The 56,659-nt window shown below is 67.6% G+C and carries 48 protein-coding genes (2 of these 48 running past the window's edge); 31 read left to right on the forward strand and 17 right to left on the reverse strand.

Annotation, left to right across the window (positions count from 1 at the left end):
- The 6 genes from cysT to DFR41_RS22210 all read left to right on the forward strand — a co-directional run.
- Positions 1 to 311, forward strand: the final stretch of a protein-coding gene (gene cysT / locus DFR41_RS22185; RefSeq protein ID WP_076509989.1) for a sulfate ABC transporter permease subunit CysT. It extends 577 nt beyond the left edge of the window; only the last 311 of its 888 coding nucleotides appear in the window; its start codon lies beyond the left edge, outside the window; the stop codon is at positions 309 to 311.
- A 61-nt stretch (positions 312 to 372) separates the two neighbouring features.
- The gene (cysW, locus tag DFR41_RS22190; protein ID WP_043118522.1) at positions 373 to 1,278 is read left to right on the forward strand and encodes a sulfate ABC transporter permease subunit CysW; all 906 of its coding nucleotides are present in this window, start codon (positions 373 to 375) and stop codon (positions 1,276 to 1,278) included.
- Between the two features lie 69 nt (positions 1,279 to 1,347).
- Positions 1,348 to 2,454: a sulfate/molybdate ABC transporter ATP-binding protein gene (locus DFR41_RS22195; RefSeq protein WP_017758532.1), complete on the forward strand. Its 1,107-nt coding sequence runs from the start codon at positions 1,348 to 1,350 to the stop codon at positions 2,452 to 2,454.
- The gene (locus DFR41_RS22200) at positions 2,451 to 2,951 is read left to right on the forward strand and encodes a disulfide bond formation protein B (protein WP_017758533.1); all 501 of its coding nucleotides are present in this window, start codon (positions 2,451 to 2,453) and stop codon (positions 2,949 to 2,951) included. Before DFR41_RS22195 ends, DFR41_RS22200 begins: the two co-directional genes overlap by 4 nt.
- A 230-nt stretch (positions 2,952 to 3,181) precedes the next feature.
- The gene (phbB, locus tag DFR41_RS22205) at positions 3,182 to 3,919 is read left to right on the forward strand and encodes an acetoacetyl-CoA reductase (RefSeq protein ID WP_017758534.1); all 738 of its coding nucleotides are present in this window, start codon (positions 3,182 to 3,184) and stop codon (positions 3,917 to 3,919) included.
- 133 nt (positions 3,920 to 4,052) lie between these two features.
- Complete coding sequence (locus tag DFR41_RS22210; RefSeq protein WP_017758535.1) at positions 4,053 to 5,771, forward strand: cation:proton antiporter domain-containing protein; 1,719 nt, start codon at positions 4,053 to 4,055, stop codon at positions 5,769 to 5,771.
- On the opposite strand, the gene DFR41_RS22215 is transcribed toward DFR41_RS22210, so the two are convergent.
- Positions 5,766 to 6,170 (reverse strand): hypothetical protein, encoded by a 405-nt coding sequence (locus tag DFR41_RS22215; RefSeq protein WP_114804318.1) that lies wholly within the window; start codon positions 6,168 to 6,170, stop codon positions 5,766 to 5,768. The genes DFR41_RS22210 and DFR41_RS22215 overlap by 6 nt on opposite strands.
- Before the next feature lie 188 nt (positions 6,171 to 6,358).
- Between DFR41_RS22215 and DFR41_RS28195 the strand changes: the two genes are divergently transcribed.
- The gene (locus DFR41_RS28195; RefSeq protein ID WP_147284414.1) at positions 6,359 to 6,973 is read left to right on the forward strand and encodes a hypothetical protein; all 615 of its coding nucleotides are present in this window, start codon (positions 6,359 to 6,361) and stop codon (positions 6,971 to 6,973) included.
- 19 nt (positions 6,974 to 6,992) lie between these two features.
- Here the strand turns inward: DFR41_RS28195 and DFR41_RS22225 are convergent, their stop codons facing one another.
- Together DFR41_RS22225 and DFR41_RS22230 are read right to left on the reverse strand one after the other, a co-directional pair.
- Positions 6,993 to 8,519 carry an MDR family MFS transporter gene (locus DFR41_RS22225; protein ID WP_114804319.1) on the reverse strand — a complete coding sequence of 509 codons (1,527 nt, stop codon included), beginning with the start codon at positions 8,517 to 8,519 and terminating at the stop codon, positions 6,993 to 6,995.
- The gene (locus tag DFR41_RS22230; protein WP_017758539.1) at positions 8,516 to 9,028 is read right to left on the reverse strand and encodes a MarR family winged helix-turn-helix transcriptional regulator; all 513 of its coding nucleotides are present in this window, start codon (positions 9,026 to 9,028) and stop codon (positions 8,516 to 8,518) included. The genes DFR41_RS22225 and DFR41_RS22230 overlap by 4 nt, the downstream gene beginning before the upstream one ends.
- A 251-nt stretch (positions 9,029 to 9,279) precedes the next feature.
- Between DFR41_RS22230 and dusA the strand changes: the two genes are divergently transcribed.
- Positions 9,280 to 10,293, forward strand: coding sequence for a tRNA dihydrouridine(20/20a) synthase DusA (gene dusA / locus DFR41_RS22235; RefSeq protein WP_114804320.1), 1,014 nt, complete (start codon positions 9,280 to 9,282; stop codon positions 10,291 to 10,293).
- Between the two features lie 96 nt (positions 10,294 to 10,389).
- On the opposite strand, the gene DFR41_RS22240 is transcribed toward dusA, so the two are convergent.
- The gene (locus DFR41_RS22240) at positions 10,390 to 11,037 is read right to left on the reverse strand and encodes a GntR family transcriptional regulator (protein WP_017758541.1); all 648 of its coding nucleotides are present in this window, start codon (positions 11,035 to 11,037) and stop codon (positions 10,390 to 10,392) included.
- 139 nt (positions 11,038 to 11,176) lie between these two features.
- On the opposite strand from DFR41_RS22240, the gene scpA reads away from it, so the two are divergent.
- Genes scpA through DFR41_RS22275 form a run of 7 tightly spaced genes read left to right on the forward strand, consistent with a single transcriptional unit; the run spans position 11,177 to position 20,248 of the window.
- Positions 11,177 to 13,330, forward strand: coding sequence for a methylmalonyl-CoA mutase (gene scpA, locus DFR41_RS22245; protein WP_114804321.1), 2,154 nt, complete (start codon positions 11,177 to 11,179; stop codon positions 13,328 to 13,330).
- An 11-nt stretch (positions 13,331 to 13,341) separates the two neighbouring features.
- Positions 13,342 to 14,448: a methylmalonyl Co-A mutase-associated GTPase MeaB gene (meaB, locus tag DFR41_RS22250; RefSeq protein WP_114804322.1), complete on the forward strand. Its 1,107-nt coding sequence runs from the start codon at positions 13,342 to 13,344 to the stop codon at positions 14,446 to 14,448.
- Complete coding sequence (locus DFR41_RS22255) at positions 14,445 to 15,977, forward strand: acyl-CoA carboxylase subunit beta (protein WP_114804323.1); 1,533 nt, start codon at positions 14,445 to 14,447, stop codon at positions 15,975 to 15,977. Before meaB ends, DFR41_RS22255 begins: the two co-directional genes overlap by 4 nt.
- Before the next feature lie 25 nt (positions 15,978 to 16,002).
- On the forward strand, positions 16,003 to 16,620 hold the full coding sequence (locus tag DFR41_RS22260; RefSeq protein WP_114804324.1) for a glutathione S-transferase family protein: 618 nt from the start codon (positions 16,003 to 16,005) through the stop codon (positions 16,618 to 16,620).
- Between the two features lie 38 nt (positions 16,621 to 16,658).
- The gene (locus DFR41_RS22265) at positions 16,659 to 18,713 is read left to right on the forward strand and encodes an acetyl-CoA carboxylase biotin carboxylase subunit (RefSeq protein WP_114804325.1); all 2,055 of its coding nucleotides are present in this window, start codon (positions 16,659 to 16,661) and stop codon (positions 18,711 to 18,713) included.
- Positions 18,714 to 18,737: 24 nt separating this feature from the next.
- The gene (bioB, locus tag DFR41_RS22270) at positions 18,738 to 19,760 is read left to right on the forward strand and encodes a biotin synthase BioB (RefSeq protein ID WP_170159442.1); all 1,023 of its coding nucleotides are present in this window, start codon (positions 18,738 to 18,740) and stop codon (positions 19,758 to 19,760) included.
- Complete coding sequence (locus DFR41_RS22275) at positions 19,751 to 20,248, forward strand: VOC family protein (RefSeq protein ID WP_425326720.1); 498 nt, start codon at positions 19,751 to 19,753, stop codon at positions 20,246 to 20,248. The genes bioB and DFR41_RS22275 overlap by 10 nt, the downstream gene beginning before the upstream one ends.
- Before the next feature lie 25 nt (positions 20,249 to 20,273).
- On the opposite strand, the gene DFR41_RS22280 is transcribed toward DFR41_RS22275, so the two are convergent.
- The 4 genes from DFR41_RS22280 to DFR41_RS22295 all read right to left on the reverse strand — a co-directional run bounded on the left by DFR41_RS22280 (position 20,274) and on the right by DFR41_RS22295 (position 23,886).
- Positions 20,274 to 20,909 carry a LysE family translocator gene (locus tag DFR41_RS22280; protein ID WP_114804327.1) on the reverse strand — a complete coding sequence of 212 codons (636 nt, stop codon included), beginning with the start codon at positions 20,907 to 20,909 and terminating at the stop codon, positions 20,274 to 20,276.
- Positions 20,906 to 21,574: an RnfABCDGE type electron transport complex subunit B gene (locus DFR41_RS22285; RefSeq protein WP_114804328.1), complete on the reverse strand. Its 669-nt coding sequence runs from the start codon at positions 21,572 to 21,574 to the stop codon at positions 20,906 to 20,908. Before DFR41_RS22285 ends, DFR41_RS22280 begins: the two co-directional genes overlap by 4 nt.
- A 20-nt stretch (positions 21,575 to 21,594) precedes the next feature.
- Complete coding sequence (locus tag DFR41_RS22290) at positions 21,595 to 23,103, reverse strand: polyhydroxyalkanoate depolymerase (protein WP_114804329.1); 1,509 nt, start codon at positions 23,101 to 23,103, stop codon at positions 21,595 to 21,597.
- 159 nt (positions 23,104 to 23,262) lie between these two features.
- Positions 23,263 to 23,886, reverse strand: coding sequence for a YitT family protein (locus DFR41_RS22295; RefSeq protein ID WP_114804330.1), 624 nt, complete (start codon positions 23,884 to 23,886; stop codon positions 23,263 to 23,265).
- A gap of 286 nt (positions 23,887 to 24,172) precedes the next feature.
- Here DFR41_RS22295 and DFR41_RS22300 point away from each other — a divergent pair, with 286 nt between their 5' ends.
- The 3 genes from DFR41_RS22300 to DFR41_RS22310 all read left to right on the forward strand — a co-directional run bounded on the left by DFR41_RS22300 (position 24,173) and on the right by DFR41_RS22310 (position 25,662).
- The gene (locus DFR41_RS22300; RefSeq protein WP_211322640.1) at positions 24,173 to 24,388 is read left to right on the forward strand and encodes a hypothetical protein; all 216 of its coding nucleotides are present in this window, start codon (positions 24,173 to 24,175) and stop codon (positions 24,386 to 24,388) included.
- Positions 24,389 to 24,596: 208 nt separating this feature from the next.
- Positions 24,597 to 24,908 (forward strand): glycine zipper domain-containing protein, encoded by a 312-nt coding sequence (locus DFR41_RS22305; protein WP_017760725.1) that lies wholly within the window; start codon positions 24,597 to 24,599, stop codon positions 24,906 to 24,908.
- A gap of 49 nt (positions 24,909 to 24,957) precedes the next feature.
- Positions 24,958 to 25,662, forward strand: a complete 705-nt coding sequence (locus DFR41_RS22310; RefSeq protein ID WP_114804332.1) for a phage holin family protein — start codon at positions 24,958 to 24,960, stop codon at positions 25,660 to 25,662.
- 67 nt (positions 25,663 to 25,729) lie between these two features.
- On the opposite strand, the gene DFR41_RS22315 is transcribed toward DFR41_RS22310, so the two are convergent.
- Positions 25,730 to 26,791, reverse strand: coding sequence for a quinone-dependent dihydroorotate dehydrogenase (locus tag DFR41_RS22315; protein ID WP_114804333.1), 1,062 nt, complete (start codon positions 26,789 to 26,791; stop codon positions 25,730 to 25,732).
- Between the two features lie 42 nt (positions 26,792 to 26,833).
- On the opposite strand from DFR41_RS22315, the gene rpiA reads away from it, so the two are divergent.
- Positions 26,834 to 27,520, forward strand: a complete 687-nt coding sequence (rpiA, locus tag DFR41_RS22320) for a ribose-5-phosphate isomerase RpiA (RefSeq protein ID WP_114804334.1) — start codon at positions 26,834 to 26,836, stop codon at positions 27,518 to 27,520.
- Between the two features lie 29 nt (positions 27,521 to 27,549).
- On the opposite strand, the gene DFR41_RS22325 is transcribed toward rpiA, so the two are convergent.
- From DFR41_RS22325 to DFR41_RS22345, 5 genes are all read right to left on the reverse strand, one after another.
- A complete protein-coding gene (locus DFR41_RS22325) occupies positions 27,550 to 28,191 on the reverse strand; it encodes a glutaredoxin domain-containing protein (protein ID WP_114804335.1) in 642 nt (213 codons plus the stop codon).
- 5 nt (positions 28,192 to 28,196) lie between these two features.
- Positions 28,197 to 30,272 carry a M3 family metallopeptidase gene (locus DFR41_RS22330; RefSeq protein WP_114804336.1) on the reverse strand — a complete coding sequence of 692 codons (2,076 nt, stop codon included), beginning with the start codon at positions 30,270 to 30,272 and terminating at the stop codon, positions 28,197 to 28,199.
- Between the two features lie 96 nt (positions 30,273 to 30,368).
- Entirely contained in the window at positions 30,369 to 31,223 is an 855-nt protein-coding gene (gene folD, locus DFR41_RS22335; RefSeq protein WP_017757538.1) for a bifunctional methylenetetrahydrofolate dehydrogenase/methenyltetrahydrofolate cyclohydrolase FolD, read from the reverse strand.
- 86 nt (positions 31,224 to 31,309) lie between these two features.
- Positions 31,310 to 31,933, reverse strand: a complete 624-nt coding sequence (locus DFR41_RS22340) for a response regulator transcription factor (RefSeq protein ID WP_043115575.1) — start codon at positions 31,931 to 31,933, stop codon at positions 31,310 to 31,312.
- Positions 31,934 to 31,950: 17 nt separating this feature from the next.
- Positions 31,951 to 34,545, reverse strand: coding sequence for a PAS domain-containing sensor histidine kinase (locus tag DFR41_RS22345; RefSeq protein ID WP_114804337.1), 2,595 nt, complete (start codon positions 34,543 to 34,545; stop codon positions 31,951 to 31,953).
- Positions 34,546 to 34,736: 191 nt separating this feature from the next.
- On the opposite strand from DFR41_RS22345, the gene aceE reads away from it, so the two are divergent.
- The 4 genes from aceE to ilvD all read left to right on the forward strand — a co-directional run bounded on the left by aceE (position 34,737) and on the right by ilvD (position 43,042).
- Positions 34,737 to 37,451, forward strand: coding sequence for a pyruvate dehydrogenase (acetyl-transferring), homodimeric type (gene aceE / locus DFR41_RS22350; protein ID WP_114804338.1), 2,715 nt, complete (start codon positions 34,737 to 34,739; stop codon positions 37,449 to 37,451).
- A 44-nt stretch (positions 37,452 to 37,495) separates the two neighbouring features.
- Positions 37,496 to 39,166, forward strand: a complete 1,671-nt coding sequence (aceF, locus tag DFR41_RS22355) for a dihydrolipoyllysine-residue acetyltransferase (RefSeq protein ID WP_114804339.1) — start codon at positions 37,496 to 37,498, stop codon at positions 39,164 to 39,166.
- A 12-nt stretch (positions 39,167 to 39,178) separates the two neighbouring features.
- Positions 39,179 to 41,008: a dihydrolipoyl dehydrogenase gene (gene lpdA / locus DFR41_RS22360; protein ID WP_114804340.1), complete on the forward strand. Its 1,830-nt coding sequence runs from the start codon at positions 39,179 to 39,181 to the stop codon at positions 41,006 to 41,008.
- Between the two features lie 174 nt (positions 41,009 to 41,182).
- The gene (ilvD, locus tag DFR41_RS22365) at positions 41,183 to 43,042 is read left to right on the forward strand and encodes a dihydroxy-acid dehydratase (protein WP_114804341.1); all 1,860 of its coding nucleotides are present in this window, start codon (positions 41,183 to 41,185) and stop codon (positions 43,040 to 43,042) included.
- Positions 43,043 to 43,153: 111 nt separating this feature from the next.
- On the opposite strand, the gene DFR41_RS22370 is transcribed toward ilvD, so the two are convergent.
- On the reverse strand, positions 43,154 to 43,696 hold the full coding sequence (locus DFR41_RS22370) for a C40 family peptidase (protein WP_043119103.1): 543 nt from the start codon (positions 43,694 to 43,696) through the stop codon (positions 43,154 to 43,156).
- Between the two features lie 256 nt (positions 43,697 to 43,952).
- Between DFR41_RS22370 and DFR41_RS22375 the strand changes: the two genes are divergently transcribed.
- Complete coding sequence (locus tag DFR41_RS22375) at positions 43,953 to 45,035, forward strand: PQQ-dependent sugar dehydrogenase (protein ID WP_425326722.1); 1,083 nt, start codon at positions 43,953 to 43,955, stop codon at positions 45,033 to 45,035.
- Positions 45,036 to 45,098: 63 nt separating this feature from the next.
- Here DFR41_RS22375 and DFR41_RS22380 read toward each other — a convergent pair whose 3' ends face one another.
- Entirely contained in the window at positions 45,099 to 45,773 is a 675-nt protein-coding gene (locus tag DFR41_RS22380; RefSeq protein ID WP_017758235.1) for an alpha/beta fold hydrolase, read from the reverse strand.
- 263 nt (positions 45,774 to 46,036) lie between these two features.
- Between DFR41_RS22380 and DFR41_RS22385 the strand changes: the two genes are divergently transcribed.
- The 7 genes from DFR41_RS22385 (at position 46,037) to DFR41_RS22415 (ending at position 56,536) form a co-directional block, all read left to right on the forward strand.
- Complete coding sequence (locus DFR41_RS22385) at positions 46,037 to 46,639, forward strand: isochorismatase family protein (RefSeq protein ID WP_114804343.1); 603 nt, start codon at positions 46,037 to 46,039, stop codon at positions 46,637 to 46,639.
- A 168-nt stretch (positions 46,640 to 46,807) separates the two neighbouring features.
- Positions 46,808 to 48,709: a propionate--CoA ligase gene (locus tag DFR41_RS22390; protein WP_114804344.1), complete on the forward strand. Its 1,902-nt coding sequence runs from the start codon at positions 46,808 to 46,810 to the stop codon at positions 48,707 to 48,709.
- A gap of 210 nt (positions 48,710 to 48,919) precedes the next feature.
- Positions 48,920 to 51,793 (forward strand): 2-oxoglutarate dehydrogenase E1 component, encoded by a 2,874-nt coding sequence (locus DFR41_RS22395; RefSeq protein ID WP_114804345.1) that lies wholly within the window; start codon positions 48,920 to 48,922, stop codon positions 51,791 to 51,793.
- 107 nt (positions 51,794 to 51,900) lie between these two features.
- Positions 51,901 to 53,169 (forward strand): 2-oxoglutarate dehydrogenase complex dihydrolipoyllysine-residue succinyltransferase, encoded by a 1,269-nt coding sequence (gene odhB, locus DFR41_RS22400; protein ID WP_114804346.1) that lies wholly within the window; start codon positions 51,901 to 51,903, stop codon positions 53,167 to 53,169.
- Positions 53,170 to 53,332: 163 nt separating this feature from the next.
- Positions 53,333 to 54,760, forward strand: coding sequence for a dihydrolipoyl dehydrogenase (gene lpdA / locus DFR41_RS22405; RefSeq protein ID WP_114804347.1), 1,428 nt, complete (start codon positions 53,333 to 53,335; stop codon positions 54,758 to 54,760).
- 1 nt (position 54,761) lies between these two features.
- Positions 54,762 to 55,868 carry a cell division protein ZapE gene (gene zapE / locus DFR41_RS22410; protein WP_114804348.1) on the forward strand — a complete coding sequence of 369 codons (1,107 nt, stop codon included), beginning with the start codon at positions 54,762 to 54,764 and terminating at the stop codon, positions 55,866 to 55,868.
- The gene (locus DFR41_RS22415; protein ID WP_114804349.1) at positions 55,865 to 56,536 is read left to right on the forward strand and encodes a hypothetical protein; all 672 of its coding nucleotides are present in this window, start codon (positions 55,865 to 55,867) and stop codon (positions 56,534 to 56,536) included. Before zapE ends, DFR41_RS22415 begins: the two co-directional genes overlap by 4 nt.
- Before the next feature lie 119 nt (positions 56,537 to 56,655).
- Here the strand turns inward: DFR41_RS22415 and DFR41_RS22420 are convergent, their stop codons facing one another.
- A protein-coding gene (locus DFR41_RS22420) for a PP2C family protein-serine/threonine phosphatase (RefSeq protein ID WP_081682030.1) crosses the window boundary here: on the reverse strand, positions 56,656 to 56,659 show its end. 824 nt of this gene lie beyond the right edge of the window; only the last 4 of its 828 coding nucleotides appear in the window; the start codon falls outside the window, past its right edge; the stop codon is at positions 56,656 to 56,658.

Raw genomic sequence — 56,659 nt, forward strand, 5'->3', positions numbered from 1 at the left:
CCTCGCTCGGCGCCACGCGCTGGCAGACCTTCCGCCTGGTGATCCTGCCCTCGATCACGCCAGCCCTGCTCACCGGCTTCGCCATGGCCTTCGCCCGCGCCATCGGCGAGTACGGCTCCGTCATCTTCATCGCCGGCAACATGCCCATGATTTCCGAGATCACGCCGCTCATCATCATCGGCAAGCTCGAGCAGTACGACTACCAGGGCGCCACCGCCGTGGCGCTGGTCATGCTGGTCTTCTCCTTCCTGATGCTGCTGGTCATCAACGCGCTGCAGGCCTGGCAGCGCAAGCGGGGGGTGTCGGCATGAGCGCCCGCACGGCCGCTCCGAAGGCCGCTCGCACCGCAGCGCGCAGCGCGGAGGTTTTTCAATGAGCGGTGCGACCGGAATGCGCGCCGGCAGGGGTCGGGTGCGCGCGGGCACTACCGAATCGCCCGCCGTGCGCTGGGCGCTGATCGGCTTGGCGCTGGTCTTCATGTTCTTCTTCCTGGTGCTGCCGCTGGCCGCCGTCGCCACCGAGGCGCTGCGCAAGGGCTGGGGCGCCTATGTGGAGGCGCTGAAGGAGCCCGACGCCTGGTCCGCCATCGAGCTGACGCTGATCGTGGCGGCCATCTCGGTGCCGCTGAACCTGGTGTTCGGTGTGGCGGCGGCCTGGGCCATCGCCAAGTACGAGTTCAAGGGCAAGGCCTTCCTCACGACGCTGGTGGACCTGCCCTTTGCCGTCTCGCCCGTGGTGGCCGGCCTGATCTACGTGCTGGTGTTCGGCGCCCAGGGCTGGCTGGGGCCGTGGCTGTCGGAGCACAACATCAAGATCATCTTTGCCGTGCCCGGCATCGTGCTGGCGACCGTGTTCGTGACCTTCCCCTTCATCGCGCGGGAGCTGATCCCGCTGATGCAGGCCCAGGGCACCGAGGAGGAGCAGGCCGCCATCGTGCTCGGCGCGAGCGGCTGGCAGACCTTCTGGCACGTGACGCTGCCCAACATCAAGTGGGGCCTGCTGTACGGTGTGATCCTGTGCAATGCGCGGGCCATGGGCGAGTTCGGCGCGGTGTCGGTGGTCTCGGGCCACATCCGCGGCCAGACCAACACCATGCCGCTGCATGTGGAGGTGCTCTACAACGAGTACCAGTCCGTCGCCGCCTTCGCCGTGGCCTCGCTGCTGGCGGTGCTGGCCCTGGTCACGCTGGTGATCAAGACGGTGGCCGAGTGGCGCCACGAGCGGGAGATGAAGGCCCTGGCCGAACTGCCGCCTGAGCGGCCGGCGCCCACCGCCTGAGTCCGCCTTCCAGAGTGGCCCCGCCGCCCGCGTGGCGGGCGCCCGAACAGAACAAGAGTTAGCCAAACCATGAGCATCGAAATCCGCAACGTCAGCAAGCGCTTCGGCGACTTCCATGCGCTGCGCGACGTCAGCCTGAACATCGATTCGGGCGAGCTGTTCGCGCTGCTGGGCCCCTCGGGCTGCGGCAAGACCACGCTGCTGCGCATCATCGCGGGCCTGGAAACCGCCGACACCGGCAGCATCCTGTTCAGCGGCGAGGACACCACCGACGTGCACGTGCGCGAGCGGCAGGTGGGCTTCGTCTTCCAGCACTACGCGCTGTTCCGCCACATGACGGTGTTCGACAACGTCGCCTTCGGCCTGCGCATCCGCCCCCGCCGGGATCGGCCCAGCGAGGCGCAGATCAAGGCCAAGGTGCTGGACCTGCTCAAGCTGGTCCAGCTGGACTGGCTGGCCGACCGCTACCCGGCCCAGCTGTCGGGCGGCCAGCGCCAGCGCATCGCCCTGGCGCGTGCGCTGGCGGTGGAGCCCAAGGTGCTGCTGCTGGACGAGCCCTTCGGCGCGCTGGATGCCAAGGTGCGCAAGGAACTTCGCCGCTGGCTGCGCCGGCTGCACGACGAGCTGCATGTCACCTCCATCTTCGTGACGCACGACCAGGAAGAGGCGCTGGAGGTGGCCGACCGCGTGGTGCTGATGAACAGCGGCCACATCGAGCAGGTCGGCTCGCCGCAGGAGGTCTGGGACCATCCGGCCAGCCCCTTCGTGTACGGCTTCCTGGGCGACGTGAACCTGTTCCACGGCCGGGCCCACGAGGGCGAGGTCGAGCTGCAGCAGGGCATGCGCTTTGCTGCGACGGAGGCAGACCGTGTTCAGGACGCCAAGGCGCTGGCCTATGTGCGTCCGCACGACTTCGACATCGCGCCATATGCGGCCGGCCAGGCGCAGGCACACGGCATCGTCGCGCGCCTCACCCGTGCCATCGTGGTCGGTCCGATCGCGCGGATGGAACTCGAACCGGTGGAAACGAATCCGGATAATCCCGGAGGTGGAACCGTGATCGAGGTGCAGATTCCTGCCCAGCAGTTCCGCGAGTTGGGTCTGCGCGAGGGCGACACGGTGGTCGCGAGCCCGCGCCGGGCCCGCGTCTTCGTTGACCAAGGATCAGGGATTTGAACCAACTCTTCGGCGCGCCCCGGCGCATTCACGGGCTCATCGCCGCGGCCTGCGTGGCCATGCTGGCATTTGGGATGTACCTGCAGCATGTGGTGGGGCTCGAGCCCTGTCCCATGTGCATTGTCCAGCGCTATGCGCTGATCCTGGTGGCGGTATTCAGTGCCTTGGCGGCCGCCACCGGCGGCAGCGGATTGCGCAAGTTCTGGGGCTTCGTCGCCCTGGTCTTCGCGGCGGGTGGCGCCTTCACTGCCGCGCGGCAGAGCTGGCTGCAATGGCATCCGCCGGAGTTCGCGAGCTGCGGTCGCGACATCTACGGAATGATCGAGACCTTCCCGCTGCAGCGCGTCGTGCCCATGATCTTCCGCGGCAGCGGCGACTGCTCGCAGATCGACTGGACCTTCCTGGGCCTGTCGATCGCCAACTGGTCCTTCCTGTGCTTCGTCGCCTTCGGGCTGGTGTTTCTGGCGTTGCTCTTCCAGCGTCAGCGCCGCCGCTGACCGGCGCGCCCAGACATCGTCCTGTCTCTTCCCAAGGCCCCGCCGTGGTGCACGATGCGCCCGGCGGGGCTTTTGCATGCACGGACGGTGTGCACGCCGTTGCTTGCCTGGGTTTGACCTGCGGTTTGTCCTCATCTCTTTAGAGGGGCCATGCCACTGAAACCTCAAGAAATGTCGCTAAAGTGACCGAGCCGGCAAGGAAGCCGGATCAACCCAAGGAAAGCACAGGAATGAGCAAGAAAGTCGCTTACGTCACCGGAGGCATGGGAGGCATCGGAACCGCAATCTGCCGCCGTCTGCATCAGGATGGATTCACGGTGATCGCCGGTTGCGGGCCGACCCGCGATTTCAGCAAGTGGCTTGCAGAGCAGAAGGAAGAAGGCTTCGAGTTCCACGCTTCCGTCGGCAACGTCGGCAACTGGGAGTCGACGGTGGAGGCCTTCTCCAAGGCCAAGGCCGAGCACGGCAGCATCGATGTGCTGGTCAACAACGCCGGCATCACTCGCGACCGCATGTTCGTGAAGATGACGCCCGACGACTGGAACGCCGTCATCGAGACCAACCTCAACAGCATGTTCAACGTCACCAAGCAGGTGGTGGGCGACATGGTCGAAAAGGGCTGGGGCCGCATCATCAACATCAGCTCGGTCAACGGCGCCAAGGGCCAGGCTGGCCAGACCAACTACTCGGCCGCCAAGGCCGGCATGCACGGCTTCACCATGGCGCTGGCGCAGGAGTTGGCCACCAAGGGCGTGACGGTCAACACCGTGAGCCCGGGCTACATCGGCACCGACATGGTCAAGGCCATCCGCCAGGAAGTGCTGGACAAGATCGTCGGCACCATCCCCGTCAAGCGCCTGGGCGAGCCGAGCGAGATCGCCTCGATCATCTCCTGGCTGGCCTCCAGCGAAGGCGGCTATTCGACGGGCGCCGACTTCCCGGTCAACGGCGGCCTGCACATGCATTGAACGGGGGCGCGTCCCCCTTCGCCCCGGCCTCGCCGGGGGATCTCGGAGCCCGCCTTGCGCGGGCTTCGCGCTTCCGGGGCCAGGCAAACCCCGGCGTCGCGGTGCGCCCGGCGGCGTCCTGCAAAATGGGTCGATGCACCATGGCGCCTCCCTCATCAGCACGATCGCCGCCGCCCTGGGGCTGGCACTCGCCCTCGGATTCATCGCCGCCCGTCTGAGGTTGCCGGCGCTGGTGGGCTACCTGCTCGCTGGCGTGATCATCGGCCCCTTCACCCCCGGCTTCGTGGCCGATGCCGACATCGCCTCGCAACTGGCCGAGATCGGCGTGATGCTGCTGATGTTCGGGGTGGGCCTGCATTTCTCGTTGGACGACCTGCTGCAGGTGCGGCGCATCGCGCTGCCGGGTGCGCTGGTGCAGATCGTGGCCGCCACCTGCATGGGTGGGCTGCTGGCGCTGTGGTGGGGCTGGAGCCTCGGGGCGGCGCTGGTCTTCGGGCTGGCGCTGTCGGTGGCCAGCACGGTGGTGCTGCTGCGGGCGCTCGAGAGCCTGGGCATCCTGGACACCCACACCGGCCGCATCGCCGTCGGCTGGCTGGTGGTGGAGGACCTGGCGATGGTGCTGGTGCTGGTGTTGCTGCCACCGCTGGCGCAGGTGCTGGGTGGCCGCGCCGAGGAGGGCAGCGATGGCTCCATGGCGTCGCTGTCCCGCACGCTCGGCATCACGCTGCTGCAGGTCGGCGGCTTCGTCGCACTGATGCTGATCGTGGGGCGCCGTCTCTTCCCTTGGCTGCTGTGGCAGGTCACGCGCACCGGCTCGCGCGAGCTGTTCACGTTGTGCGTGGTGGCGGCGGCGGTGAGCATCGCGTTTGCGTCGGCTTCATTGTTCGGCGTCTCCTTTGCGCTGGGCGCCTTCTTTGCCGGCATGGTGATGCGCGAGTCCGAGTTCAGCCACCGGGCGGCGGAGGAGTCGCTGCCGCTGCGCGACGCCTTCGCCGTGCTGTTCTTCGTGTCGGTGGGCATGCTGTTCGACCCCGGCGTCCTGCTCAGTCGGCCACTGCAGGTGCTGGCGGTCGTGCTGGTGATCGTGGTGGGCAAGTCGGTGGCGGCCTGCCTGCTGGTGCTCGCCTTCCGCTATCCGCTGGCGACCGCGCTGACGGTGAGTGCCAGCCTGGCGCAGATCGGTGAGTTCTCCTTCATCCTCCTGGCGCTGGGCTTGCGCATGGAACTGCTGCCGCCGGAGGCGCAGAGCCTGGTCCTGGCCGGGGCGCTGGTGTCCATCGCGACCAATCCGCTGTGGTTCAGCGCCATCCAGCCGATCCTGAACTGGTTGCGCCTGCATTCCTCGCTGGCCCGACGGCTGGAGGCGCGCGACGACCCGCTGGCGGAACTGCCTGCGACCACGGCTGCACGCTACCTGTCACGGCAGGTGGTGCTGGTGGGCTATGGCCGTGTCGGCCGGCGCATTGCGGCGCAGCTTCGCGCCCACGACATCCCCTTCGTGGTGGCGGACCAGAACCGCGAGCTGATCGAGCGGCTGCGCGAAGAAGGTGGTGCGGCGGTCTGGGGCGATGCGGCGGAGCCGTCCGTGCTCATCCAGGCCCACATCGCCCGGGCGCGCGTGTTGGTGGTGGCCATCGCCGATCCACTGAACGTGCGTCAGATGATCGACACGGCACGCGCGCTCAATCCCGAGGTGGAGGTCGTCCTGCGCAGCCACAACGAGGACGAGGCGCAACTGCTGCGGCAGGAACTCGCGGCGACGGTCTATCTGGGAGAGCACGAACTCGCCCAGGCCATGGCGGGCGATGTACTCCGCCGGGCGCTGCCACCGGTGCCGGCGGCGGCGTCATAGGTCCTCGATGACCAGCGCGCGGTAACGCTGTCCCATCACGAAGGGGTTCTCGCGCAGCAGGCTGCGGATCCGCTCGACGTCCTCGTCGTCCTCGGTGCGCACCAGCAGGCCGGCATGGCCCTCGCGCGCCAAGCGCACGTAGGCGCGAACGGTGGCGCCTTCGGTGCCGGGGGAGGGCAGCGGATCGTCGGCTTCCGATGCCGTGGCGCCGATCGGGCCGGTGATGGCCTCGGCAGGAACGAAGGCGATGTCGTCGCTGGCCACGCCGCCCTGGGCGAGCGCTTCTGCCGCAGCCCGCGCCGCCTCGGCGTCCCGGAACATCAGGAGGGCGTGCCCGGTCGGATAGAAGGTCTTGCCGAGGGTCGACAGCATGTCCGGGGTCAGTGCGAAAGGCTTCATGGGGTCTCCAGAGGTCGTGTGCCGGCCCTGCACGTAAAGGTGCGGCAAGTCGGCTGGACTTGTGAACCTAGGGAGCCCCATCCCGTCGTCCTGTAGGAAGGGGCCCTTGCGGGACGCCCGGATTTGTTAATAACTGCAGTTTGGTTGCGAAACGTGTTTCTAATTGTGAAGTTTTCGCTACCTTTGAAGTGACTTCGGCGCCTAGGATTGGCGGCATGAAAAGCGGTGTAGCGTTTCGTTGGCTTCCTTGCGTCGGGATCGGCGGCCTTCTGGCCGGTGCGACGGCGGCGTTGTGGATCGCGCCGCCGCGAACCTCCGGCGAATGGGCGGCGTGGGTCCAGGCGGCGTCGGTACTGGTGGCGTTGTGTCTGGCGCTGCGCCTGCAGTATGTGGCGGGTCGGCAGGCCGCGCGCCAGGCGGAGCAGGTGGCGACGCTCTTTGCTGCCAACATGCACTGGGTGTTCCGTGAGCTCAGCGACGCCTGCATCAAGCGCGCCTGGGCCGACTTTGCCGTGCATCGCCGTGTTCTGCAGGAGGTGCTGGCGCAGGGCCGCGAAGTGAGCCTGCAGCAGATCGACGGCTCGGGTCTGGCCATGGTGACCAGCCTGCGGGCCATGGCGGTGGAAGGCCTGGAGATGGTGGCCAGCCACACCCCGCAGGGCGACTGGCACCAGTTGCATCGCTACTTCGAGAAGCGCTTGCCCAGCATTGCCGGCTGGTTGGCGCTGTACGGCCATCCGCCGGAAAACAGCGGGCCGACCGACTACCAGGGGCTGCGCACCTCGTTCGGGCAGTTCGGCTGAGCGCTGCGGTCCCGCACGGTCAGTGCGGAATCTCGGCCGGGCCGCCCGCGGCCTTGGGCGGCCTACGGATGAGCAGGAGCAGCGGGATGGTCACCGCGGTCAGCACCATCATGATCCAGAAGTCGTCGAGGTAGGCCACCATGGTCGCCTGGCGCGTGACCTCGGCGTTCAGGACGGCGAGGCCGGTCTGGGTGCCCAGGTCCATGACCGGGGGCAGCGCCAGCAGCCCCTGGTTGCCCGGCGACACCAGCGCGGCCAGATTGGCATGCGCCCGGCCCGAGCCTTCTGTGAGCAGCGTCTGCACGACCGAGATGCCGACGCTGCTGCCGATGTTGCGCAGCAGGCTGAAGATCGGCGTGCCCTGGTTGCGCAGTTGCGCCGGCAGCGTGGCAAAGGTGGCGGTCGACAGCGGCACGAAGGTGAAGCCGATGCCCAGGCCCTGGATGAAGCCCGAGGTGACGATCAGCGTGCTGTCCATGTCCGGCGTGAAGCGCGTCATCTGCCACAGCGAGAAGGCCGTCAGGCCGAAGCCGGCCGCCATGATGGCGCGCACGTCGATCCGGTGGACCAGCCGCCCGACCACGATCATGGCGATCATCGTTCCCACCCCGCGGGGTGCGGTGACCGCGCCGGTATAGACGACCGGATAGCCCATCAGCCCCTGCAGGAAGTTCGGCAGCAGCGAGGTCGTCGCGAACAGGATGATGCCGACGACGAACGCGAAGAACTGGCCGGTGACGAAGTTGCGGTCCTTCAGCAGGTCGCGGTTGAGAAAGCTCACGCCCTGCACGGTCCAGGTGTGGACGGCGAAGAAGGCGAGGGCGACCACGGCGCCGACCGCCTCCAGACGGATCTCCCACGAGTCGAACCAGTCCAGCTGTTCGCCGCGGTCCAGGAAGAGCTGCAGCAGGCCGATGCCCAGGCTGAGCGTCGCGAAGCCGAACACGTCGAGCTTCTCGGCCTTCGGACGGCTCTCGGGCAGGTAGCGTGCGATGCCCCAGAAGGCCACGATGCCCACCGGCAGGTTGATGAAGAACACCCAGCGCCAGTCGAGCTGATCCGTCAGCCATCCGCCCAGCAGCGGACCCAGGATGGGGCCGATCATGATGCCCGCACCCCAGATGGCCATGGCCTGGCCCACCTTCTCGCGCGGGTTGATGTCGAGCAGCACGGCCTGCGACAGCGGCACCAGCGCCGCCCCGAAAACGCCCTGCAGCAGCCGAGCGCCGACGATCTCGACCAGCGAGCCCGCGATGCCGCACAGCGCCGACGCCACCGTGAAGCCCACCACCGACACCAGGAAGACGCGCCGCCGGCCCCACCGGCCGCAGAACCAGCCGGTCAGGGGCAGGGTGATGGCCGCCGCCACGATGTAGGAGGTCAGCACCCAGGTGATCTGGTCCTGCGAGGCCTGCAGGCTGCCCTGCATGTGGGGCAGGGCGACGTTGGCGATGGTGGTGTCCAGCGCCTGCATGATCGTCGCCAGCATGATCGAGACGGTGATCATGCCGCGGTGGGGCACGGGGTTCTGGGGGGTGGGGGTCATGGGGCGGTTTCCTCGGGGCCGCGGGTCGCGCCGCCGTCGTGCAGCGAAGCCGGCGCCGCCTCAGGTTGCCATGCGAGCAGGCCCTCGCGGGCTTTGGCCAGCAATGCCATGAGCTGGGCCTGCTCGTCGGCACTCAGGTTGACGAGGCCGTGGGCCAGCACCTCGTCGCTGAGGGCGAGAGCCTGGTCCATGGCATCGAGGGCGCGGGGCGTGGCGTGAATGAGCTTGACGCGGCGGTCACTGGGCGAGGGCTCGCGCCGGATCCAGCCGCCAGCCTCCATCCGGTCGCAGAGCGTGGCGACGGCCATGGCGCTGATTTCCAGGCGTTGGGCCACGGCGGCCTGCGACAACGGCTCGGGCTGTTCGGGATGTGCCAGCGCCCAGAGCAATCGGCATTGCGCCAGGGACAGGCCCATCCGTTCGCGGGCCAGCCGGTCGAAGTGGGCGCCGTGCAGCTTGGCCACCTGGTTGACCAGAAAGCTGAAGCGCTTGGAGGGATCGATTTTCATAAACATCTATATCGTAATCATGTTTATTAATTGAGCCTGACTGGCTCGCGCGGCACTTGTGCAGCGGTGCTCGGCCGCCGCCAAGGCCGGCTTTGCCGCGCGTATCGCTCGGACCTGGGAAAATGCCGGCCTTCCGCCGCTCCATGCGCACCCTGCGTGGCGCGGCTTCCTGTTTTTCTTTCCCGCGGAACGAGCGTCCACACCGACGCTGTTCGCCGGCCTCTCTCTCGACCGGCGCCCCTGCCCAACTCATGAACGACAAGGACCTTTCCTCATCACTGCAGGCGTCGCTGCCCGTCGGCCGGCTCTCCGTGGCCCCGATGCTCGACTGGACAGAGAGGGGCTGCCGCTACTTCCACCGCCTCCTGAGCCGCCATGCGCTGCTGTACACCGAGATGGTGAACACCGGCGCCATCCTGCACGGTGATGCGGCGCGGCATCTGCGCTTCGACGAGACCGAGCACCCGGTCGCGCTGCAACTGGGTGGCAGCGAGCCCGCCGATCTGGCGGCCAGCGCGCGGCTGGGCGAGCAGTGGGGTTACGACGAGATCAACCTGAACTGCGGCTGTCCCAGCGAGCGGGTGCAGCGCGGTGCATTCGGCGCCTGCCTGATGGCGGAGCCGGTGCTGGTGGCCGATGGCGTGAAGGCGATGCTGGACGTGGTGAGCGTGCCCGTGTCCGTCAAGCACCGCATCGGCATCGACCGGGTGGAAAGCTACGACTTCGTGCGTGACTTCGTGGGCACCGTTGCCGACGCCGGCTGCCGCCACTTCATCGTGCATGCGCGCAATGCGTGGCTCAAGGGCCTGAGCCCCAAGCAGAACCGTGAGATCCCGCCGCTGCGCTACGAGCTGGTGCATCGCCTCAAGCACGACTTTCCTCAGCTGTTCATCGCGATCAACGGCGGCATCCACGCCGACGAGCAGGTGCACGCGCAACTGCGCCTGCTCGACGGCGTGATGGTGGGCCGCGAGGCGTATCACAACCCGTGGTGGCTTTCGCAATGGGACAGCGCCTTCTTCGGCGACGCGCCGCGTGAGATGACGCGCGAGGAGGTGGAGGCCCAGATGTGCGACTACATGCGTCGCGAGAAACAGGCGCACGGCACGTCGTGGCAGTCGATTGCGCGGCACATGCTGGGGCTGCGCAATGGCCTGCCGGGCGCGCGGCGCTGGCGGCAGGTGTGGAGCGACCATCGCCTGCGCGAGCTGGATCCGCACGAGGTCATGGCCCGGGCGCACGCCAGCGCCACTGCCGAGGCCTGAGCGCGCAGGCCGCCGGGCTGATCGTCCCACGGGCGGCGAGCAGCTTAAGCTGACGGCCCGGCAGCAGGCCGCGACCCACCAGGACCGAGCGGCGACTCAGGACGCCGCTTCGAGCCCGTTCGCGAAATGCTCACGCATGCGCGCCTCGGCCGCCTGCGCGTCTCGCGCCTCAATGGCGACCACCAGAGCGCGGTGCTCCGCCAGCGATTCCTCGATGCGCCCCGCCTTCAGCAGCGAGTTGTGGCGGTTGAGCTTCATCACCTTGCGCAGGTCGGCCACCATCTGATCGCGCCAGCGGTTGTCGGCGATGGCCAGCAGCCGCATGTGGAAGCGCTCGTTGACGGCGAAGAAGTGCTCCCGGTCCACCTGGCCGGGGCGGGCGGCGGCCTCCAGCTCCTCGTGCAGGGCGCGCAGTTCGGCGATCTGGGGCTCGGTCGCACGGGTGGCGACCACGCCGGCGGCGTCGCTCTCCAGCAGGGCGAGCAGGTGATACACGTCGGCCAGGTCGCGGTCGGACACCTCGGTCACGTAGGCGCCGCGGCGCAGCTTCATCGTCACCAGCCCCTCGGCGGCCAGCACCTTCAGCGCCTCGCGCAGCGGCGTGCGGCTGATGCCCAGTTCTTCCGCGATGCGCAGCTCGTCGATCCAGCTGCCGGGCTCCAGTTCGCGGCGGAAGATGCGCTGGCGCAGCAGCTCCGCCACCTCTTCATAGAGGGCGCGCGGGGTGAGGGTCAGGGCAGACATGTTGGCGACTGTATCGCAGAAGCAGGCCCTAATTCATAATTGAATTAATAATTACAGACAGCTAGACTTGCGGGATTCCCCGGGGTCGGCCAGCGTGGCCGCACTTCCGGCACCAGAGGTCAAGCGAGAGAGACGAAGCATGGCGGATTCCGAATTCAAGCCCTCCACCCTCGAAGACTGGGCGCGCGCCGCGGCCAAGTCGGCCCCCGGCGGCGACGTCTCGGCGCTGAACTGGGTGACGCCCGACGGCATCACCGTCAAGCCGCTCTACACGGCCGCCGACCTGCAGGGCCTGCGCTACAGCGACACGTTGCCTGGCTTCGAGCCCTACATCCGCGGCCCGCAGGCCACGATGTACGCCGTGCGGCCCTGGACCATCCGCCAGTACGCGGGCTTCTCCACCGCCGAAGAGTCGAACGCGTTCTACCGCAAGGCCCTGGCCGCGGGCGGGCAGGGCGTGTCGGTGGCCTTCGACCTGGCCACCCACCGCGGCTACGACAGCGACCATCCGCGCGTGACCGGCGACGTCGGCAAGGCCGGTGTGGCCATCGATTCGGTGGAGGACATGAAGATCCTGTTCGACGGCATCCCGCTCGACAAGGTCAGCGTGTCGATGACCATGAACGGCGCCGTGCTGCCCGTGCTGGCCGGCTACGTGGTGGCGGCGGAAGAGCAGGGCGTGTCGCAGGACAAGCTCAGCGGGACCATCCAGAACGACATCCTCAAGGAGTTCATGGTCCGCAACACCTACATCTATCCGCCCGAGCCGAGCATGCGGATCATCGGCGACATCATCGAGTACACGGCCAAGAACATGCCGAAGTTCAACTCGATCTCGATCTCTGGCTACCACATGCAGGAAGCCGGCGCCAACCAGGCGCTGGAGCTGGCCTTCACCTTGGCCGACGGCAAGGAGTACGTGAAGACCGCCATTGCCAAGGGCATGGACGTGGACGACTTCGCCGGGCGCCTCAGCTTCTTCTGGGCCATCGGCATGAACTTCTACCTCGAAGTCGCCAAGATGCGCGCCGCGCGCCTGCTGTGGTGCCGGATCATGAAGGGCTTCAACGCCAAGAACCCCAAGAGCCTGATGCTGCGCACGCATTGCCAGACGTCGGGCTGGTCGCTCACCGAGCAGGACCCTTACAACAACGTCGTGCGCACCACCATCGAGGCCATGGCCGCGGTGTTCGGCGGCACGCAGTCGCTGCACACCAATGCGCTCGACGAAGCCATCGCGTTGCCCACCGAATTCAGCGCCCGGATCGCCCGCAACACGCAGCTGATCATTCAGGAAGAGACGCACATCACCAGCGTCATTGACCCCTGGGCCGGCAGCTACATGATGGAGAAGCTCACCCAGGACATGGCCGACGCCGCCTGGGCCATCATCGAGGAGGTCGAGGCCATGGGCGGCATGACGAAGGCCGTGGACAGCGGCTGGGCCAAGCTCAAGATCGAAGCCGCCGCGGCCGAAAAGCAGGCGCGCATCGACTCGGGCCGCGATGTCATCGTGGGCGTCAACAAGTACAAGCTCAAGAACGAGGACCCGGTCGAGATCCTCGCCATCGACAACATGAAGGTGCGCGACCAGCAGGTGGCGCGGCTGCAGAAGATCCGCGCTGCCCGTGACAGCGCCAAGGTGCAGGCGGCGCTCGATGCGCTCACGGCCGCCGCCGAGAAGAACGAGGGCAACCTGCTCGACCTGAGTATCCAGGCCATCCGCCTGCGCGCCACGGTGGGCGAGGTGTCGGACGCGCTGGAGAAGGCCTTTGGCCGCCACCGCGCCGACACGCAGAAGGTGACCGGCGTCTACGCCGCCGCCTACGACTCGGCCGAGGGCTGGGAGGCGCTGAAGAAGGAGATCGACGCCTTCGCCGAGGACCAGGGTCGGCGTCCGCGCGTGATGATCTCCAAGCTGGGCCAGGACGGCCACGACCGCGGCGCCAAGGTGGTGGCCACGGCCTTCGCCGACCTGGGTTTCGATGTGGACATGGGCCCGCTCTTCCAGACCCCCGAGGAATGTGCCCGCCAGGCCATCGAGAACGACGTGCATGCCGTGGGCGTGAGCACGCTGGCGGCGGGCCACAAAACGCTGGTGCCGGCCATCATCGAGGAGCTGAAGAAGCAGGGCGCGGACGACATCATCGTCTTCGTCGGGGGCGTGATTCCGCGGCAGGACTACGAGTTCCTGTACGAGGCGGGCGTGAAGGGCATCTATGGGCCCGGCACGCCGATCCCAGCCAGTGCGAAAGATGTGCTGGAGCAGATCCGGGCGGCTGTCGCTGCCTGATCGCCGCCCGCATGGGAGTGCTTTTCAAGGTCTCGGTCGAGGCCATCCACGGCCAGGCCGGCCCTGCCCAGCGCCGCGCCATGGCCAAGGCGATCACGCTGCTCGAATCGACCCGTGCCGACCACCGCGCGCAGGCCGACGAGCTGCTCACCGCGCTGCTGCCGCACACGGGCAAGAGTTTCCGCCTCGGCATCTCGGGCGTGCCGGGGGTGGGCAAATCCACCTTCATCGAGGCCCTGGGCCTGCACCTGATCGACCACGGCCACCGCGTGGCGGTGCTCACCATCGACCCGTCGTCCACCGTGTCCGGCGGCTCGATCCTGGGCGACAAGACGCGCATGGAGCGCCTCTCGGTGCACGAGCAGGCGTACATCCGCCCCAGCCCCTCGTCGGGCACGCTCGGCGGCGTGGCGGAGAAGACGCGCGAAGCCATGCTGGTCTGTGAAGCCGCGGGCTACGACGTGGTGATTGTCGAGACCGTCGGCGTGGGCCAGAGCGAGACGGCCGTGGCCGGTATGACCGACATGTTCGTGCTGCTGCAACTGCCCAATGCCGGCGACGACCTCCAGGCCATCAAGAAGGGCGTGATGGAAATCGCCGATCTGGTCGTCATCAACAAGGCCGACATCGACGCCGATGCGGCCACGCGGGCCCAGGCGCAGATCACCTCGGCGCTGCGGCTCTTCGGCCATCATGGCAATCCGCAACATGCCCAGGCGGTGCACGACGCGCACACCGGGGCCGAAGTGCGCCATTGGCTGCCGCGCGTGATGCAGCTCAGCGCGCTGACCGGCGCTGGCGTGGACCGCTTCTGGGCCGCCGTGACTGAGTTCCGCCAGTTGCAGACGGCCAACGGCCGACTCGAAGCACGCCGCGAGAAGCAGGCACTGGCCTGGATGTGGGAACGCATCGAGACCGGCCTGCGTCACGCCTTCCGTCAGCATCCCCAGGTGCGCGAGCGGCTGGCCGATGTGTCGGCCAAGGTGGCCGCCGGCCATGTGGCCGCGTCCACCGCCGCGCGCCAGCTGCTGGCTCTGGCCGCGCAGCCACCCATCCCCGAATCCCGGACGGCGACAGATGCGCCGCCCGCCTCATCCCCAACCGACAGGACACCATGAAGGACATCCTCGAAGAACTCGAACGCCGCCGCGCGCAGGCGCACCAGGGCGGCGGCCAGAAGCGCATCGATGCGCAACATGCCAAGGGCAAGCTCACGGCGCGCGAGCGCATCGAACTGCTGCTGGACGACGGCACCTTCGAAGAATGGGACATGTTCGTCGAGCACCGCTGCACCGACTTCGGCATGGCGGACAACAAGATCCCCGGTGACGGCGTGGTCACGGGCTACGGCATGATCAACGGCCGGCTGGTGTTCGTCTTCAGCCAGGACTTCACCGTCTTCGGCGGCGCGCTCTCCGAGGCCCATGCCGAAAAGATCTGCAAGGTGATGGACCAGGCCATGAAGGTGGGCGCGCCGGTCATCGGCCTCAACGACTCCGGCGGCGCGCGCATCCAGGAAGGCGTGGCTTCGCTGGGCGGCTATGCCGATGTGTTCCAGCGCAACGTGATGGCCTCGGGCGTGGTGCCGCAGATCAGCCTGATCATGGGTCCCTGTGCCGGCGGTGCCGTGTACTCGCCGGCCATGACCGACTTCATCTTCATGGTGAAGGACTCCAGCTACATGTTCGTCACCGGCCCCGAGGTCGTGAAGACCGTGACGCACGAGAACGTCACGGCCGAGGAACTGGGCGGCGCCATCACCCACACCACCAAGAGCGGCGTGGCCGACCTGGCCTTCGAGAACGATGTGGAGGCGCTGATGATGCTGCGCCGCCTGTACAACTACCTGCCGCTCTCCAACCGCGAGAAGCCGCCGGTGCGCCCCAGCGGCGACCCGGCCGACCGCGCCGACCTGTCGTTGGACACGCTGGTGCCCGACAACCCCAACAAGCCCTACGACATGAAGGAGCTGATCCTCAAGGTCGTGGACGACGGCGACTTCTTCGAGCTGCAGCCCGACTACGCCAAGAACATCGTGATCGGCTTCGCTCGCATGGAAGGCCAGAGCGTGGGCATCGTCGCCAACCAGCCGCTGGTGCTGGCCGGCTGCCTGGACATCAAGAGCTCCATCAAGGCGGCGCGCTTCGTGCGCTTCTGCGATGCCTTCAACATCCCGGTCGTCACCTTCGTGGACGTGCCCGGCTTCATGCCCGGCACCAGCCAGGAGTACGGCGGCATCATCAAGCACGGCGCCAAGCTGCTGTATGCGTATGCCGAATGCACGGTGCCCAAGATCACCGTTATCACGCGCAAGGCCTATGGTGGCGCGTACGACGTGATGGCGTCGAAGCATTTGCGGGGCGACGTCAACCTGGCCTGGCCGCGTGCCGAGATCGCGGTGATGGGCGCCAAGGGCGCGGTGGAGATCATCTTCCGCGAAGAGAAGAAGGACCCCGAAAAGCTCGCCGCCCGCGAGGCCGAATACAAGGCCCGCTTCGCCAACCCCTTCGTGGCCAGCGCGCGTGGCTACATCGACGACGTCATCCTGCCGCACGAGACGCGCAAGCGCATCTGCCGCAGCCTGGTGATGCTGCGTGAGAAGAAGCTGGAGAACCCGTGGCGCAAGCACGGGAACATCCCACTGTGAGCGCCGTGCAGTCAAGGAGCACACCATGACCCTCAGCCTCTACTACCACCCGTACTCGCGCGCCGCGGGCACGCTCTGGGCGCTGGAAGAAGCCGGCGTCGACTACGACTTGAAGGTCGTCGACATCATGAAGGGCGAGCAGAAGGGCCCCGAGCTGATGTCGAAGAATCCTATGGGCAAGCTGCCCACGCTGGTGGACGGCGATGTCGTCGTCACCGAGTCGGCCGCCATCGCGCTCTACCTGGCCGACCGCTACGCGCCCCACCTGGCGCCAGCGCTGGACGATCCGCAGCGCGGCACCTACCTGCGCTGGGCGCTCTTCGCGCCGAGCGTGATCGAGCCTGCCGTCATGGCCAAGCATTCGGGCTGGACCGTCAAGGAGATGTCGGCCGGCTGGGGCAGCTTCGACAGCATGCTCGGCGCAGCGGAGGCAGCCATCGCGGGCAGCGACTTCCTGTTGGGCGAGCGCTTCTCCATGGCCGACGTGGTGTTCGGCGGCACGCTGCGCTTCATGATCGCCTTCAAGCAGATCGAGTCCACGCCCGTGTTCGCTGACTATGTCGCTCGCCTGGACGCGCGCCCTGCCTTCCAGCGGGCCGAGGCCAGGAATGCCGCCATGCGCCAGTCGCTGGGCCTGCAGTGAGCAGCGTCGCATCGCAACGCCCAAAGAACGGAGCCGCAATGTTCAAGAAGATCCTGATCGCCAACCGCGGCGAAATCGCCTGCCGCGTCATCAAGACCGCCCGCAAGATGGGCATCGAGACCGTGGCCGTGTACTCGGACGCGGACCGCGACGCCCGCCATGTCGAACTGGCCGACGAGGCCGTGCACATCGGCGCGGCGCCGTCGCGCGAGTCCTACCTGATGGCCGACCGCATCATCGAGGCCTGCAAGAAGACCGGGGCCGAAGCGGTGCACCCGGGCTACGGCTTCCTGTCGGAGAACGAGGCCTTCGCCAAACGCGTGGAGGAAGAGGGCATCGTCTTCATCGGGCCCAAGCACCATTCGATCGCGGCCATGGGCGACAAGATCGCCTCCAAGAAGCTGGCGAACGAGGCCAAGGTCAACACCATCCCCGGCTACAACGACGCCATCGACACGCCCGAGCAGGCGGTGGAGATCGCCAAGGGCATCGGCTATCCGGTGATGATCAAGGCCAGTGCAGGTGGCGGCGGCAAGGGGCTGCGCGTCGCCTTCAACGACAAGGAGGCGCTGGAGGGCTTCACCTCCTGCCGCAACGAGGCGCGCAATTCCTTCGGCGACGACCGCATCTTCATCGAGAAGTTCGTCGAGCAGCCGCGCCACATCGAGATCCAGGTGCTGGGTGACAGCCAGGGCCATGTGATCTACCTCAACGAGCGCGAATGCTCCATCCAGCGACGCCATCAGAAGGTGATCGAGGAGGCGCCGTCGCCCTTCATCAGCGATGCCACGCGCAAGGCCATGGGCGAGCAGGCCGTGGCGCTGGCCAAGGCGGTGAACTACCAGTCCGCCGGCACGGTGGAGTTCGTGGTCGGCAAGGACCAGGACTTCTACTTCCTGGAGATGAACACCCGCCTGCAGGTCGAGCACCCGGTCACCGAGTGCATCACCGGGCTGGACCTGGTGGAGCTGATGATCCGCGTCGCGGCCGGCGAGCCGCTGCCGCTGACGCAGGCCGACGTGAAGCGCGACGGCTGGGCCATCGAATGCCGCATCAATGCGGAAGACCCGTTCCGCAACTTCCTGCCGTCGACGGGCCGGCTGGTGAAGTTCCAGCCGCCGGCCGAATCGCTGTCGGCCTCCGAGCCGAATGCGCCTGACGCCTATGGGGTGCGCGTGGACACCGGCGTGTACGAGGGCGGCGAGATCCCGATGTACTACGACTCGATGATCGCCAAGCTCATCGTGCACGGGCGGGACCGGGCGCATGCCATCGCGCTGATGCGCGAGGCGCTCAACGGCTTCGCGATCCGCGGCATCCACAGCAACATTCCTTTCCAGGCGGCGCTGCTGGCGCATCCCAAGTTCGTCAGCGGCGAATTCAACACCGGCTTCATCGCCGAGCACTACGGCCACGGTTTCCGGGCTGAGGACGTGCCGCACGACGACCCGGACTTCCTCGTCGCCCTGGCCGCCTACGCGCATCGCCGCTACCGCGCGCGTGCCTCGGGCATCAGCGGCCAGCTGGCCGGCCATGGCGTGAAGGTGGGTGAGCAGTTCGTCGTCGTCACGCTGGCCGCGGACGGCGAGCATCGTCACACGCCGGTGAGCGTGACCGACTTCCAGGGGGCGACTGGCGCGAGCGCCGTGCAGGTGGGCGGCCGCAGCTACCAGCTCGAAAGCCGGTCGCCGCTGGGCGGTATCCGTCTCGAAGGCCGCGTGAACGGGCAGCCCTTCACGGCGCAGGTGGAACGTGGTGCGGGCAAGAACCCGCTGGCGCTGCGCGTGCAGCACAACGGCACGCAGATCGAGGCCGTGGTGCTGTCGCCGCTGGGCGCGCGGCTGCAGTCGCTGATGCCTTACAAGGCACCGCCGGACATGAGCAAGTTCCTGCTCTCACCCATGCCCGGGCTGCTGGTGGACGTTGCCGTCAAGGAAGGCCAGCAGGTGCAGGCCGGCGAGAAGCTGGCCGTCATCGAAGCCATGAAGATGGAGAACGTGCTCTTTGCGGCGCAGGACGGCGTGGTCGGCAAGATCGCCGCGGCCAGCGGCGAGTCGCTGGCAGTGGACCAGGTGATCCTGGAGTTCAACTGAATGGGCATGGGGACGATCGAGCGCATGGATACGACCCTTGAACATCCCGTGAGGCTGCATCGCGCAATATCCGCGGCCTCCGAAACCGCACGATGGCGCGTCGAGGAGGTGCAGGCTCTGCTGGATCTGCCCTTCAACGAGTTGCTCTTCCGCGCGCAGACCGTGCACCGCGAGCACTGGCCGGCCGGCGACATCGAGCTGGCGACGCTGCTGTCCGTCAAGACGGGCGGTTGCCCGGAGAACTGCGGCTACTGTCCTCAATCTGCCGAGTTCGACACCGGCGTCAAGGCGCAGAAGCTGATGAGCGTCGAAGAGGTCACTGCCGCCGCACAGGCGGCCAGGGATGCGGGCGCCACACGCTTCTGCATGGGCGCCGCCTGGCGTGCGCCCAAGGACCGCGACATCGAGAGGGTGGCCGAGCTGGTGCAGGCCGTGAAGGGCCTGGGCCTGCAGTCCTGTGCCACGTTGGGCATGCTGGAGGCTCATCAGGCCCAGGCGCTGCGCGACGCCGGCCTGGACTACTACAACCACAACCTCGACACCGCGCCCGAGTACTACGGCGACATCGTCGACACCCGCACCTACCAGGACAGGCTGGACACGCTGGCCCATGTGCGCGCGGCTGGCATCAGCGTGTGCTGCGGTGGCATCGTGGGCATGGGCGAAGCGCCGGTGCACCGCGCCGGCCTGCTGGCGCAACTGGCCAACCTCGATCCCTATCCGGAGTCGGTGCCCATCAACAGCCTGGTGCGTGTGCCCGGTACGCCGCTGGCGGACAGCGAGCCTATCGATCCGCTGGACTTCGTGCGCGTGATCGCCGTCGCGCGCATCCTCATGCCCAAGGCGCGGGTGCGCCTGTCGGCCGGCCGCCAGCAACTGGGCGAGGCAGTGCAGGCGCTGTGCTTCCTGGCCGGCGCCAACTCGATCTTCTACGGCGACAAGCTGCTGGTCACCGGCAATCCCGATGTGGAGGCCGACCGGCAGTTGCTGGCCAGGCTGGGTCTGCGCGGCCATGAGGTGGCCGCCAATGAAGGAGCATGCGAATGACTGCTGAACGTCCGTTCAAGGTGCTGGGCGTCCAGCAGATCGCCATCGGTGGCGTCGACAAGCAGCGCCTTGCCACGCTGTGGGTCGACATGCTGGGGCTGGAGGTGACCGGCACCTTCAAGAGCGAGCGGGAGAACGTCGACGAGGACATGTGCGCCATCGGCAGCGGACCCTTCAAGGTGGAGGTCGACCTGATGCAGCCGCTGGACCTCGAGAAGAAGCCGGCCGTACACACGACGCCGCTCAACCACGTCGGTTTGTGGATCGACGACCTGCCGCGCGCCGTGGAATGGCTGACGGCGCAGGGCGTGCGCTTCGCACCGGGCGGCATCCGACACGGGGCGGCCGGGTTCGACATCTGCTTTCTGCATCCCAAGGGCAACGACGAGTTCCCCATATCGGGGGAGGGCGTGCTCATCGAACTGGTGCAGGCGCCAGCCGAGGTGGTGAAGGCCTTCGGCGCGCTCGCGGCCACCTCGGGGGACTGAGCGTGAGCGTGGCCGGAGCAGGCGTTCAGGCGCCTGGCCGTCGTCCCAAGGCCAGTGCACCGGCCAGGAGCCACATGCCCGCGCCACAGCCGCGGTTGAGCCAACGCAGGCTGCGCTGGGACATCCACCGTACGGCCTGCGTGCCGGCGCATGCGTAGGCCAGCATCACCAGCAGGTCGATGGCGATGAAGACGCCGCCCAGCAGCGCGTACTGCGGCGCCTGTGGCTGGCGAGCATCGACAAACTGAGGCAGGAAAGCGGCGAAGAAGAACACCGCCTTGGGGTTGGACAGGGCCACGGCCAAGCTGCGCAGCAGGGCGACGCCGCGCTGCGCTTCGTCCTGGGGCGCCTGGGCAAGCGCAGCGCGCGGATCGGTCGTCGGTGCACGCCATATTTTCAGGCCCAGCCAAGCCAGGTACAGCACACCCGCCGCGCGCAGCGCGTCGAACAGCCAGTGCGAGGCCGCCAGCAGCGAACCCAGGCCCAATGCCACCACGGCGATGACGGCGGCGCTGCCGAAACAGGCGCCTGCGATGCCCCAGGCCGCTCGGCGCATGCCGCCAGCCATGCCGTTGGACAGGGCGAGCAGCATGGTCGGTCCGGGTATCACCGCGATGGCCACGCAGGCCAGGACGTAGAGGAGCAGCGTCTCTGCGGTCATGGAGCGTCTGCCCGGGGCACGCGTCCGGCGCGCGCTCGCGCCAAGGCTGCTTCCACGATCTGGCGTTTGCGAGTCTCGGTCGTTTCGGCGCTGTTGTTCGCCGCAGGCAGGGCGTCGACGGCGGCAGGGCGGGCGACTCCGGCCACGGGCTGCTGTTCGTTCTCAGGGGGCGCGATGCGCCGCTGGCGCGCGGTGTAGCGTCGCCGGGCATCGTCGGCCTGCGTCTGCGACCACGCCGCCCATCCGCTCAGGCCGGGCGTGACCACCTCCAGAGCGATGCAGTCCACCGGGCAGACGGGCACACACAACTCGCAGCCCGTGCAATGCGTCTCGATGACGGTGTGCATCCGCTTGTGGAAGCCCAGGATGGCATCCGTGGGGCACACCTCGAGACAGCGCGTGCAGCCGATGCACCAGGCTTCGTCGATCACGGCCAGGGTGCGCGGACCTTCGCTGCCGCACTCCGGGTTCAGCGGGCGCTCGTCGCGCCCCAGAAGCGCCGCCAGGCGACGCACGCCATCGGCACCGCCCGGCGGGCAGCGGTCGATGGCGGCGCTGCCGTCGGCCAGCGCCGCGGCGTAGCCGGCGCAGTCCGGGTAGCCGCATCGGGTGCACTGCGTCTGGGGCAGGGCATCGAGCAGGCGTTCGGTCAGCGTACCGGACATGAGGGCAGGGCGCGCCGGGCTCAGGCGCTCGTTCGCCGCCGTGCCGGGGCCTTGCGGGCAGGAGCGGGCGAGGGCGCCTCGGCCACGCTGGCCGGCGCGGCGGCAGGCTTGGCCGTCTTGCGGGCCGGCACCTTGCGGGGCGCAGGAGCGGCCGCGGGCACCTCGACGGTCTCGGAGGCCTTCGCCGCAGGCTTGGCCACCACCGCCTTGGCCGCGCGCGGACGTCGAACGTCCTCGGCGGCGAGCGGCGCGTCGTCGCGGGTCTGGGGCTGGTCGTGCGCAGCGATGAAGGCACAGACCTTGGGATAGACCATCTCGCGCCAGCGGCGACCGCTGAAGATGCCGTAGTGGCCTGCGCCGGCGACTTCGTAATGCTCGCGGTGCTCTGCCGGGATCTGGGTGCACAGGTCGTGCGCGGCGCGGGTCTGGCCGGAGCCGGAGATGTCGTCCAGTTCGCCTTCCACGGTCAGCAGTGCCGACTGGCGGATGTCCTGCGGCCGCACGCGCTCGATCTGGCCCGCCTCGTTGCGCACGTCCCAGGTGCCATGCACCAGCTTGAATTCCTGGAAGACCGTGCTGATCGTCTCCAGGTAGTAGTCCGCATCCATGTCGAGCACGGCGTTGTACTCGTCGTAGAACTTGCGGTGGGCCTCGGCGCTGGCGTCGTCGCCCTTCACGAGATCCTTGAAGTAGTCGTAATGGCTGGTCGCGTGCCGGTCGGGGTTCATCGCCACGAAACCGGTGTGCTGCAGGAAGCCGGGGTAGACGCGCCGGCCTTCGCCCGGAAAGCCCTGCGGCACGCGATAGATGACGTTGTTCTCGAACCACTCGAAGCTCTTGTTCATCGCCAGGTTGTTCACGGCGGTGGGCGAGCGGCGGGCGTCGATGGGGCCGCCCATCATCGTCATCGTCAGCGGCGTCGCCTCGCCGCGGCTGGCCATCAGCGAAATCGCGGCCAGCACGGGCACCGTGGGCTGGCAGACGCTCATCACATGGCAGTTGCCGTATTCGGCCTGCACGTGGCGGATGAATTCCTGCACATCGTTGATGTAGTCGTCCAGGTGGAACTCGCCGTCGGACAGCGGAACGGTGCGGGCGTTCTTCCAGTCGGTGATGTAGACCTTGTGGCCCTGCAGCATGGTGCGCACGGTGTCGCGCAGCAGCGTGGCATAGTGGCCCGACAGGGGCGCCACGATCAGCACGACCGGCTGGCTCTTGAGCGTGGCCAGCACCGCCGGGTCGTCCGTGTAGCGCTTGAAGCGGCGCAGCTGGCAGAAGGGCTTGTCGATCTCCACGATCTCGTGGATCACCACGTCGGCGCGGTCCACCTCGACGGACTGGATGCCGAATTCAGGCTTTTCATAGTCCTTGCCCAGCCTGTAGAGCAGGTCGTAGCCCGCGGCCACGCGCTGGGCCATCGGCAACTGGCTGAACATGGAGCCGTTGCCGTAGAGCTTGGAGACGGCCCGTGCGAAGTCCGCGAAGGGCTCCATCAGCGAGCGCTGGGCTTCATAGAGGTGGTACAGCATGGGGTCGTGAGGCGCAAGTTTCGCTGCGCCGCAATATAGCAGCGGGTCCTGACGCGAGGGCGCGCGGCGGCTGGGGCAGCCGCGCCTGCGCGGCAGAAGTGGCGGATCGGATGCGACGATGGACGCGCTCGTCGGTCGTCCCGGGAAAAAACCAGGTCTTCAGCTGCCGACGTAGCGGCCCGGCCGGTGGTTGATCCACAGGAATCCACCCATCACCCCGGCGCCGAGGATCGACCAGCCGACCCGCGAAGGCTCCACCACGAACAGCGCGGCCAGCAGCACGGTGCAGTCGATGGCCAGTTGCACCTTGCCGGCTCGCCAGCCGCGGCGCTCCTGCAGGTAGAGCGAGATGACAGTAGCGCCCCCCAGGCTGGCCCGATGGCGGGCGAGGAACAGGCAGCCCGTGCCCAGCATCAGTCCCCCGAAGATGGCCGCGAAGGCCGGATGCAGCGCCTGGATCGAGACGAATCGCGGGGCCAGCTCCGTCAGTACCGACAACAGCAGTACCGCGGCAAAGGTCTTGACGGTGAATTCGCCGCCCATCTGCTTCCAGGCAAAGCCGTAGAAGGGCAGGTTCAGCAGGAAAAAGCCTTGTCCCAGCCCGATCCCGGTGGCGTAGTGCAGCAGGAAGGCTGCCCCGGCGGTGCCACCCGTGAGCAGGCCCGCCTGGCCAAACAGCACCAGCGCCATGGCGACGAACAACGTGCCGGCACACAAGGCCTGGATGTCCTCGAATCGGGAATGGCGAAGTGAGGGCAAGGAAGGCCGTCCGGAGATCTCCATGGCGAGATGCTACGCAAGAAGCAGGCCGAATGAGCTCTAGGCGGAAGAAATTCGCAGATCGCAATCCGGGGAATCCAGGACTTGGAAGGGTAGCGGCACGGCGTGCCAGAAATGGCCTGCACGCCAGCGGGCTGCGGCGCCTCAGGCGATGGCTTCGCCTGCTGACACACCTTGGCGCGGCTCGCCCGGTCCCGCGCGACATGGGGAGCTCGACAGTGACGCCACCCCGCAAGTAAGGCCCGCCTCGGCCTTCTTGTTCAGAGCAGACCATTGAAGGAGTGCGACCGTGATGCTGCAAGTCTCTGCCCGCCAGTCCATGATGAGCACGCCGCCGGCCGACCCGGCGGAACTGCCGGTCCAGCCCGACCGCGGCACGCCGCTGACGCCCGGGCAGCAACCCCCGTCGCCGGTTCTGCCGGCCATGCGCGGAAGGGTGTCCCTTCGCATGCGGGTGCATCACTCCTTCATGCGTGCCGCCGCTTTTCGCTGGCGTACCCTCTGAATGGCGTCGTCTCCGCCCTAGGCAACTGCCCAACCAGCCGGCCTAACAGGTGGCGGGGGCTGACGCAAGCCGGGCCGCTAATGCCGACCGGGCGCTTGTCCGTCGGCAATGCGGCGAGGTACGGGCATTAATATCCTCCTCATGCCACCCGAGGTGGCTTTCGTTGTCGGCGCGTCGCCGATGTCTTGAATACGAGGGAAGGTATTCCATGTCCGTCACCCAGAATCTCGAAGCCGCCGCCAACGCCGTGGTCGAAGACCTTGCCAGCGATGTCCGCGGCGTGTTGTCCAACAAGGACCTCGAAGGCGTTCCCCAGCTCAAGGCGCTGAAGCAGCGCGTGGACACCAAGCTCGCGATCGCCCGCGAACTGGCCGCCGAAAAGAGCAAGGTGGCTGCGAAGAAGGCCAAGGAGGCCGCACAGACCGCCAATGCCTACGCGCACGATGAGCCCTGGCAGATCGCTGGCGCTGCCCTGGCCGTCGGTGTGCTTGTGGGTCTGCTGATCGGCAGCCGCCGTTGATGGTGCCGACACCGAATCGCCGTCTGCCCCGCACAACGGGGCTGCGCACATGAGTCGGCTGCTCGACGTGGTCGGGCTGGGGCCGCGATTGCGTCGCTGGAAGGCGGCAGGCGCCGAAGCCGCGCTGGGCGTCCATGACCGTGCGCAGCTCGCGGGGCTTGCCTGGCAGGAAGCTCGTGCGCCGCTCGCGCAATCGGCATTGCTGTCTGCACTGCTCGCTCTGGTCAGTGTCGTCGTGGGCGTTGTCCTTTCCGCAGCCGTGGTCGTCCATTACTGGGACGGTCCGTTTCGCGTCCGCGCGGCCTGGTGGGTGGCTTTGGCATGGGCCATCGTCTGGGTCGTGTTGGTGGCCCTGCTGCTGGCGCGAGTGCGGAAGACATCGCAGGCGGTCCATCCGCTGACTCAGGAATTGCGGCGCGACCTGTCCGGGGGCGCTGACCCTGATGCCTCACCGGCGCCGCAAGACCCCGCGCAGGTCGCGGCGATGCGCGAAGAGGTTCTGGCACGAATCGCCGACCAGCGTGCACGGCGTGCGTTGCTGCAGGAGCGTCGTGCGGCGGCCGAGGCCGAGGCGGCTGCCCGTGCAGCAGCGCAACCGCCAGCGCAGCCTCTGTCGGCAACCGCCATGCGAATGGCGCGTGAGCACCCCATCGCAACCGGTGCTGCAGCCGCTGCCGTGGTGGCTGTGCTGGGCCCGCGGCGTCTAGTCCGCTGGGCCGGCTGGGCATTGCCTATCCTTTGGAAGCTGCGCTGAAAGCCATCGAGGCCGGCTTGAAAGAAGCCGGTCTCTCTCCCTTTCTCTGTCCCCGGTGTTGTACCGGTCAACGGGCGCGAAGCAGGGCCTTCGCCACCTCCTTCACCAAGCCCGGACCGCGGTAGATCAGGCCTGTGTAGACCTGCACCGCATCGGCCCCCGCGGCGATCTTGGCCTGCGCATCGGCACCGCTCAGGATGCCGCCGACGCCGATGATCGGGAAATCCGCTCCAAGCGCACCCCGCAGCTGCCGGATCACCCGGTTGCTCGCGTCGCGCACCGGTGCCCCGGACAGGCCGCCGGCTTCCTGCCCATGCGGCAGCCCTTGCACCGCATCGCGCGCCAGCGTGGTGTTGGTGGCGATCACGCCGTCCATGCCCTGGCGGCGCAGCGCGCCGGCGATCACCGCCACCTGCGCCTCGTCCAGGTCGGGGGCGATTTTCAGGAAGATGGGTGTGCGCTTGCCGGTGCGCTCATGCAGTTGCGCGCGCCGGTCGGCCAGTGCGCCCAGCAGGGCATCGAGGGCCTCATCGCTCTGCAGGCTGCGCAGATTGGCCGTGTTGGGGCTGGAGATGTTGACGGTCACATAGTCCGCGTAGGCATAGACGCCGTCCAGGCAGGCGAGGTAGTCGTCGGCGGCCCGTTCGATGGGCGTGCTCGCGTTCTTGCCGATGTTGAGGCCCAGCAGCATCGGCAGCCGGTCCCGGCGCTGTCGGAAGCGTGCACGTTGCACATTGGCGAGAAAGCTGTCCAGGCCTTCGTTGTTGAAGCCGAGGCGGTTGATGAGGGCCTCGGCCGCCGGCAGACGGAACATGCGCGGGCGGGCATTGCCGGGCTGAGGGCGCGGCGTGACCGTTCCCACCTCCACGAAGCCAAAGCCCATCGCGGCGAATGCGTCGATGCAGCGGGCGTTCTTGTCCAGGCCTGCGGCCAGCCCCACACGGTTAGGAAAGCGCAAGCCGGCGAGTTCGACCGGGTCTTCCACCCGGCGCACGCTGTAGAGCGCCGCCAGCGGCGTGTTCTGTGTCCGGGCCAACTGCGCCAGCGTCAGCTCGTGGGCATCCTCCGCATCCATGCGGAACAGCAAGGGACGGGCGAGGCCGTAGAGGCCGGTGGCGGGAGCGGGCATCTGATAATTCGCGTTTTTTCGGACAACCCAGGATTCTCCCCGATGCCCAACGCCGCCATGACCCAGGATGAACTCAAGGCCCAGGTGGGCCGCGCCGCCCTCGACCACGTGGTCAGGGGCGAGATCGTGGGCGTCGGCACGGGCTCCACGGTCAACAAGTTCATCGAGGCACTCGCCACGATCCGCGACCAGATCAAGGGCGCCGTGTCCAGTTCGGAAGCCTCGACGCAGCGCCTGAAGGCCCTGGGCATTCCCGTGTTCGACAGCAACGAGGTCGATGAACTGGCGGCCTACATCGACGGTGCGGACGAGATCGACGGCCGCGGCTACATGGTCAAGGGCGGCGGCGCCGCGCTGACCCGCGAGAAGATCGTCGCGGCCCAGTCGCGCCGCTTTGTCTGCATCGCCGACGCCTCCAAGCGTGTCGAGGTGCTGGGCCGCTTTCCGTTGCCGGTGGAGGTGATCCCGATGGCGGCTCGGCGGGTGGCGCGCCAGTTTGCGGCCGAGGGCGGCACGGCCACGCTGCGCATGAAGGACGGCCAGCCGCTGGTGACGGACAACGGCCAGCACATCCTGGACGTGACCGGCCTGTCGATCCGTGAGCCGCTCGCTTTCGAGTCGGAGGTCAACCAGTGGCCGGGCGTGGTCACCGTGGGCGTCTTTGCGCACCAGAAGGCCAGCCTGTGCCTGCTGGCCACGCCGGAAGGCGTGCAGACCCTGCGCTATTGACCGCTGGCCGGGGCACGCTGGCCCCGCGTTCAGAAGCGGATGCCTGCCGGATTGCCGGGCGTCGGCCCGGTTGGTGGCGGAATGATGGGCGCCGGCGCCTCGGAGGCTGGCGGCGCGGCCGGTGCGGGCACGGGCGCAATGAGCGGGCGGGCCTGGGGCGGGGTGTACGCCGGCGGCAGACTGTTGCGGCCCGGATAGCCGGCCGCATCGAGATACTGCGACCACTGTGCATCGGCATAGCCGCGCAGTTGCTGGCTGCCGATGGTCAGCAGCGGCAGGCCGGTCTGGCCGCTGAGGCGCTGCAGCGCCTCGATCTCCGCATTGGTATTGACCGTGCGCTCCTGGAAGGGGATGCCGCGACTGCGAAGCAAGGAGCGCCCTTCATCGCAGGGCGCGCAGTCTCGCTGGGTGTAGAGCGTGACCGGGTAGCGTTGCACAAGCTGCCGCAGCTCGAAGGACAGGGCGGCCGCGCCTGTGTCGATGTCGTTGCCGCTGGGGGCTTCGACCGGGCGGGCGGCCGCCGAGGGAGCACGGTCCGAGAACGTGACCCGGCCCTGCGCGTCGACGGAGCGGTACAGAGGCTGGGCGCGCGCCGCGCCCCACAGCCCGGCGGCAGCCATGCCCACGGCGAGCAGCCACGCAGTCCGGCGCAGGGTGGGGGCGGCGGGCATTGCGCTCACGCCAGCGCTTCTTCTGCGAGCGGCTCGCTCATGCCCTGGTGGCGCAGCAGGGCGTCGATGCTCGGCTCGCGACCGCGGAAGGCCTTGAACGATTCCATCGCGCTGCGGCTGCCGCCCGCTTCCAGGATCGCTTCGCGGTAGCGGCGGCCGGTCTCCACGCTGGGCAGGCCCTGGGCATCGACCGTCTCCTCGAAGGCCGCATAGGCGTCCGCCGACAGCACCTCGGCCCACTTGTAGCTGTAGTACCCGGCCGCATAGCCGCCCGAGAAGATGTGGGTGAAGGTCATGGGCGTGCGGCTGAATGCGGGCGAGGGCAGCACGGCCACCTCGGTGCGCACTTCGTTCAACAGCGCCATCACGGCGCCGGGCTGGGCCGCGCTCGCATCCAACTGGGTGTGCAGCAGCATGTCGAACAGGGCGAACTCGATCTGGCGCAGCGTCTGCATGCCGCTCTGGAAGTTCTTGGCGGCGATCATCTTGTCGTAGAGCGCGCGGGGCAGCGGCGCACCGGTATCGACATGGGCCGTCATGTTCTGCAGCACGTCCCATTCCCAGCAGAAGTTCTCCATGAACTGGCTGGGCAGCTCGACCGCGTCCCACTCCACGCCGCTGATGCCCGACACGTCGTGCTCGTTCACCTGCGTCAGCATGTGGTGCAGGCCGTGGCCGAATTCGTGGAAGAGGGTGATGACGTCGTCGTGCGTGAGCAGCGGCGGCTTGCCGTCCACACCCTCCGCGAAGTTGCACACGAGGTGGGCGACGGGCGTCTGCAGCCGCTGGTCGTCGGGGCGCAGCCAGCGTGCGCGCACGTCGTCCATCCAGGCACCGCCGCGCTTGGCCGCGCGGGCCGAGGGGTCTAGGTAGAACTGGCCCACCTTCTGCACGCCGTCCGGCGTCTGTCGCTCGATGCGGTAGAAGACCACGCTGGGGTGCCACACCGGCGCATCGTCGCGGCGGATCTGCACCTCGAACAGGTTCTGCACGATTTTGAAAAGGCCATCGAGCACCTTGGGCGCCGGGAAGTAGGGCTTGACCTCCTGCTCGCTGAAGGCGTAGCGGGCTTCCTTGAGCTTTTCGCCGATGTAGCTCCAGTCCCAGGGTTGCGGATCGGCGATGCCGAGTTCGCGGCTGGCGAAGTCGCGCAGCTGCACCACGTCACGCTGGCCGTAGGGCTTGGCCTTGGCCGCCAGGTCGCGCAGGAAGCCGATCACCTGCTCGGGCGATTCCGCCATCTTGGGCACCACCGACAGTTGGCCGAAGTTACGGTAGCCCAGCAGTTGCGCCTCTTCCTGGCGCAGCTTCAGGATCTCGAGGATGAGCGGGGTGTTGTCGAAGGCCGGGTCGCCGAACTCGCTGGCACGGGTCACATAGGCACGGTAGAGGCGCTCGCGCAGCGCGCTGCTGCGGGCGAACTGCATCACCGGCAGGTAGCAGGGCATCTTGAGCGTGAGCTTGTAGCCGGCTTTGCCCTCGGCTTCCGCCGCGGCGCGGGCGGCGGCGACCACGTCAGGAGGGACGCCGTCCAGTTCCGACAGATCGGCGTAGTGCGCGAAGGCGTCGGTGGCGTCCAGCGCGTGCTCGCTGAACTTCTGGCTCAGCTCGGCCTGGCGCTCCTGGATCTCGGCATAGCGCTCGCGCGCGGCCCCTTGCAGCTCGGCGCCACCGAGCACGAAGTTGCGCATCGCATTGGCGTGGGCCTTGCGCTGCTCGGCATTGAGCGTGGCCACGTCGATGCCCTTGTACTTGGCATAGAGGCGCTCGTCGGCACCCAGGCGCGTCCAGAAGGCGGTGACGCGCGGCATGGCCTCGTTGTAGGCGGCGCGCAGCGCGGGCGTGTCGGCCACGGCGTTGAGGTGACCGACCGTGCCCCAGGCGCGGCCCAGGCGCTCCGTTGCCACATCGAGCACGCGGGCGATGGCCGTCCATTCGGAGGGAAAGTTGGGCGCCGTGACCTGCTCCAGGGCCGCTTCAGCTTGCTTCAAAAGGGCGTCGATGGCGGGCGCCACATGTTCGGGCTGGATGCGGTCGAACAGGGGCAGATCGGAGAAGTCGAGCAGCGGATTGGAGGTCATGCTGCCGATTTTGAGGCAAAGGCCGCGCCTTCAAGCGCCCGACCTCACCATGGCCGCGATGCAGGCCGGCTATTGAGCGCCGACCTCGGCGTCCTGTCAGGCTGCGGCGACGCGCTCGGCCGATTCGAGCGTGTTGACCAGCAGCATGGTCACCGTCATCGGGCCCACGCCGCCGGGCACCGGCGTGATCCAGCCGGCCACTTCCTTGACGGCGGCGAAGTCCACGTCGCCGCAGAGCTTGCCCTGCTCGTTGCGGTTCATGCCCACGTCGATCACGATGGCGCCGGGCTTGACCATGTCGGCCGTCACCGTGTTACGGCGGCCCACGGCGGCGACCACGATGTCGGCCTGGCGCACATGGTGGGCCAGGTCGGCGGTGGCGCTGTGGCAGATGGTGACGGTGGCGTTCTTGGCCAGCAGCATCAGCGCCATCGGCTTGCCCACGTTGTTGCTGCGGCCGATGACCACGGCATGCTTGCCCTTGATGGGCACGCCGGTGCTCTCCAGCAGCTTGACGCAGCCATAGGGCGTGCAGGACCAGAAGCCCGGCAGGCCGGTCATCAGCGCGCCGGCGCTGGCCACATGGAAGCCGTCCACGTCCTTCTCGGCCGCGATGGTCTCGATGACCTTGTCGGCATCGATGTGCTTCGGCAGCGGCAGTTGCACCAGGATGCCGTGGATCGCCGGATCGGCATTGAGGGCGCGCACCCGCTCCAGCAGGTCCGCCTCGGTCATCGTGGCCTCGTAGCGCTCCAGCACCGAGTGCATGCCGGCCTGCTGGCAGGCCTCGACCTTCTTGCCCACGTACACCTGGCTGGCCGGATCTTCGCCGACCAGGATCACCGCCAGGCCCGGCGTGATGCCGCGGGCCTTGAGGGCGGCGGTGCGTCCGGCCACTTCGGCGCGGATCGTGCGGGCCACGGCATTGCCGTCGATGAGTTGTGCGGTCATGGGAGGTGCTGGAAAGTGGAATGAAAAACGCCCGCGGCCAAGGCCGAACGGGCGTGGTGAGGGAGCGGCGGGGCGTTGCGGCGGCGTCAGGCCTTGGCGGTCTGGCCCAGGGCGATCTTCAGCAGATCGGCCACCGTGTTGGCGTTGAGCTTTTCCATGATGTTGGCGCGGTGCGCCTCCACCGTCTTGATGCTGATGCCCAGGTCGTCGGCGATCTGCTTGTTGAGGCGGCCGGCGACGATGCGCTCGAGCACCTGCGATTCGCGGCCGGTGAGCTTGGACAGCAGGGCGTCGCGGCTGGCCGATTGCTGGTACTGCGCGAAGGCGGTGCGGGCGTGTTCGAGCATGCGCTCGACCAGCGACACCAGCGCCTCTTCGTTGAAGGGCTTCTGGATGAAGTCCATCGCGCCCTTCTTCATCGAATCGACCGCCATTGGCACGTCGCCATGGCCGGTGATGACCACGATGGGCAGCGGCGACTTGCGCTCGATGAGCTTGTCCTGCAGTTCCAGGCCCGACATACCGGCCATGCGGATGTCGACGATCAGGCAGGCCACTTCGCGCGGGTCGTAGCGGGCCAGGAAGGACTCGGCGGATTCGAAGCAGCGGACCCGATAGTCCTTGCCTTCGAGCAGCCACTGGAGCGAGTCGCGGACGGCCTCGTCGTCGTCCACCACATAGACCGTGCCCTTCTTGGGGATCAAACTCATGCGCTTACCTTTGCCTCTCAGGAGATCGAGGAGCCTGCGCCGGCCTTGCCTGCCGCGGCGGGCGGCTGGCCGGTGGCGGTCCAGTCGGGGGAACGGTCGTCGGTCGCTACGGAATCCGGAGCGCCGTCCACTGGAATCCAGAAGGAGAAACGGCAGCCGACGACCTCCGATCCATTGTAGAGGTTCTCCGCCTGCATCCTGCCCTTGTGCGACTCGACGATGCTGCGGCAGAGGTTGAGGCCGATGCCCATGCCTTCTGCCTTGGTGGAGAAGAAGGCCTCGAAGAGCCGCTCCATCACCTCGGGTGCCAGGCCCTTGCCGGTATCCTGCACGGCGAACTCGATGGCCTGGTGGCCCTCGACCCTTCGCGGCACCACGCGCAGTTCGACCGTGCGCCGTGCGGGAGGCCGCCGGGCCATGTCGATGGACTCGGCGGCGTTCTTCATCAGGTTGACCAGCACCTGCTCGATGAGGATGGGGTCGACATGCACCGTCGGCAACCGTGCCGCCACATAGTGGTTGAGCCGCACGTTGCGGCGCTTGAGCTCGATGCCGGCCAGCTCCACCGCCTCGCTCACCATGGTGGCCACCTCGGCGGGCGTGCGGTTGGGCTCGCTGCGTTTCACGAAGGTGCGGATCCGCTGGATGATCTGGCCCGCCCGCTGCGCCTGCTTGACCGTTTTTTCCAGTGCGCCCAACAGGGCCTCGGTGTCGATCTGCTGGCCGCGGATGCGCGACATCATGCCGTTGCAGTAGTTGCTGATGGCGGCGAGCGGCTGGTTCAACTCGTGCGCCACGCTGGAGGCCATCTCGCCCATCGTGATCAGGCGGCTGGCGGACTGGGCCCGGTCGGCCTGCTGGGCGGCTTGTTCCTCGGCGTCGCGGCGGGCGGTGATGTCGGTGGCGATCACCAACTGCGCCAGGCGGCCGTCCACCCAGGTCAGGTAGCGCGAGCGCACCTCCAGCCACTTGTTGAGGTGCGGCACGAAGATCTCGTTGTTGGCCAGTTGGGCGGCCGTGAGCGCGTCGGTGGGCAGGCCGGCCAGCGGGTCGACGTCGTCCAGGTCGTTCCCGTGGCTGGGCGAGGGCGCGGCCCCGGCCTGCGCGACCATGCCCAGGTGGCCCACCGTGTCCGAGCCGAACCAGGCCCGGTACATCTTGTTGGCGAAGAGCAGTTCCTCGCTGCCCAGCGGCGCCACCGACACCGAGGCGTCCAGCGCCTCCAGCACGGTGGTGAAACGCTCGTGGGAGGCTGACAACTGCTCGCGGATACGGGTCGGCTCCGTGATGTCGGTCATCGACGTCATCCAGCCCGTCTGGTGGCCGTGGGCGTCGACCAGTGGTGACACGTACAGCCGGGCCGGGAAGATCGTGCCGTTCTTGCGCCGCACCCGCACCTGGAAGCCGCCCGGCAACGCCCGGCCGTGGATCTCCTCCTCCAGGCGCTCGTTCATGAGTTCGGTGTCGGTCTCCAGCCAGTAGGGGAAGGGCGGCTTGCGGCCGACGAGTTCTTCCTCGCTCCAGCCGGTCATGGTGCAGAAGGCGGCGTTGACATAGCTGATGCTGCCGTCCAGGTCGAGCACGCGCATGCCGGTCAGCATGGAGTTTTCCATGGCGCGGCGGAAGTTGGTCTCGGCCTGCAGCGCCTGCTGAGCGGCCAGGCGCCGGCGGGTGTGCCGCCAGGTGCCCATCAGCAGGCCGCTGGTCAGCACCGACAGCGCCGCCACCAGCCAGAAGAGCCCGTTGCCGATCAGGCCAAGCGAGGTGCGCCAGGCCTGCGCCCGCAGCACCAGGCTGTTGCCGACCGGCGAGACGGGCACCTCGTATTCATTGGTGGGCTCTGCCCAGGGCAGCGGCCGCGATTCGGCCGGGCTGCGGCTGTTGGTCGTCGTGCCGGCCAGCAGCTTGCCGGTGCTGTCCAGCAGCGAGACGGCGTACTTGGCCGAGACCTCGGGCGGGATGCCGTAGCGCAGCAGCCCGTCGACCGAGAACTCGCCCAGCACCGTGCCCGCGAACAGGCCCTGGTCGAACAGGGGAATGTGAAGCTGCAGCGGCGCCGTGCGGTCGCCCGTGGCGTTGGGCTGCGAGTAGACCGGCTGGGCCAACTCGCGCGCGAGCGCGTAGTGGGTCTCGATGTCGCCTGGCCGCAGCAGGTCGCCGGCCATGTGCTGCTGCGCGGGCGGCACGCTGGGCGAGGCATAGGTTGCGCGCCAGACCCGCCGGTCGTCGATCCAGCTGACCGCCTGCAGTTCCGGGAACTGGCTGACCAGCGACTCGGCGCGGCTGGTGAATTCGATGGCGTCGACTTCATGGTTGCTGGCGTCGCGCGCCAGACGCATCAGCTGCTCCTGCCGCTCCAGAAGGCGCAGGCGCAACCGCTGCTGCGCATATTCGACATCGCGGCGCACGGATTCGCGTTCGCGCTCCAGTTCCTCGGCCCGCAGATACCAGAAGGCCGCCACGATGGCGGCCAGGAAGAGCAGCACTGCGGCCATCGGCACCAGCATCGCCACACTGTCTTGCAGCGGCGGGGTCTGGCGTTTCCACCAGCGTTGCCACCACGACACGAGTGGGAGAGGATGGCCGGCGGTGGGCTCGGGGGGGGAACGCATCGCGCGAGTTTAGAAGAGCGCCTGCCCGGCCATTTCTGCTGCAGAGCAGCATTAATTTCATATTAAGAAATGCCATGGCACCATTTGGAATCGCCATTTTTTTATGAGACACTGCGCCGCCCGCGCGATGCGGCCTTTCTTCCTCTCTCAATTAACGTACGCCACGTACACACCGATTCAAGGAGACCCGGATGTCGGCCAACCCCGAGAAACCCACTGGCGCCGCAGCAAACGAAGCTGACGTGCAAGAGATGCAGGAATGGAAGGACGCGCTGTCGGCCGTCATCCAGAACGAAGGTGCCGAACGGGCGCATGCCCTGCTCGAGGAACTGCTCGAGCACGCCCGCCAGAACACGGTTGACATGCCCTTCTCGGCCAACACGGGCTACGTGAACACCATCGAGCCCAGCCAGGAAGCCCGCAGCCCCGGCAACCTCGAGATCGAGCAGCGCCTGCGCGCCTACATGCGCTGGAACGCCATGGCCATGGTGGTCAAGGCCAACCGCCACCACCCGCCCGAAGGCGGCGACCTGGGCGGCCACATCGGCTCCTTTGCCTCGCTGGCGAGCATGTTCGGTGCTGGCTTCAACCACTTCTGGCATGCCGAGACCGAAGGCCACGGCGGCGACCTGCTCTACATCCAGGGCCACGTCTCGCCCGGCATCTACGCCCGCGCCTACCTCGAAGGCCGACTGAGCGAAGAGCAGCTGCTCAACTTCCGCCAGGAAGTCGATGGCAAGGGCCTGTCCAGCTATCCGCACCCCAAGCTGATGCCCGAGTTCTGGCAGTTCCCGACGGTGTCCATGGGCCTGGGCCCGCTGATGGCCATCTACCAGGCGCGCTTCCTCAAGTACCTGCATGCCCGCGGCATCGCCGACACCGCCAACCGCAAGGTCTGGGTCTTCTGCGGCGACGGTGAAATGGACGAGGTCGAATCGCTGGGCGCCATCGGCCTGGCCGCGCGCGAGAACCTCGACAACCTGATCTTCGTCATCAACTGCAACCTGCAGCGCCTGGACGGCCCGGTGCGCGGCAACGGCAAGATCATTCAGGAACTGGAAGGCGAATTCCGTGGCGCCAACTGGAACGTCATCAAGCTGATCTGGGGCAAGGGCTGGGACGCCCTGCTCGCCAAGGACCACGACGGCGCCCTGCGCGAGCTGATGATGAAGACCAACGATGGCGACTACCAGGCCATGAAGGCCAATGACGGCGCCTACGTCCGCAAGCACTTCTTCGGCCGCGATCCGCGCACGGCCAAGATGGTCGAGCACATGACCGACGACGAGATCTGGAACCTGCAGCGCGGCGGCCACGACTCGCAGAAGGTCTATGCCGCCTTCCACGCCGCCCAGAACCACGCCGGTCAGCCCACCGTGCTGCTGGTCAAGACGGTCAAGGGCTTCGGCATGGGCAAGATCGGCGAGGGCAAGAACACGGTCCACCAGACCAAGAAGCTCGGCGACGAGGACATCAAGGCCTTCCGCGACCGCTTCAATATCCCGATCCCCGACAGCCAGATCGCCGATCTGCCCTTCTACAAGCCGGCCGACGACACGCCGGAAATGAAGTACCTGCACGAGCGCCGCAAGGCACTGGGCGGCTACCTGCCGCACCGCCGCACCAAGGCCGACGAGAGCTTCACCGTGCCTTCGCTCGACACCTTCAAGGCCGTGCTCGAGCCCACGGCCGAAGGCCGCGAGATCTCCACGACCCAGGCTTACGTGCGCTTCCTGACGCAGCTGCTGCGCGACAAGGCCCTGGGCCCGCGCGTGGTGCCCATCCTGGTCGACGAGGCCCGCACCTTCGGCATGGAAGGCCTGTTCCGCCAGGTCGGCATCTACAACCCGCACGGTCAGCAGTACACCCCGGTCGACAAGGACCAGGTCATGTACTACAAGGAAGACAAGGCCGGCCAGATCCTGCAGGAAGGCATCAACGAGGCCGGTGGCATGTCCAGCTGGATCGCCGCCGCCACCTCGTACAGCACGAACAACCGCATCATGGTGCCGTTCTACGTGTACTACTCGATGTTCGGCTTCCAGCGCATCGGCGACCTGGCCTGGGCGGCCGGCGACATGCAGGCCCGCGGCTTCCTGCTGGGCGGCACCTCGGGCCGCACCACGCTCAATGGCGAAGGCCTGCAGCACGAGGACGGCCACAGCCACATCCTGGCCAACACCATCCCCAACTGCGTCAGCTACGACCCGACCTTCGCGCATGAAGTGGCGGTGATCCTGCACCACGGCCTCAAGCGCATGGTCGAGAAGCAGGACAACGTCTATTACTACCTGACGCTGCTGAACGAGAACTACGCGATGCCTGGCCTTCAGCCCGGCACCGAAGAGCAGATCATCAAGGGCATGTACCTGGCCAAGCAGGCGCCGGCTCTGGACAAGAAGGCGCCCACGGCCCAGCTGCTGGGCAGCGGCACCATCCTGCGCGAATCCTTCTTCGCCCAGGAGCTGCTGGAAAAGGACTGGGGCGTCGCCGCCTCGGTGTGGAGCTGCCCGAGCTTCAACGAGCTGACCCGCGACGGCCAGGACGCCGACCGCTGGAACCTGCTGCACCCCACCGAGACGGCGCGCGTGCCCTTCGTCGAGGAGCAGCTGGGCAAGACGACCGGTCCGGTGGTCGCCTCCACCGACTACATGAAGGCCTACGCCGAGCAGATCCGTCCCTTCATCCCGAAGGGCCGCAACTACAAGGTGCTGGGCACCGACGGCTTCGGCCGCTCGGATTTCCGCAGCAAGCTGCGCGAGCATTTCGAGGTGAACCGCCACTACATCGTGGTCGCCACGCTCAAGGCCCTGGCCGAGGACGGCGCAGTGCCGGCCGCCAAGGTGGCCGAGGCCATCAAGAAGTACGGCATCAACGCCGACAAGATCAACCCGCTTTACGCGTAATCCATCCACGGAACTGAAACGCCTCGAAGGCGGGAGACACGAACATGGCAGCAGTGGAAGTGAAAGTGCCCGACATCGGCGACTTCGACGAGGTCGCGGTGATCGAAGTGCTGGTCAAGCCGGGCGATACGGTCAAGCCCGAGCAGTCGCTGATCACGGTCGAATCGGACAAGGCCTCGATGGAGATTCCGTCGTCGGCCGCCGGCGTGGTCAAGGAAGTCAAGGTCAAGGTCGGCGACAAGGTCAAGGAAGGTTCGATCGTCCTGATCCTGGAAGGCGAGGGCGCTGGTGCCCCCGCTGCGGCGGCTCCGGCACCTGCCGAGGCTCCGGCGCCGGCCGCCCAGGCCGCCGCACCTGCGCCGGCACCCGCCGCCGCGCCGGCTGCCTCCGGCCCGGTCGAGATTAAGGTGCCCGACATCGGCGACTTCAAGGACGTCGCGGTGATCGAGGTGCTGGTCAAACCTGGCGACACGGTCAAGGCCGAGCAGTCGCTGATCACGGTCGAATCGGACAAGGCCTCGATGGAGATCCCGTCGCCGTCCGCCGGCACGATCAAGGAGCTCAAGGTCAAGGTGGGCGACACGGTCAACATCGGTGACCTGATCGGCCTGCTCGAAGGCGTGGCCGGTGCCGCACCCGCCGCCAGCCCGGCAGCGCCCGCATCGGCGCCGGCCCAGGCTGCGCCGAGCCCGGCGCCCGCTCAGGCCGCCGCAGCGCCTGCACCTGCGGCCACCAGCGTACCGGCCCACGACCCGACCAAGACGCCGGCCACTGGCCTGCCGCATGCCTCGCCCTCGGTGCGCAAATTCGCCCGCGAGCTGGGCGTACCGCTGGAAGAGGTCAAGGGCAGCGGTCCCAAGGGCCGCATCACCCAGGAAGACGTGCAGGGCTTCACCAAGTCGGTGATGGCCGGCGCCACCCAGACCAAGGCGCAGGCGGCCAAGGCCCCGGCCGGCGGTGCTGGCAGCGCCGACGGCGCGGCCCTGGGTCTGCTGCCCTGGCCGAAGGTGGACTTCACGAAGTTCGGCACCGTCGAGCGCAAGGACCTGTCGCGCATCAAGAAGATCAGCGGCGCCAACCTGCACCGCAACTGGGTCATGATTCCGCACGTCACCAACAACGACGAAGCGGACATCACCGAGCTGGAAGCCTTCCGCGTCTCCACCAACAAGGAGAACGAGAAGTCGGGCGTGAAGGTCACGATGCTGGCCTTCGTCATCAAGGCCGTGGTCGCGGCCCTGAAGAAATTCCCCGAGTTCAACACCAGCCTGGACGGCGACACGCTGGTCTACAAGCAGTACTTCAACATCGGCTTCGCGGCGGACACGCCCAACGGGCTGGTGGTGCCGGTGCTCAAGGACGCCGACAAGAAGGGCATCCTGCAGATCAGCCAGGAGATGGGCGAGCTGGCCAAGAAGGCCCGCGACGGCAAGCTGGGTGCGGCCGACATGCAGGGCGGCTGCTTCTCGATCAGCTCGCTGGGCGGCATCGGTGGCACGCACTTCACGCCGATCATCAATGCCCCCGAGGTGGCGATCCTGGGTCTTTCCAAGGGCCAGATGAAGCCGGTGTGGGACGGCAAGCAGTTCGTGCCGCGCCTGACGCTGCCGCTGTCGCTGTCGTACGACCACCGTGTGATCGACGGCGCCTCCGCGGCCCGCTTCAATGCCTACCTGGGCCAGCTGCTGGCGGACTACCGCCGCATCGTGCTGTAAGGAGACCACGGCATGAGCGAACAACAGGTCAAGGTTCCGGACATCGGCGACTTCAGCGAGGTGGCCGTGATCGAGGTGCTGGTCAAGCCCGGCGACACCATCAAGGTCGAGCAGTCGCTGATCACCGTCGAGTCCGACAAGGCGTCGATGGAGATTCCCTCCAGCCACGCGGGCGTGGTCAAGTCGGTGGCCGTGAAGGTGGGCGACAAGGTGAGCGAAGGCTCCGTGGTGCTGACCATCGACGCGGCCGAGGCGACTGCGGCGGCGCCCGCACCGGCCGAATCGCCAGCCCCCGCCGCGGCGGCCCCCAAGGCGGCACCTGCGCCCGCACCAGCCGCGCCGGCCGTGGCGCCAGCGCCCGCTGGCAGCTACAGCGGCCAGGTCGACATCGAGTGCGACACCCTCGTGCTCGGCGCCGGCCCCGGTGGCTACTCCGCCGCCTTCCGCAGTGCGGACCTCGGCATGAAGACGGTGCTGGTCGAGCGTTACGCCACCCTGGGCGGCGTGTGTCTCAACGTGGGCTGCATCCCCTCCAAGGCGCTGCTGCACGTGGCGGCGGTGATGGACGAGGTCAAGCATTTCGCCGATCTGGGTGTGGAGTTCGGTGCCCCCAAGGTGGATCGCGCCAAGCTGCTCGCGCACAAGAACAAGGTGGTGGGCAAGCTCACCGGTGGCCTCACGGCCATGGCCAAGATGCGCAAGGTCACGACCGTGCGCGGCGTCGGCACCTTCCTGGACGCCTACCACCTCGAAGTGGAAGAGACCAGCGGCGACGGCCGGGCCACCACCGGCAAGAAGCAGGTGATCCGCTTCAGCCACTGCATCATCGCGGCCGGCTCGCAGGCGGTGCACCTGCCCTTCATGCCCAAGGACGATCCGCGCGTGGTGGACTCCACCGGCGCGCTGTCGCTGGCGACCGAGCCCAAGCGCATGCTGATCCTGGGCGGCGGCATCATCGGCCTGGAAATGGGCACGGTGTATTCGTCGCTGGGCGCACGCCTGGATGTGGTCGAGATGATGGACGGCCTGATGCAGGGCGCCGACCGCGACCTGGTCAAGGTGTGGCAGAAGATGAACGCGCCGCGCTTCGACAACATCATGCTCAAGACCAAGACCGTGGGCGCCGAGGCGACCAAGGATGGCATCAAGGTGATGTTCGAAGGCGAGGGCGCGCCCAAGGAGCCTCAGGTCTACGACCTGGTGCTGCAGGCGGTGGGCCGCACGCCCAACGGCAAGAAGATCGGCGCCGAGAAGGCGGGCGTCTCGGTCACCGACCGCGGCTTCATCCCGGTCGACATCCAGATGCGCACCAATGTGCCGAACATCTTCGCCATCGGCGACATCGTCGGCCAGCCCATGCTGGCCCACAAGGCGGTGCACGAGGCGCATGTGGCGGCCGAGGTGATCGCCGGTGAGCAGAAGGGCGACAAGGAGCTGGCCAGCGCCGCGTTCAACGCCCGGGTGATCCCGAGCGTGGCCTACACCGACCCCGAGGTCGCGTGGGTAGGCCTGACCGAGGACCAGGCCAAGGCGCAGGGCGTCAAGGTCAAGAAGGGCCTCTTCCCGTGGACGGCTTCCGGCCGCGCCATTGCCAACGGCCGCGACGAGGGCTTCACCAAGCTGCTGTTCGATGCCGAGACGCACCGCATCCTGGGTGGCGGCATCGTCGGCACCCATGCCGGCGACATGATCGGCGAGGTGGCCCTGGCCATCGAGATGGGCGCCGACGAGATCGACATCGGCAAGACCATCCATCCGCACCCCACGTTGGGCGAGAGCATCGGCATGGCGGCGGAAGTGGCGCACGGCACCTGCACCGACCTGCCGCCGCAGAAGCGCTGATCGGTAGCCCATAAGCGCAGCCTCGAGGCTGCGTCCAGCGGCCCGGCCGGGCGACCTTCGGGTTGTCCTGCCGGGCCGCTTTGCCATGGGCGCGCCGCCCGCTGTCGTGGCGTGGGGCCTGAGACAATGCCGGCCCCGACGATTCCTGCCTCACGAGAGCACACAGAGCGACCCATGCCCACCTACCGTTCCAAGACCTCCACCGCCGGCCGCAACATGGCGGGCGCCCGTTCCCTGTGGCGCGCCACCGGCATGAAGGACGACGACTTCTCCAAGCCGATCATCGCCATCGCCAACAGCTTCACGCAGTTCGTGCCCGGTCATGTGCACCTGAAGGATCTGGGCCAGCTGGTCGCCCGCGAGGTCGAGGCCGCCGGCGGCGTCGCCAAGGAATTCAACACCATCGCCGTAGACGACGGCATCGCCATGGGCCACGACGGCATGCTGTATTCGCTGCCCAGCCGGGACGTGATCGCCGACTCGGTGGAGTACATGGTCAATGCCCACTGCGCGGACGCGCTGGTGTGCATCTCCAACTGCGACAAGATCACGCCCGGCATGCTGATGGCGGCCATGCGGCTGAACATCCCGGTGGTCTTCGTCTCCGGCGGCCCGATGGAGGCTGGCAAGGTTCGCCTGGCGGTACCGGGCACGGCCAAGATCGAGATCCGCAAGATGGACCTGATCGACGCCATGGTGATGGCGGCCGACAGCAAGGTGAGCGATGCCGATCTGGCCGAGGTCGAGCGATCGGCCTGCCCGACCTGCGGCAGCTGCTCGGGCATGTTCACCGCCAACTCGATGAACTGCCTGACCGAGGCGCTGGGCCTGTCGCTGCCGGGCAATGGCACGGTGGTGGCCACCCATGCCGACCGCGAGGGCCTGTTCAGGAAGGCCGGCCACCTGATCGTCGAACTGGCCAAGCGCCACTACGAACAGGACGATGCCAGCGTGCTGCCGCGTGCCATCGGCAAGAAGGCCTTCGAGAACGCGATGACGCTGGACATCGCCATGGGCGGCTCGACCAACACCATCCTGCACATCCTGGCCGCCGCGCAGGAGGCCGGCATCGACTTCGACATGGCCGACATCGACCGCCTCTCGCGCGAGGTGCCGCAGCTGTGCAAGGTGGCGCCCAACACCAACAAGTACCACATCGAGGACGTGCATCGCGCGGGTGGCATCATGGCCATCCTGGGTGAACTGGCGCGCGCCGGCCGCCTGCACCTTGACGTGCCGACCATCCACGCGCCCACGCTGGGCGATGCGCTGGAGCAATGGGACATCCTGCGCACCAGCAACGATGCCGTGAAGCGCTTCTACATGGCGGGCCCGGCCGGCATCCCGACGCAGGTCGCGTTCAGCCAGGACACGCGCTGGCCCAGCCTGGACATGGACCGCGCCGAAGGCTGCATCCGAAGCATCGACCATGCCTTCTCGAAGGAGGGCGGCCTGGCCGTGCTGACCGGCAATATCGCCAAGGACGGCTGCGTGGTGAAGACGGCGGGCGTGGACGACAGCCTGCTGGTCTTCGAGGGCCCGGCCCATGTGGTCGAGAGCCAGGACGAGGCGGTGGAGCACATCCTCAACGACCAGGTGAAGGCGGGCGACGTCGTGGTGGTGCGCTACGAGGGCCCGAAGGGCGGCCCCGGCATGCAGGAGATGCTCTATCCGACCAGCTACATCAAGTCCAAGGGCCTGGGCAAGGCCTGCGCACTGCTGACGGATGGCCGGTTCTCGGGCGGTACCTCGGGCCTGTCCATCGGGCATTGCTCGCCGGAGGCGGCGGCCGGCGGCGCCATCGGGCTGGTCCGCACAGGCGACCGCATCCGCATCGACATTCCCAACCGTTCGATCGACGTGCTGCTGAGCGATGAGGAACTGGCCAAGCGCCGCGCGGAGCAGGACGCCAAGGGCTGGAAGCCGGCGAAGCCGCGCCCGCGCAAGGTGTCGGCGGCGCTGAAGGCCTACGCGCTGCTGGCGACGTCTGCAGACAAGGGCGCGGTGCGCGACCTGTCGAAGCTGGAAGACTGAGGCTGGCGATCCGGCGCGGCGGCAACGCCGCGCCACGATTCGCCGCCGCCAGGAATGAAAAAGCCCGCTGCGAGAGCGGGCTTTGTCTTGGGAGGGAAAGAGCCGTGCGGCTTATTCGCCCGCCGATTCGGACAGCACGCGGCGGGCGCCGTTGAAGCGGCTCGTCCAGTAGCTCTGGTTCATGTCTTCCACACGCACTTCCGAGCCGGAGCGGGGGGAGTGGATGAACTTGCCATCGCCCACATAGATGCCCACATGGCTGAAGGCACGGCGCATGGTGTTGAAGAAGACCAGATCGCCGGGCTTGAGTTCGCTGCGGTCGATCTTTTCAGTGGCCGCAGCCTGTTCTTCGGCGCGGCGGGGGAGGACCATGCCGATGGTCTGGTTGTACATGGCGCGGACAAAGCCGCTGCAATCGAAACCAGTTTCGGCGTTGTTGCCGCCACGGCGGTAGGGAACACCCAGGAAGCTCATCGCGCTGACCACCAGGTCGGAGGTCTTGTCAGCCACTGCCTGCCGCGCATGTTCGACGCGGCCGAGAAGGCCTTTGTCGGCAAGGAGCTTGTCCATTTCCGCCGACCGGTCGGTTGCAGGGGCAGCATGCGCTGCGGTGGCAAGGAGCACGGCGAGAGCGGGCAGGACGAAAATTCGCATGGGCCCGTAGGATATGGACGACACCCCGGGGTGTCAACCAGATTTGCAAATCTAAAGTCAGGTTTAAGTCATTGATTTAGAAGCGCTTTCAGCGAATGATGAAAAACGCGGTTGTAACAGCGCCGTTTTTCATTGCTGCAGGTAGATTGAACCTCTCGCCCGCTGCGCCTGTCATCGTGAAATAGTTGTCTGAACGAACGATCATGGTGAAGGAGTCGCAGTGAATTTCTCTCGTCCCTTGTCGGTTGCGTTTGCCTTGGCGACGCTGGCAACCGCTCCAAGCCAAGCGCAGCCAACGCCGCAGCCCAGGCCCGAGACAGTGGCTGCTGGCCTCAGCCACCCCTGGGCGCTGGCTTTCTTGCCGGACGGCCGTTTCCTGGTGACGGAGCGTCCCGGCCACTTGCGGGTGATCGAAGCAGATGGCCGAGCCAGACCGCCAGTCGAAGGTCTGCCGCCGGTTGTCGCCGCAGGGCAGGGCGGGCTGCTGGACGTGGCGCTGGATGCCGGATTTGGCGCCAACAGGACGATCTATTTCTGCTTTTCGGAGGCGGGCCCCAGCGGCACCAACGGCACCGCCCTGGCGCGCGCGGTGTTGTCGACCGACGAGCGCCGGCTGGATCAGGTGAGAGTGATCTTCAGCCAGCAGCCCAAGGTGGCGAGCCGGGCGCACTTCGGCTGCCGCATCGCTCAGGGCCGCGACGGCACGCTGTTCCTGACGATGGGGGACCGCTTCTCGCGCAGCGCCGACGCGCAGCGCCGGGACAACCATCTTGGCAAGGTGATCCGCGTCGACCCGGAGGGCCGGCCACCCGCCGACAATCCTTTCATCGGCCGACCGGGTGCGCTGCCGGCAATCTGGAGCTATGGTCACCGGAATATGCAGGGCGCCACCATCGGTCCGGACGGGCGGCTGTGGACGCACGAGCACGGCGCTCAGGGTGGCGACGAGATCAACATCGTCCAGGCGGGCCGCAACTATGGCTGGCCGGTCATCACGCACGGCGTGAACTACGGCGGCGCCCCCATCGGCGAGGGCCTCAAGGCGAAGGAAGGCATGGAGCAGCCGCTGCACCAGTGGACGCCGTCCATCGCGCCTTCGGGCATGGCCTTTCTGACGAGCGACCGCTATGGCCCGGCGTGGAAGGGCAGCCTGCTGGTCGGGTCGCTCAAGTTCGGCTATCTGGACCGCATCGAGGTGCGGGACGACAAGGTGGTGGCCGAGCAGAAGCTGCTGGCATCGGCGCGCGAACGCATCCGCGACGTGCGGCAGGGGCCAGACGGGCTGATCTACGTGCTGACGGACGAGGAGGATGGCAAGTTGATCCGGCTGCAACCCTGATCGTCGACACACACAGCGCCGTCAAGGCCCGCCGGGAGCGGGTCAGGCGTGGGTGCTCCCTTCTCAGGGACGATGGTCGCTGCAGCGCGGCAGCGGGGCCTGGGCCAGCGACCGCTTCCACAGCGGGCGCCAGGCTGGCCAATCGTGCCCGCCCGGCGCCGTTAGCACACGCTGCGGCGGCAAGGCCGGCGCCAGCACCCGGTGCGTGGGCGCCAGGCGGTCATCCACGCCAAAAGCGAGATAGAGCGGGGTGTGGGCCGCACGGGGCCCGACATAGCGCTGCAGGCAGGTCCAGGCTCGCACACCGATGGCATCGTCGGTCTGTGCCGGCGGGCGCCAGCGTTCAGGGCCGCCCTGGGCCGCCACGTCGGCGGCGGTTTGCGGCTCGCCCAGATAGGGGGCGATCAGCAGCAGGCCATCGATTTCTTCAGGGTGCTCATCGGCGTAGAGCAGTGCGCCCAGGCCGCCGAGCGATATGCCGGCCAGCCAGATGTGGCGGTAGCCCTGCGAACGCGCCGGGCCGATCACGTCGGCCTGCAGGCGGTCGACCACGCTGCGGTCCTTGTAGTAGCCCATGTGGGCGTCCGCGCGGACCAGGTCGGCCCGCAGGCCGGCCGCGCGGAACCTGTCGATGAAGCCTTCGCTCGACAGTTCGTCCAGTAGCATCCCGCGGCCGGGGAGTAGCACGATCAGCGTGTCAGCGGGGCCGCAGGCGCCCGAATCGGTCAGCGCGGGCATTGGCACGACGGGCGTCCGTGGCAGCCAACCGCAGCCCGGCAGGCCGGTCGCCGCGAGGGCGGAGACGGCCCAGGCAAGAATGCCCCGGCGACGCAGCGGCGCCCTCATGGTGCGGCCCCCACCGCCAGGTGTTCTGGCCCTGCGGCGACCGATGGGGGCAGCCAGGGCGCTAAGGATCGGGCAGGGGGAGGGACAATCGCCGACATGCGGCCCATTGTGGCCATCTCCCGTTTCTTCGTCCTGCCTCTTCTCCTTCGCGCCCCATGCTCCTCGACGCCGAACAATCCCAACTCGTGCTCATCGACTACCAGCCCCGGCTGATGCCCGCCATCCACGAGGGCGAGGCCGTGATGGCCAATGCGCGCCGACTCGCACAGATGGCCGGGCTGGCCGATGTCCCGGTGTTCGGCACCGAGCAGAACCCGTCCCGCCTCGGCCAGATGCCGGCAGAGCTGCGCGACCCATGCCGCCGGGTGATGGCAAAGATGCAGTTCAGCGCCGTGGCCGAGGGCCTGGGCGAGTGGCTGCGTCCGCCGGCACGCCCTGCGCAAGGCAATGCGCGGAGCCTGCCGCGCCATCTGCAGAAGCCGCAAGCCGCCGCGCCCGAGCGCGGCAGCATCGTGATCGCCGGCTGCGAAGCCCATGTCTGCGTACTGCAGACGGCGCTGGAGTTGCTGGAGGACGAGTTCGAGGTCTGGGTGGTGACCGACGCCTGCGGCTCGCGCACCGAGCGCAACCGCGATGCGGCCTTCGACCGCCTGGCGGGCGCGGGCGCCGAGCTGGTGACCACCGAGATGGTGGGTTTCGAATGGCTGCGCAGCGCGGAACATCCGGCCTTCAAGGAACTGCAGGCGCTGGTCCGCTGACGGGCTCACCGGCCAAGCTGGCGTTCGCTTCTGTTGAGCGGGTAGGTTCCGCCCCTGTCAGTCTGCCGAAAGGCCGTCTCCAATAATCACGCGTACGGCCGCCGCCCGTTCCGGCCGGCCGGCCCCAAGGCGCACCTTCGACGCCAGCGACCAGGAGACAACCAGGCCATGAGCAGCTATCAGGCGTTCTATCGCCGTTCCATCGACGCGCCCGAGGCCTTCTGGGCCGAGCAGGCCCGGCTGATCGACTGGCACCAGCCGCCGACCACCATCCTCGATCGCAGCCGGCTGCCGTTCACCAACTGGTTCGGTGGCGGCACCACCAACCTCTGCCACAACGCCATCGACCGCCACCTGCCGCAGCGGCAAAATGCGCCGGCGGTGATCGCCGTCTCTACCGAGACCGGCACCGAGCGCACCTACACCTACGGCGAACTGCACCGCGAGGTGCAGCAGATGGCCTCGATGCTGCGCAGCCTGGGCGTGGGGCGCGGCGACCGGGTGCTGATCTACATGCCCATGATCGCGCCCGCCGTGTTCGCCATGCTGGCGTGCGCCCGTCTGGGTGCCATCCATAGCGTGGTCTTCGGCGGCTTCGCCAGTGCGTCGCTCGCGTCGCGCATCGACGATGCGCAGCCGAAGGTGATCGTCAGTGCCGACGCCGGCTCGCGCGGCGGCAAGGTGCTGGCGTACAAGCCGCTGCTGGACGAGGCGATCCGGCTCGCCACGCACAAGCCGTCGGCCGTGCTGTTGGCCGACCGTGGACTGGCGCCCATGGACCTGGTCCCGGGCCGCGACCACCGGATGGATGAGCTGGCGCCAGCCCATGCCCAGGCCGAGGTGCCCTGCGAATGGATGGATGCGGCGGACGTGAGCTACACGCTCTATACCAGCGGCACCACGGGCCGGCCCAAGGGCGTGCAGCGCGACGTGGGCGGCTACGCCGTGGCGCTGGCCGCCAGCATGCGACACATCTTCCAGGCCAGCCCCGGCGAGACGTACTTCTGCACCAGCGACATCGGCTGGGTGGTCGGCCACTGCTACATCGTGTATGGCCCGCTGATCGCGGGCATGGCGACCATCGTCTACGAAGGCCTGCCCACGCAGGGGCTGGACGGCCAGCCGGACGGTGCCATCTGGTGGCGACTGGTGGAAAAGTACAAGGTCAACGTGATGTTCTCGGCGCCGACGGCCGTGCGCGTGCTCAAGAAGCAGGATCCTGCGTTGCTGCGCCAGCATGACGTCTCCAGCCTGCGTGCCCTGTTCCTCGCCGGCGAGCCGCTGGACGAGCCCACCGCCCGCTGGATCAGCGACGGCTTGGGCGTGCCGATCATCGACAACTACTGGCAGACCGAGTCGGGCTGGCCCATCCTGACCGTGGCGCACGGCGTGGAGAAGCAGGCCACCAAGTTCGGCAGCCCCGGCGTGCCCATGTACGGTTTCAAGGTCAAGTTGGTGCACGAAGCCACCGGCGAAGATCTGACGACACCGGGCGAGAAGGGTGTGGTGGTCATCGAGTCGCCGACGCCGCCCGGCTTCATGCAGACCGTGTGGCGCGACGACGAGCGATTCATCAACACCTACTGGCGAAGCATTCCGGGTATCGAGGTCTATTCGACCTTCGACTGGGGCATCCGCGATGCCGATGGCTACTTCTACATCCTGGGACGCACGGACGATGTGATCAACGTGGCCGGCCATCGGCTGGGCACGCGCGAGATCGAAGAGGCCATCTCGGCGCACCCCGCCGTGGCCGAAGTTGCGGTGGTCGGCGTGGCCGATGCGCTCAAAGGCCAGGTCGCGGTGGCGTTCGTGGTGCCGCGTGCCGGCGTCGGCGACGAGGCCGCCGCCCTGAGGCTGGAGGGCGAGGTCATGAAGACCGTCGCCGACAACCTGGGTGCGCTGGCGCGGCCGGCGCGGGTGCACTCGGTGGCGGCACTGCCCAAGACGCGCAGCGGCAAGTTGCTGCGCCGCGCCCTGCAGGCCGTGTGCGAGCGGCGCGATCCGGGCGACCTGACCACCATCGACGACCCTACCAGCCTTCAGGCCATCCAGCGTCTGATCGGCTGAACTTCGCGGCGTATTCTGTTGTCAGATTCGAAGCGCACAATGGTGCGTTCCGAATCACCGCGGCAGTGCGCGCGTGCGGCGTGGCACAATCCCGGGTGTACTCAGGCCCTTCCCCAGCCACAGTCGCATCCGCCATCCGGTTCAGCCGTGTCGCGGAAGGTTTTCTTAACCAGCTAATGCTTCCCCAAGGGAAGCGGAGGTCAGCGGAACATGAGCGATTCCCCCGCGTCCATCTACAACGCCTATCAAGGCAACAGTTACCTCTTCGGCGGCAATGCGCCCTATGTCGAAGAGATGTACGAGAACTATCTCGCCAACCCCGGCAGCGTGCCCGACAACTGGCGCTCGTACTTTGATGCACTCCAGCACGTGCCGGCGTCGGACGGAAGCGATTCCCGCGATGTTCCGCATCAACCTGTCATCAATGCCTTCGCCGAGCGCGCCAAGCAGGGCGGCACCCGCGTCGTCGAGGCCAGCGGCGCCGACTCCGAGCTGGGTCGCAAGCGCACGGCCGTCCAGCAGCTGATCGCCGCCTACCGCAACGTCGGCGCCCGCTGGGCCAACCTGGATCCGCTGCAGCGCGCCGAGCGCCCGGCCATCCCCGAACTGGAGCCGTCGTTCTACGGCTTCGCCGACGCCGACCTCGAGACGGTCTTCAACACCAGCAACACCTTCTTCGGCCGCGACACCATGTCGCTGCGCGATCTGCTGAACGCTCTGCGCGAAACGTACTGCGGCACCATCGGCGTCGAGTACATGTACATGACCGACCAGGCGCAGAAGCGCTGGTGGCAGCAGAAGCTCGAAGCCGCACGCACCAACCCCAAGCTCAGCGCCGAGAAGAAGAAGCATGTGCTCGAGCGCCTGACGGCCGCCGAAGGCCTGGAGCGCTTCCTGCACACCAAGTACGTCGGCCAGAAGCGCTTTTCGCTGGAAGGCGGCGAAAGCTTCATCGTGGCCATGGACGAGCTGGTTAACGGCTCCGGCGCCAAGGGCGTGCAGGAAATCGTGATCGGCATGGCGCACCGCGGCCGTCTGAACGTGCTGGTCAACACCCTGGGCAAGGCGCCCAAGGACCTGTTCGCCGAGTTCGACCACACGGCCCCCGAAGACCTGCCCAGCGGCGACGTGAAGTACCACCAGGGCTTCAGCTCGGACGTGACCACGCCCAGCGGCCCGATGCACCTGAGCCTGGCCTTCAACCCCTCGCACCTGGAAATCGTGAACCCGGTGGTCGAAGGCTCGGTGCGCGCACGCATGGACCGTCGCGGCGACAAGCGCGGCGCCTCGGTGCTGCCCGTGCTCGTGCACGGTGACGCGGCCTTCGCAGGCCAGGGCGTCATCATGGAAACGCTGGCCCTGGCCGAAACCCGCGGCTACTACACCGGCGGCACGATCCACATCGTCATCAACAACCAGATCGGCTTCACCACCTCCGATCCGCGCGACAGCCGCTCCACGCTCTACTGCACCGACGTCGTCAAGATGATCGAGGCGCCCGTGCTGCACGTGAACGGCGACGATCCCGAAGCGGTGGTGCTGTGCATGCAGCTGGCCCTGGAATACCGCCAGGAGTTCAACAAAGATGTCGTTGTCGACATCATCTGCTTCCGCAAGCTGGGCCACAACGAGCAGGACACGCCCTCGCTCACCCAGCCGCTGATGTACAAGAAGATCGCTGCCCACCCCGGCACGCGCAAGCTGTACGCCGACAAGCTGGCGGCCCAGGGCCTGGGCGAGACGCTGGGCGACGACATGGTCAAGGCGCAGCGCGCCGCCTTCGACGCCGGCAAGAACACGGTCGATCCGGTCCTGACCGACTTCAAGCGCAAGTACGCGGTGGACTGGAGCGCCTTCTCCAACAAGAAGTGGACGGACGCCGCCGAGACCGCGCTGCCGCTCGCCGAATGGAAGCGTCTGGCCGAGAAGATCACCACGGTGCCCGAGGGCTTCACGGTGCATCCGCTGGTCAAGAAGGTGCTGGACGACCGCGCCGCCATGGGCCGCGGTGACGTCAACGTCGACTGGGGCATGGGCGAGCACATGGCCTTTGCATCCCTGGTGGCCAGCGGCTACCCGGTGCGCCTGTCGGGCGAGGACTGCGGTCGCGGTACCTTCACCCACCGCCACGCCGTGCTGCACGACCAGAACCGCGAGAAGTGGGACACCGGCACCTATGTGCCTCTGCAGAACGTGGCCGAGAACCAGGCCCCGTTCGTGGTCATCGACTCCATCCTGTCCGAAGAGGCAGTGCTGGGCTTCGAATACGGCTACGCGTCCAACGACCCGAACACCCTGGTGATCTGGGAAGCCCAGTTCGGCGACTTCGCCAACGGCGCCCAGGTGGTGATCGACCAGTTCATCGCATCCGGCGAGGTGAAGTGGGGCCGTCTGAACGGTCTGACGCTGATGCTGCCGCACGGCTACGAAGGCCAGGGCCCCGAGCACAGCTCGGCCCGCCTGGAGCGCTTCATGCAGCTGTCGGCCGACACCAATATCCAGGTGGTGCAGCCCACGACGGCCAGCCAGATCTTCCACCTGCTGCGCCGCCAGATGGTGCGCAACCTGCGCAAGCCGCTGGTCATCATGACCCCGAAGTCGCTGCTGCGTAACAAGGACGCGACCTCGCCGGTGTCGGAGTTCATCAAGGGCGGCTTCCAGACGGTCATCCCGGACGTCAAGGAACTGAAGGCCGACAAGGTCAAGCGCATCGTCGCCTGCTCGGGCAAGGTCTACTATGACCTGGCCAAGAAGCGCGAAGAGAAGGGCGCCGACGACGTGGCCATCATCCGCGTCGAGCAGCTGTACCCGTTCCCGCACAAGGCTTTCGCGGCCGAGGTCAAGAAGTACCCCAATGCGGCAGACATCGTGTGGTGCCAGGACGAGCCCCAGAACCAGGGTGCCTGGTTCTTCGTGCAGCACTACATCCACGAGAACATGCTCGACGGCCAGAAGCTGGGCTACTCCGGCCGCGCCGCCTCGGCCTCGCCTGCAGTGGGTTACGCCCACCTGCACCAGGAGCAGCAGAAGGCCCTCGTCGACGGTGCCTTCGGCAAGCTCAAGGGCTTCGTCCTGACCAAGTAAGTCCCCGCCACGGAGGCCGGTGCGTTGCGCCGGCCTCCTGTTCTTGCGCGCCCCATTTTTTTGTCGTTCGCGGGCGTGTTTCCCTCGAATAAGCAGAGTCCATAAAAATGTCCATCGTTGAAGTCAAGGTTCCCCAGTTGTCCGAGTCCGTGGCCGAAGCCACGATGCTGCAGTGGAAGAAGAAGGCCGGCGAAGCCGTCACGGCCGATGAAATCCTGATCGAGATCGAGACCGACAAGGTCGTGCTCGAAGTGCCGGCGCCCGCGTCCGGTGTGCTGGCCGAGATCGTGCAGGCCGACGGTGCCACCGTCGTCGCCGACCAACTGATCGCCAAGATCGACACCGAAGGCAAGGCCGGCGCCGCCGCCCCCGCACCGGCTGCCGCCGCACCGGCGCCCGCTGCTTCGGCCCCCGCCGCTGCTGCACCGGCCGCCACGGGCGGTGCCAAGTCCGACGTGGCCATGCCTGCCGCCGCCAAGCTGCTGGCCGACAACGGCCTGAAGACCAGCGACGTCGCCGGCTCCGGCAAGGACGGCCGCGTGACCAAGGGCGACGTGCTGTCGGCCGTGGCCGGTGGTGCCACCGCCGCCAAGGCACCCGCCGTTCAGATCCCGACCGGCGCGCCCAAGACCGCGCTGCCGCAGGTCGCCGCGCCCACCGCCGCCAACCTGGGCGACCGCCCCGAAGAGCGCGTGCCCATGAGTCGCCTGCGCGCCCGCATCGCCGAGCGCCTGCTGCAGTCGCAGTCCACCAACGCCATCCTGACCACCTTCAACGAGGTGAACATGGCCCCGGTGATGGACCTGCGCAAGAAGTTCCAGGACGCCTTCACCAAGGAGCACGGCACCAAGCTGGGCTTCATGAGCTTCTTCGTCAAGGCGGCCGTGCACGCCCTCAAGAAGTACCCGGTGCTCAACGCTTCGGTCGACGGCAACGACATCATCTACCACGGCTACTTCGACATCGGCATCGCCGTCGGCTCGCCGCGCGGCCTGGTGGTGCCGATCCTGCGCAATGCCGACCAGATGAGCTTCGCCGACATCGAGAAGAAGATCGCCGAGTTCGGCAAGAAGGCCCAGGAAGGCAAGCTGTCCATCGATGAGATGACCGGTGGCACCTTCTCCATCTCCAACGGCGGCACCTTCGGTTCGATGCTCTCGACGCCCATCATCAACCCGCCCCAGTCGGCCATCCTGGGCGTGCACGCCACCAAGGACCGCGCCGTGGTCGAGAACGGCCAGATCGTGGTGCGCCCGATGAACTACCTGGCGATGAGCTACGACCACCGCATCATCGACGGCCGCGAGGCCGTGCTGGGCCTGGTCGCGATGAAGGAAGCGCTGGAAGATCCCTCGCGCCTGCTGTTCGATATTTGACCCACCCCCGTTTCTTGCTCACTGCGTGTAGCCGAATCCCCCCTCAAGGGGGCGCACCCGGCGGCCCGGCAAAGCCGGTTCCGCGGGTGCATGCGAGCGGGCTTCGCTGCGCTTGCCCTGGTGTGGGCGCACGTTGGTGAGTCGATCCGAACGAAAGAACATCATGTCCAAGCAATTCGACGTCATCGTCATTGGCGGTGGCCCCGGCGGCTACATCGCCGCCATCCGCGCGGCCCAGCTGGGCTTCAACACCGCCTGCATCGACGAGTGGAAGAACGGCAAGGGCGGCCCGGCGCCGGGCGGCACCTGCACGAACGTGGGCTGCATCCCCTCCAAGGCCCTGCTGCAGTCCTCCGAGCATTTCGAGCACGCCAACAAGCACTTCGCCGAGCACGGCATCACGGCCTCCGACGTCAAGATGGACGTGGCCAAGATGCTGGCCCGCAAGGACGGCGTGGTGAAGCAGAACAACGACGGCATCCTGTACCTGTTCAAGAAGAACAAGGTCAGCTTCTTCCACGGCCGCGGCTCCTTCGTGAAGGCAGCCGAGGGCGGCTATGAGATCAAGGTCGCCGGCGCCGCCGAAGAGACCCTGGTCGGCAAGCACATCATCGTGGCCACGGGCTCCAACGCCCGCCAGCTGCCCGGCGTGCCCTTCGACGAAGAGACCGTGCTCTCCAACGACGGCGCGCTGCGCGTCGGTGCCGTGCCCAAGAAGCTGGCGCTGATCGGCTCCGGCGTGATCGGCCTGGAGATGGGCTCGGTGTGGCGCCGCCTGGGTGCGGACGTCACCATCCTGGAAGGCTTGCCGACCTTCCTGGGCGCCGTGGACGAGCAGATCGCCAAGGAGGCCAAGAAGGCCTTCGACAAGCAGGGCCTGAAGGTCGAGCTGGGCGTGAAGGTAGGCGAGGTCGCCAAGACCAAGGCCGGCGTGAGCATCGACTACACCGACGCCAAGGGCGAGGCCAAGAAGCTGGAAGCCGACAAGCTGATCGTCTCCATCGGCCGTGTGCCCAACACCATCGGCCTGAATGCCGAGGCCGTGGGCCTCAAGCTGGACGACCGCGGCGCCATCGTGGTGGACGACGAGTGCAAGACCAGCCTGCCCAACGTGTGGGCCGTGGGCGACGTGGTGCGCGGCCCGATGCTGGCGCACAAGGCGGAAGAAGAGGGCGTGGCCGTGGCCGAGCGCATCGCTGGCCAGCATGGGCACGTCAACTTCAACACCATTCCCTGGGTCATCTACACCAGCCCCGAGATCGCGTGGGTCGGCCGCACCGAGCAGCAGCTCAAGGCCGACGGCGTGAAGTACAAGGCCGGCACCTTCCCCTTCCTGGCGAACGGCCGCGCACGCGCGCTGGGCGACACGACGGGCATGGTCAAGTTCCTGGCCGATGCCACCACCGACGAGATCCTGGGCGTGCACATCGTGGGCCCGATGGCCAGCGAGCTGATCTCCGAAGCCGTGGTTGCGATGGAGTTCAAGGCCTCGGCCGAGGACATCGCCCGCATCTGCCATGCGCACCCGTCGCTGTCCGAAGCGACCAAGGAAGCCGCGCTGGCCGTCGACAAGCGTACGCTGAACTTCTGAGTTGGCCCTCCCGTCCGTCAAGGAGGCCTACGAGGCCGAACTCAAGGGCCGCGGCTACAGCGCCGATCCCGCGCAACTGCGCGCGGTCGACGCGCTGGACCGCTGCGCCCGCGAGTGGGCCGAGTACAAGGCCCAGCGTTCTAACGCCTTCAAGAAGCTGATCCACCGCCCGGACGTTCCGCGCGGTGTCTACATGTATGGTGGCGTCGGGCGCGGCAAGAGCTTCCTGATGGACTGCTTCTTCAATGCGGTGCCCATCAACCGCAAGACGCGCCTGCACTTCCATGAGTTCATGCGCGAGGTGCACCGCGAACTGGCGGACCTGCAGGGCATCCAGAACCCGCTCGACGAGCTGGGCAAGCGCATCGCCAAGCGCTTCAAGCTGATCTGCTTCGACGAGTTCCACGTCGCCGACATCACCGACGCGATGATCCTGCATCGCCTGCTGGTGGCCATGTTCGACAACGGGGTGGGCTTCGTGACCACCTCCAATTTCAAGCCTGACGACCTTTATCCGGACGGGCTGCACCGCGACCGCATCCTGCCGGCCATCGACCTGCTCAACGCCCGGCTGGAGGTCATCAACGTGGACAACGGCACCGACTACCGGCGCCGCACGCTGGAGCAGGTGCGCCTCTACATCACGCCCAACGACAGCGGCTCCGAGAAGGAGCTGCGCAAGATCTTCGACAAGCTGGCGGAGAAGGGCGACGACACCCCGGTGCTCAACATCGAGAAGCGCGAGATCCGCGCCCGGCGTCGTGCCGGCGGCGTGGTGTGGTTCGACTTCCGCACGCTGTGCGGCGGCCCGCGCTCGATGAACGACTACCTGGAGATTGCCAGCCAGTTCCACACCGTGCTGCTGTCCGACGTGCCCGAGATGCCGGTGCGCATGGCCTCGGAAGCGCGCCGGTTCACCTGGCTGGTGGACGTGTTCTACGATCGACGGGTGAAGCTCGTGCTCTCGGCCGCGGTGCCGCCTGAGCAGCTCTACACCGAAGGGCCGCTGGCGCACGAGTTTCCACGCACCGTCTCGCGACTGAACGAAATGCAGTCGGCCGAGTTCCTGGCGCTGGAGCGCCGTACCGTGGACACCCGCCTCACATGAGCTTTTCCCTTCGCCTTGCCACGCTGATGCTGGTCGCCGTGTCCGCGGGCGCCGTGTTGGCCCAATCCGCCGTGTCGGTGGCTGCGCCCGGTTCGGGACAGGCGGCGGACGAACGCGAGCGCATCGGCGTCGAGCGCAAGGCCGAAGAGGTGCGCTACTCGGCCCGCCGGGCCCAGTGCTACCAGCGCTTCGCCGTCGATGACTGCCTCAATGCCGAGAGCCGTTTGCACCGCGAGACGCTGGACGGGCTCAAGCGGCGTGAAGCCGTGCTCAATGATGCGGAGCGCCGCCAACGAGGCGAAGACGCCCTGCGTCGCATCCAGGACAAACAGGCCAACCCGCCTGCGCGCGACCTGCCCCAGGAACGCGACCGGAACCGACAGGCTCAGCAGGACCGAGAGCAGCGCAACGCCGACCATGCAGCCAGCCGGGCCGCCACCGCCGCGCAGGCGTCGCAGCGCCGGCAGCAGTTCGAGGACCGGCAGAAGGCACAGGCCGAGAAGGCGGCCGAGCGGGCCCAGCGGCGCACCCAGGATGCCGCGGAGCGCGAACGCTACGAGCGTCGGCAGGTCGACGCCGAGCAGCGCCGCACAGACGCCCAGCGCCGCAACGCCGCGCGCACCAAGCCGCCGGCGGCGCCGCTGCCGGATCCGGCGGCCAAGCCCTGAATCCGCGCTGGCGCCGGCGCGATGTGGCTGCGCCTGCCCAGCAGGCAAAGCCACCAGGTCCCAGGGCGAGCCGCCAGTTTGGCGGCGAGCGGCTGAAGCCGCCGTATCGGCGGCCGTCCTCAG

The sequence above is a fragment of the Pseudacidovorax intermedius genome (genome assembly GCF_003350475.1).
Taxonomy (GTDB): Bacteria; Pseudomonadota; Gammaproteobacteria; order Burkholderiales; family Burkholderiaceae_C; genus Xenophilus; species Xenophilus intermedius.

Excerpts from the sequence above, each read along its gene's own strand:
- DFR41_RS22215 (WP_114804318.1), bottom strand. The coding sequence starts at position 6,170 with ATGAAGCCTTTCGCACTGACCCCGGACATGCTGTCGACCCTCGGCAAG.
- DFR41_RS22275 (WP_425326720.1), top strand. The coding sequence starts at position 19,751 with ATGCGAATGACTGCTGAACGTCCGTTCAAGGTGCTGGGCGTCCAGCAG.
- DFR41_RS22290 (WP_114804329.1), bottom strand. The coding sequence starts at position 23,103 with ATGCTGTACCACCTCTATGAAGCCCAGCGCTCGCTGATGGAGCCCTTC.
- dusA (WP_114804320.1), top strand. The coding sequence starts at position 9,280 with ATGAACGACAAGGACCTTTCCTCATCACTGCAGGCGTCGCTGCCCGTC.
- DFR41_RS22385 (WP_114804343.1), top strand. The coding sequence starts at position 46,037 with ATGCTCCTCGACGCCGAACAATCCCAACTCGTGCTCATCGACTACCAG.
- aceF (WP_114804339.1), top strand. The coding sequence starts at position 37,496 with ATGGCAGCAGTGGAAGTGAAAGTGCCCGACATCGGCGACTTCGACGAG.
- DFR41_RS22370 (WP_043119103.1), bottom strand. The coding sequence starts at position 43,696 with ATGCGAATTTTCGTCCTGCCCGCTCTCGCCGTGCTCCTTGCCACCGCA.
- DFR41_RS22315 (WP_114804333.1), bottom strand. The coding sequence starts at position 26,791 with ATGCCCGCTCCCGCCACCGGCCTCTACGGCCTCGCCCGTCCCTTGCTG.
- DFR41_RS22295 (WP_114804330.1), bottom strand. The coding sequence starts at position 23,886 with ATGGAGATCTCCGGACGGCCTTCCTTGCCCTCACTTCGCCATTCCCGA.
- DFR41_RS22265 (WP_114804325.1), top strand. The coding sequence starts at position 16,659 with ATGTTCAAGAAGATCCTGATCGCCAACCGCGGCGAAATCGCCTGCCGC.
- phbB (WP_017758534.1), top strand. The coding sequence starts at position 3,182 with ATGAGCAAGAAAGTCGCTTACGTCACCGGAGGCATGGGAGGCATCGGA.
- DFR41_RS22345 (WP_114804337.1), bottom strand. The coding sequence starts at position 34,545 with ATGCGTTCCCCCCCCGAGCCCACCGCCGGCCATCCTCTCCCACTCGTG.
- cysW (WP_043118522.1), top strand. The coding sequence starts at position 373 with ATGAGCGGTGCGACCGGAATGCGCGCCGGCAGGGGTCGGGTGCGCGCG.
- folD (WP_017757538.1), bottom strand. The coding sequence starts at position 31,223 with ATGACCGCACAACTCATCGACGGCAATGCCGTGGCCCGCACGATCCGC.
- aceE (WP_114804338.1), top strand. The coding sequence starts at position 34,737 with ATGTCGGCCAACCCCGAGAAACCCACTGGCGCCGCAGCAAACGAAGCT.
- DFR41_RS22255 (WP_114804323.1), top strand. The coding sequence starts at position 14,445 with ATGAAGGACATCCTCGAAGAACTCGAACGCCGCCGCGCGCAGGCGCAC.
- meaB (WP_114804322.1), top strand. The coding sequence starts at position 13,342 with ATGGGAGTGCTTTTCAAGGTCTCGGTCGAGGCCATCCACGGCCAGGCC.
- DFR41_RS22260 (WP_114804324.1), top strand. The coding sequence starts at position 16,003 with ATGACCCTCAGCCTCTACTACCACCCGTACTCGCGCGCCGCGGGCACG.
- DFR41_RS22280 (WP_114804327.1), bottom strand. The coding sequence starts at position 20,909 with ATGACCGCAGAGACGCTGCTCCTCTACGTCCTGGCCTGCGTGGCCATC.
- DFR41_RS22225 (WP_114804319.1), bottom strand. The coding sequence starts at position 8,519 with ATGACCCCCACCCCCCAGAACCCCGTGCCCCACCGCGGCATGATCACC.
- DFR41_RS22380 (WP_017758235.1), bottom strand. The coding sequence starts at position 45,773 with ATGCCCGCGCTGACCGATTCGGGCGCCTGCGGCCCCGCTGACACGCTG.
- bioB (WP_170159442.1), top strand. The coding sequence starts at position 18,738 with ATGGATACGACCCTTGAACATCCCGTGAGGCTGCATCGCGCAATATCC.
- ilvD (WP_114804341.1), top strand. The coding sequence starts at position 41,183 with ATGCCCACCTACCGTTCCAAGACCTCCACCGCCGGCCGCAACATGGCG.
- DFR41_RS22325 (WP_114804335.1), bottom strand. The coding sequence starts at position 28,191 with ATGCCCGCCGCCCCCACCCTGCGCCGGACTGCGTGGCTGCTCGCCGTG.
- DFR41_RS22305 (WP_017760725.1), top strand. The coding sequence starts at position 24,597 with ATGTCCGTCACCCAGAATCTCGAAGCCGCCGCCAACGCCGTGGTCGAA.
- DFR41_RS22230 (WP_017758539.1), bottom strand. The coding sequence starts at position 9,028 with ATGAAAATCGATCCCTCCAAGCGCTTCAGCTTTCTGGTCAACCAGGTG.
- DFR41_RS22310 (WP_114804332.1), top strand. The coding sequence starts at position 24,958 with ATGAGTCGGCTGCTCGACGTGGTCGGGCTGGGGCCGCGATTGCGTCGC.
- lpdA (WP_114804340.1), top strand. The coding sequence starts at position 39,179 with ATGAGCGAACAACAGGTCAAGGTTCCGGACATCGGCGACTTCAGCGAG.
- rpiA (WP_114804334.1), top strand. The coding sequence starts at position 26,834 with ATGCCCAACGCCGCCATGACCCAGGATGAACTCAAGGCCCAGGTGGGC.
- DFR41_RS22415 (WP_114804349.1), top strand. The coding sequence starts at position 55,865 with ATGAGCTTTTCCCTTCGCCTTGCCACGCTGATGCTGGTCGCCGTGTCC.
- DFR41_RS22395 (WP_114804345.1), top strand. The coding sequence starts at position 48,920 with ATGAGCGATTCCCCCGCGTCCATCTACAACGCCTATCAAGGCAACAGT.
- DFR41_RS22240 (WP_017758541.1), bottom strand. The coding sequence starts at position 11,037 with ATGTCTGCCCTGACCCTCACCCCGCGCGCCCTCTATGAAGAGGTGGCG.
- DFR41_RS22285 (WP_114804328.1), bottom strand. The coding sequence starts at position 21,574 with ATGTCCGGTACGCTGACCGAACGCCTGCTCGATGCCCTGCCCCAGACG.
- scpA (WP_114804321.1), top strand. The coding sequence starts at position 11,177 with ATGGCGGATTCCGAATTCAAGCCCTCCACCCTCGAAGACTGGGCGCGC.
- DFR41_RS22195 (WP_017758532.1), top strand. The coding sequence starts at position 1,348 with ATGAGCATCGAAATCCGCAACGTCAGCAAGCGCTTCGGCGACTTCCAT.
- DFR41_RS22210 (WP_017758535.1), top strand. The coding sequence starts at position 4,053 with ATGCACCATGGCGCCTCCCTCATCAGCACGATCGCCGCCGCCCTGGGG.
- DFR41_RS22330 (WP_114804336.1), bottom strand. The coding sequence starts at position 30,272 with ATGACCTCCAATCCGCTGCTCGACTTCTCCGATCTGCCCCTGTTCGAC.
- lpdA (WP_114804347.1), top strand. The coding sequence starts at position 53,333 with ATGTCCAAGCAATTCGACGTCATCGTCATTGGCGGTGGCCCCGGCGGC.
- odhB (WP_114804346.1), top strand. The coding sequence starts at position 51,901 with ATGTCCATCGTTGAAGTCAAGGTTCCCCAGTTGTCCGAGTCCGTGGCC.
- DFR41_RS22340 (WP_043115575.1), bottom strand. The coding sequence starts at position 31,933 with ATGAGTTTGATCCCCAAGAAGGGCACGGTCTATGTGGTGGACGACGAC.
- DFR41_RS22390 (WP_114804344.1), top strand. The coding sequence starts at position 46,808 with ATGAGCAGCTATCAGGCGTTCTATCGCCGTTCCATCGACGCGCCCGAG.